The sequence below is a fragment of the Kribbella sp. NPDC003505 genome (assembly GCF_040610875.1).
Taxonomy (GTDB): domain Bacteria; phylum Actinomycetota; class Actinomycetes; order Propionibacteriales; family Kribbellaceae; genus Kribbella.
The window spans coordinates 454,767-504,363 of the sequence record NZ_JBEXNA010000002.1; the positions used below are offsets into that span (position 1 = coordinate 454,767).

At 70.3% G+C, this 49,597-nt stretch carries 40 protein-coding genes and 1 pseudogene (1 of these 41 running past the window's edge); 24 read left to right on the forward strand and 17 right to left on the reverse strand.

The window, feature by feature from the left end:
- Nucleotides 1-2,234 carry the 3' portion of an AAA family ATPase gene (locus ABZX12_RS06575; RefSeq protein WP_355690445.1) on the forward strand. 709 nt of this gene lie to the left of the window's left edge, so only the last 2,234 of its 2,943 coding nucleotides appear in the window; its start codon lies off the left edge, out of view; its stop codon occupies nucleotides 2,232-2,234.
- A 28-nt stretch (nucleotides 2,235-2,262) separates the two neighbouring features.
- Here ABZX12_RS06575 and ABZX12_RS06580 read toward each other — a convergent pair whose 3' ends face one another.
- The 3 genes from ABZX12_RS06580 to ABZX12_RS06590 form a co-directional block, all read right to left on the reverse strand.
- The gene (locus tag ABZX12_RS06580; RefSeq protein ID WP_355690446.1) at nucleotides 2,263-2,514 is read right to left on the reverse strand and encodes a hypothetical protein; all 252 of its coding nucleotides are present in this window, start codon (nucleotides 2,512-2,514) and stop codon (nucleotides 2,263-2,265) included.
- A gap of 84 nt (nucleotides 2,515-2,598) precedes the next feature.
- Nucleotides 2,599-3,426 carry a formate dehydrogenase accessory sulfurtransferase FdhD gene (gene fdhD / locus ABZX12_RS06585; protein WP_355690448.1) on the reverse strand — a complete coding sequence of 276 codons (828 nt, stop codon included), beginning with the start codon at nucleotides 3,424-3,426 and terminating at the stop codon, nucleotides 2,599-2,601.
- Complete coding sequence (locus ABZX12_RS06590) at nucleotides 3,423-4,448, reverse strand: phosphotransferase (protein WP_355690450.1); 1,026 nt, start codon at nucleotides 4,446-4,448, stop codon at nucleotides 3,423-3,425. The genes fdhD and ABZX12_RS06590 overlap by 4 nt, the downstream gene beginning before the upstream one ends.
- A 56-nt stretch (nucleotides 4,449-4,504) precedes the next feature.
- Here ABZX12_RS06590 and ABZX12_RS06595 point away from each other — a divergent pair, with 56 nt between their 5' ends.
- A complete protein-coding gene (locus tag ABZX12_RS06595; protein WP_355690452.1) occupies nucleotides 4,505-5,122 on the forward strand; it encodes a trimeric intracellular cation channel family protein in 618 nt (205 codons plus the stop codon).
- Here ABZX12_RS06595 and ABZX12_RS06600 read toward each other — a convergent pair.
- Together ABZX12_RS06600 and ABZX12_RS06605 are read right to left on the reverse strand one after the other, a co-directional pair.
- The gene (locus ABZX12_RS06600; RefSeq protein WP_355690454.1) at nucleotides 5,105-5,806 is read right to left on the reverse strand and encodes a MerR family transcriptional regulator; all 702 of its coding nucleotides are present in this window, start codon (nucleotides 5,804-5,806) and stop codon (nucleotides 5,105-5,107) included. The genes ABZX12_RS06595 and ABZX12_RS06600 overlap by 18 nt on opposite strands.
- Nucleotides 5,807-5,846: 40 nt before the next feature.
- On the reverse strand, nucleotides 5,847-7,022 hold the full coding sequence (locus tag ABZX12_RS06605; RefSeq protein WP_355690456.1) for an MFS transporter: 1,176 nt from the start codon (nucleotides 7,020-7,022) through the stop codon (nucleotides 5,847-5,849).
- A gap of 72 nt (nucleotides 7,023-7,094) precedes the next feature.
- Between ABZX12_RS06605 and ABZX12_RS06610 the strand changes: the two genes are divergently transcribed.
- From ABZX12_RS06610 to ABZX12_RS06620, 3 genes are all read left to right on the forward strand, one after another.
- Nucleotides 7,095-8,165 carry a ferrochelatase gene (locus ABZX12_RS06610; RefSeq protein WP_355690458.1) on the forward strand — a complete coding sequence of 357 codons (1,071 nt, stop codon included), beginning with the start codon at nucleotides 7,095-7,097 and terminating at the stop codon, nucleotides 8,163-8,165.
- On the forward strand, nucleotides 8,162-8,956 hold the full coding sequence (locus ABZX12_RS06615) for an inositol monophosphatase family protein (RefSeq protein ID WP_355690460.1): 795 nt from the start codon (nucleotides 8,162-8,164) through the stop codon (nucleotides 8,954-8,956). Before ABZX12_RS06610 ends, ABZX12_RS06615 begins: the two co-directional genes overlap by 4 nt.
- A 295-nt stretch (nucleotides 8,957-9,251) precedes the next feature.
- Entirely contained in the window at nucleotides 9,252-9,551 is a 300-nt protein-coding gene (locus tag ABZX12_RS06620) for a DUF4193 domain-containing protein (RefSeq protein WP_130379292.1), read from the forward strand.
- An 82-nt stretch (nucleotides 9,552-9,633) separates the two neighbouring features.
- Here the strand turns inward: ABZX12_RS06620 and ABZX12_RS06625 are convergent, their stop codons facing one another.
- A complete protein-coding gene (locus ABZX12_RS06625; RefSeq protein ID WP_355690462.1) occupies nucleotides 9,634-9,963 on the reverse strand; it encodes a DUF4235 domain-containing protein in 330 nt (109 codons plus the stop codon).
- Nucleotides 9,964-9,990: 27 nt separating this feature from the next.
- Entirely contained in the window at nucleotides 9,991-10,458 is a 468-nt protein-coding gene (locus ABZX12_RS06630) for a DUF3093 domain-containing protein (RefSeq protein WP_355690464.1), read from the reverse strand.
- 52 nt (nucleotides 10,459-10,510) lie between these two features.
- Here ABZX12_RS06630 and dut point away from each other — a divergent pair, with 52 nt between their 5' ends.
- The 4 genes from dut (at nucleotide 10,511) to ABZX12_RS06650 (ending at nucleotide 12,853) form a co-directional block, all read left to right on the forward strand.
- On the forward strand, nucleotides 10,511-10,963 hold the full coding sequence (dut, locus tag ABZX12_RS06635) for a dUTP diphosphatase (RefSeq protein ID WP_355690465.1): 453 nt from the start codon (nucleotides 10,511-10,513) through the stop codon (nucleotides 10,961-10,963).
- Between the two features lie 76 nt (nucleotides 10,964-11,039).
- Nucleotides 11,040-11,687: a DUF3710 domain-containing protein gene (locus ABZX12_RS06640; protein WP_355690467.1), complete on the forward strand. Its 648-nt coding sequence runs from the start codon at nucleotides 11,040-11,042 to the stop codon at nucleotides 11,685-11,687.
- Between the two features lie 19 nt (nucleotides 11,688-11,706).
- Nucleotides 11,707-12,096: an OB-fold nucleic acid binding domain-containing protein gene (locus ABZX12_RS06645; RefSeq protein ID WP_355690469.1), complete on the forward strand. Its 390-nt coding sequence runs from the start codon at nucleotides 11,707-11,709 to the stop codon at nucleotides 12,094-12,096.
- The gene (locus tag ABZX12_RS06650) at nucleotides 12,089-12,853 is read left to right on the forward strand and encodes a DUF3159 domain-containing protein (protein WP_355690471.1); all 765 of its coding nucleotides are present in this window, start codon (nucleotides 12,089-12,091) and stop codon (nucleotides 12,851-12,853) included. The genes ABZX12_RS06645 and ABZX12_RS06650 overlap by 8 nt, the downstream gene beginning before the upstream one ends.
- 57 nt (nucleotides 12,854-12,910) lie before the next feature.
- Here ABZX12_RS06650 and ABZX12_RS06655 read toward each other — a convergent pair whose 3' ends face one another.
- Entirely contained in the window at nucleotides 12,911-13,303 is a 393-nt protein-coding gene (locus tag ABZX12_RS06655) for a VOC family protein (RefSeq protein WP_355690472.1), read from the reverse strand.
- A gap of 238 nt (nucleotides 13,304-13,541) precedes the next feature.
- Between ABZX12_RS06655 and ABZX12_RS06660 the strand changes: the two genes are divergently transcribed.
- A complete protein-coding gene (locus ABZX12_RS06660; protein WP_355690474.1) occupies nucleotides 13,542-17,171 on the forward strand; it encodes a S8 family serine peptidase in 3,630 nt (1,209 codons plus the stop codon).
- Between the two features lie 43 nt (nucleotides 17,172-17,214).
- Here the strand turns inward: ABZX12_RS06660 and ABZX12_RS06665 are convergent, their stop codons facing one another.
- A complete protein-coding gene (locus ABZX12_RS06665) occupies nucleotides 17,215-17,889 on the reverse strand; it encodes a TrkA family potassium uptake protein (protein ID WP_355690476.1) in 675 nt (224 codons plus the stop codon).
- Nucleotides 17,889-18,551 carry a TrkA family potassium uptake protein gene (locus ABZX12_RS06670; RefSeq protein WP_355690478.1) on the reverse strand — a complete coding sequence of 221 codons (663 nt, stop codon included), beginning with the start codon at nucleotides 18,549-18,551 and terminating at the stop codon, nucleotides 17,889-17,891. Before ABZX12_RS06670 ends, ABZX12_RS06665 begins: the two co-directional genes overlap by 1 nt.
- 153 nt (nucleotides 18,552-18,704) lie before the next feature.
- Here ABZX12_RS06670 and ABZX12_RS06675 point away from each other — a divergent pair, with 153 nt between their 5' ends.
- The 7 genes from ABZX12_RS06675 to ABZX12_RS06705 all read left to right on the forward strand — a co-directional run bounded on the left by ABZX12_RS06675 (nucleotide 18,705) and on the right by ABZX12_RS06705 (nucleotide 31,220).
- Nucleotides 18,705-20,735 carry an APC family permease gene (locus ABZX12_RS06675; protein WP_355690480.1) on the forward strand — a complete coding sequence of 677 codons (2,031 nt, stop codon included), beginning with the start codon at nucleotides 18,705-18,707 and terminating at the stop codon, nucleotides 20,733-20,735.
- A 49-nt stretch (nucleotides 20,736-20,784) separates the two neighbouring features.
- Nucleotides 20,785-21,957 (forward strand): class I SAM-dependent RNA methyltransferase, encoded by a 1,173-nt coding sequence (locus ABZX12_RS06680; protein ID WP_355690482.1) that lies wholly within the window; start codon nucleotides 20,785-20,787, stop codon nucleotides 21,955-21,957.
- Nucleotides 21,958-22,021: 64 nt separating this feature from the next.
- A complete protein-coding gene (locus ABZX12_RS06685; protein ID WP_355690484.1) occupies nucleotides 22,022-26,074 on the forward strand; it encodes a hypothetical protein in 4,053 nt (1,350 codons plus the stop codon).
- Nucleotides 26,075-26,084: 10 nt separating this feature from the next.
- Complete coding sequence (locus tag ABZX12_RS06690) at nucleotides 26,085-27,017, forward strand: LLM class F420-dependent oxidoreductase (protein ID WP_355690486.1); 933 nt, start codon at nucleotides 26,085-26,087, stop codon at nucleotides 27,015-27,017.
- A 146-nt stretch (nucleotides 27,018-27,163) separates the two neighbouring features.
- Nucleotides 27,164-29,938 carry an aconitate hydratase AcnA gene (acnA, locus tag ABZX12_RS06695; protein WP_355690488.1) on the forward strand — a complete coding sequence of 925 codons (2,775 nt, stop codon included), beginning with the start codon at nucleotides 27,164-27,166 and terminating at the stop codon, nucleotides 29,936-29,938.
- A gap of 138 nt (nucleotides 29,939-30,076) precedes the next feature.
- Nucleotides 30,077-30,634 (forward strand): HEAT repeat domain-containing protein, encoded by a 558-nt coding sequence (locus ABZX12_RS06700; RefSeq protein ID WP_355690490.1) that lies wholly within the window; start codon nucleotides 30,077-30,079, stop codon nucleotides 30,632-30,634.
- Entirely contained in the window at nucleotides 30,615-31,220 is a 606-nt protein-coding gene (locus tag ABZX12_RS06705) for a GNAT family N-acetyltransferase (protein WP_355690492.1), read from the forward strand. The genes ABZX12_RS06700 and ABZX12_RS06705 overlap by 20 nt, the downstream gene beginning before the upstream one ends.
- Nucleotides 31,221-31,258: 38 nt before the next feature.
- On the opposite strand, the gene ABZX12_RS06710 is transcribed toward ABZX12_RS06705, so the two are convergent.
- Together ABZX12_RS06710 and ABZX12_RS06715 are read right to left on the reverse strand one after the other, a co-directional pair.
- Nucleotides 31,259-31,675 carry an HIT family protein gene (locus tag ABZX12_RS06710; RefSeq protein ID WP_355690494.1) on the reverse strand — a complete coding sequence of 139 codons (417 nt, stop codon included), beginning with the start codon at nucleotides 31,673-31,675 and terminating at the stop codon, nucleotides 31,259-31,261.
- Nucleotides 31,676-31,679: 4 nt separating this feature from the next.
- Entirely contained in the window at nucleotides 31,680-33,587 is a 1,908-nt protein-coding gene (locus tag ABZX12_RS06715; RefSeq protein WP_355690496.1) for a Na+/H+ antiporter, read from the reverse strand.
- Nucleotides 33,588-33,729: 142 nt separating this feature from the next.
- Between ABZX12_RS06715 and ABZX12_RS06720 the strand changes: the two genes are divergently transcribed.
- Entirely contained in the window at nucleotides 33,730-35,235 is a 1,506-nt protein-coding gene (locus tag ABZX12_RS06720; protein WP_355690498.1) for a CocE/NonD family hydrolase, read from the forward strand.
- Nucleotides 35,236-35,257: 22 nt separating this feature from the next.
- On the opposite strand, the gene ABZX12_RS06725 is transcribed toward ABZX12_RS06720, so the two are convergent.
- The 4 genes from ABZX12_RS06725 to ABZX12_RS06740 form a co-directional block, all read right to left on the reverse strand.
- Complete coding sequence (locus ABZX12_RS06725) at nucleotides 35,258-35,752, reverse strand: DUF402 domain-containing protein (protein ID WP_355690500.1); 495 nt, start codon at nucleotides 35,750-35,752, stop codon at nucleotides 35,258-35,260.
- 25 nt (nucleotides 35,753-35,777) lie between these two features.
- Nucleotides 35,778-38,171, reverse strand: a complete 2,394-nt coding sequence (locus ABZX12_RS06730) for a DUF4132 domain-containing protein (RefSeq protein WP_355690502.1) — start codon at nucleotides 38,169-38,171, stop codon at nucleotides 35,778-35,780.
- Nucleotides 38,172-38,173: 2 nt separating this feature from the next.
- The gene (locus ABZX12_RS06735; RefSeq protein ID WP_355690504.1) at nucleotides 38,174-38,569 is read right to left on the reverse strand and encodes a hypothetical protein; all 396 of its coding nucleotides are present in this window, start codon (nucleotides 38,567-38,569) and stop codon (nucleotides 38,174-38,176) included.
- 194 nt (nucleotides 38,570-38,763) lie between these two features.
- Nucleotides 38,764-39,267 (reverse strand): DUF402 domain-containing protein, encoded by a 504-nt coding sequence (locus ABZX12_RS06740; RefSeq protein ID WP_355691315.1) that lies wholly within the window; start codon nucleotides 39,265-39,267, stop codon nucleotides 38,764-38,766.
- Between the two features lie 174 nt (nucleotides 39,268-39,441).
- Here ABZX12_RS06740 and dxs point away from each other — a divergent pair, with 174 nt between their 5' ends.
- The 5 genes from dxs (at nucleotide 39,442) to ABZX12_RS06765 (ending at nucleotide 47,003) form a co-directional block, all read left to right on the forward strand.
- Nucleotides 39,442-41,334: a 1-deoxy-D-xylulose-5-phosphate synthase gene (gene dxs, locus ABZX12_RS06745; RefSeq protein WP_355690506.1), complete on the forward strand. Its 1,893-nt coding sequence runs from the start codon at nucleotides 39,442-39,444 to the stop codon at nucleotides 41,332-41,334.
- A 6-nt stretch (nucleotides 41,335-41,340) separates the two neighbouring features.
- The gene (locus tag ABZX12_RS06750; RefSeq protein WP_355690508.1) at nucleotides 41,341-42,675 is read left to right on the forward strand and encodes a hypothetical protein; all 1,335 of its coding nucleotides are present in this window, start codon (nucleotides 41,341-41,343) and stop codon (nucleotides 42,673-42,675) included.
- Between the two features lie 65 nt (nucleotides 42,676-42,740).
- Nucleotides 42,741-44,099 (forward strand): hypothetical protein, encoded by a 1,359-nt coding sequence (locus tag ABZX12_RS06755; RefSeq protein ID WP_355690510.1) that lies wholly within the window; start codon nucleotides 42,741-42,743, stop codon nucleotides 44,097-44,099.
- 70 nt (nucleotides 44,100-44,169) lie between these two features.
- The gene (locus tag ABZX12_RS06760) at nucleotides 44,170-45,651 is read left to right on the forward strand and encodes an amino acid permease (RefSeq protein WP_355690512.1); all 1,482 of its coding nucleotides are present in this window, start codon (nucleotides 44,170-44,172) and stop codon (nucleotides 45,649-45,651) included.
- Nucleotides 45,652-45,704: 53 nt separating this feature from the next.
- Nucleotides 45,705-47,003: a hypothetical protein gene (locus tag ABZX12_RS06765; RefSeq protein ID WP_355690514.1), complete on the forward strand. Its 1,299-nt coding sequence runs from the start codon at nucleotides 45,705-45,707 to the stop codon at nucleotides 47,001-47,003.
- A 208-nt stretch (nucleotides 47,004-47,211) separates the two neighbouring features.
- Here the strand turns inward: ABZX12_RS06765 and ABZX12_RS06770 are convergent.
- Nucleotides 47,212-47,337: pseudogene (locus tag ABZX12_RS06770) on the reverse strand (IS5/IS1182 family transposase); the annotation flags it as partial.
- A 354-nt stretch (nucleotides 47,338-47,691) separates the two neighbouring features.
- On the opposite strand from ABZX12_RS06770, the gene ABZX12_RS06775 reads away from it, so the two are divergent.
- On the forward strand, nucleotides 47,692-49,167 hold the full coding sequence (locus ABZX12_RS06775; RefSeq protein ID WP_355690516.1) for a DUF222 domain-containing protein: 1,476 nt from the start codon (nucleotides 47,692-47,694) through the stop codon (nucleotides 49,165-49,167).
- Nucleotides 49,168-49,597: the final 430 nt, after the last annotated feature.

The window sequence follows — 49,597 nt, forward strand, 5'->3', positions numbered from 1 at the left end:
CGGACGGGAATCCGTACCTCACAGAGTTGCTGGTTCAGGACCTGTCCGGGGTCGCGTTGCCGGACGCGGTTCCCCAAGGACTGAGGGAGGCACTTCTCGCCGCATGGCACCGCTTGTCGAAGCAGGCTCGCCAGATGGTCCAGGTCCTCGCTGTCGGCGGTCGCCCGACCGCTCTCGACGTACTGGCCGCGGTTGCCTCCCGTCAGGGAGTCGACGTCACCGGGTTACCCGCGTGGGTGATCGAGGCCCAGGAGCGCGGCGTTCTGGCGATGGGCACGGCTGATCCGTGCTGGTTCCGGCATCCGCTGCTGGCCGAGGTTCTCTACGACGGGCTGCCACCAGGCCAGGCGCCGGATATCCACGCCGGTTACCTTGACGTACTGGAAGCTCGGGCGGGGGCATCGGTGGCCCCCGACCTGGCGGTACACAGCCTCCGGGCAGGACGGATCGACGAGGCCTACAAGTGGTCGCGGATTGCCGCCGAACAGGCTGCGAACCTCCGCGCGCCGGCCGAGGAAGTCATCCAGCTGGAGCGAATGTGCAACCTGTGGGAGCAAGTCTCACCAGCCCTTCGCGGCAGTCCGGCCGACCGTATAGCGCTGTACCTCCGGACCAGCGCTGTGTGTTCGCGGGTGGGCCGCAACGACCAGGCGATCGAACTCGCCGGCGATGCGCTCGGCATGATCGACAGCACGAAGGAGCCGCTGGTGGCGTCCGGAATCCTTGTCGACCGAGGGATGATGCACTGGCACCGGACCGAGCCGATCGAGGCGGTGCTGGTGGACCTCGGGCAGGCGCTTGAGCTGTCGGCGCGCCTCCCCGAGAGTGCCGCACACGCGCGGGCGCTCGCAGCCGTCGCCTGGGCCGAGAACTGGCAGAGTCTCCCCATAGCGGTCGCCCATGCGAACGAGGCCGTTCGGGTGGCGCGGGCCGCCGGCTCTGACCGGGTGCTGGCCGCCGCGCTGGGATATCGATGCAGCGTGCTCGCCGGCAGTGCACCCGAACAGGCATTGTTGGACGGGCAGGAGGCGGAGCAACTGGCCCGTGCCGGCGGCGCGATGCTGGAGTGGCTGATGGCGTTCGTCTGGCAGGTGCACGCGTTGCGCACTCTTGGACGACGTACGGAGGCAACTGATCTGGCGCTCCGCGGCTACTCCGAACTGGCGGTACCTGGGCGCGACATGCTCGGGTACTTCCTCGCCTGCCTCGGGGCCGACGGATTGTTGGAGGCGGGACGGTGGGAGGAGTGCCAGGCCATATTGCGGGCCGCGCTGGCCGCGCGCTGTCCGAGCATTCCCGGCGCCGCGGTCAGGCTGACCGCGGCATCGTTGGCCGTGCGTCGTGGCCGGACAGCTGAGGGCCGGCTTCATTTCGATCGGGCTCGGGAGCTGGTCGCCGAGAACTTCGTCGGGATCCGCGAGACACTGGCCGCGGGCGGAGCCGAAGTGCTGGTCGCCGAGGGCAAGCCGCAGGAGGCGGTCGACTGGCTGCGAGCCAGATTGACGCGGCCCGGCGCCGCTCCGACTCCGGAGGACGACGACCTGCTGGTGCTGTACGCCAACGCGGCTGCTGAGCTCGCACAGGCGGCGCGCGACGCAGGTGACACCGCGAGTGCCACGCGGGCCATTGCCGGTCTCGAGGAGATCCTCGATTCCTGGCCGTGGGAGCCGTTCACCCGGGAGCAGACGGACGCGTCGGTGCAATCGATGCGGAGTGCGTTGTTTCACGCCGAGGTCGCGCGGTGTCGTGACGACCCGGACCAGGCGAGCCGTTGGCAGCGCGCAGCCCAGGCCTGCGACGCAGTGGGTGCGCCATGGCATCGAGCGGTGGCGCAATGGCGCTACGCGGAGGCGGCGATCGCGGCAGGTTGGCCGCCGGTCGGTGTTGCCGAGCCGCTCCGGCAAGCTCGACGTGGCGCCGACGAGTTGGGCGCCGAGCCACTGCTGCGCAGCGTCGAATCGCTCGCCCGGCGGGTCCGGATCAGCCTGCGTGAACCGGAGCCGCTCGTCGTACCCGATCGGGAGGAGTCGGTCCTGTCGGCTCTCACCCCGCGGGAGCGGGAGATCCTGGCCTTCCTGGTCACCGGCCGATCGAACGGCGAGATCGCGAAGGATCTGGTGATCAGCGACAAGACGGTGAGTGTCCACGTTTCCAGCATTCTGCGGAAGACGGGTACGACGACGCGCTTCGAGGCCGCGGCGCTCGCGGAGCGGCTGACGGGTCCGGGCGGCTGATTTCGCCGTGACTACTCGGGGTGTCTGCTCAATGGGCAGCGAGTGGACGGCGACGGCGGTAGAACCAGGTGGCCGTAGTGGCCAGGCCGGCGCCCGCCAGTACTCCAGCGGTGGTCTGTGCGACCTCGTTGGCGGTGTCGTCCACCGGGACCTCGACACGCGGCTGGCTCTGTTGAGCATCGGGCTCGCGCGGGGGAACTGCCGAGGCCTGGGCCGCTCCGGCCACGGCCGTGCCGCAGACGAAGAGCGGTATCGCGATGACGGTGTAGTGCAGGTTCATGATTGTCTCCCTTCCACCTCCACGCTCTGGCGGTGGCAGGGATCTCACATCAGGCATGCCCCCTTAGATCTGCGGGAGATCTCCTTAGCGGGTGATGCGCTCCGGGGCGGAGTAGACGACGCAGCGGTCGCCGCGGGTGAAGCCGGCCAGGGTGATGTTGAACTGGCGGGCCAGGTCTACGGCGAGGCTTGACGGGGCGCCGACGGCGACGACCATGCCGAGGCCGGCGGCGACGGCCTTCTGGACGATCTCGTAGCCGGCGCGGCCGCTGACGGTGAGGACCAGGCCCTTGCGGCTGTGCTGGTTGAGGACGGTCCAGCCGACGACCTTGTCGACCGCGTTGTGCCGGCCGATGTCCTCCTTCACCACGACCTTGCGGCCGTCCGCGGTGAACAGGCCCGCGGCGTGCAGCCCTCCGGTGCGGCTGAACATCGGCTGCGCTTCGCGGAGCAGATCGGGCAGCCGGCGTACGACGTCGACCGGGACCTCGACCGGGTCCACAGGGTCGTAGGGACGCTCGGCGAGTTCGTCGAGGCTCTGCTGGCCGCACACACCGCAGGCCGCCGACGTCACGCCGTACCGCTGGGGCGGCTCCCGGTCCGGGGGGCCGTCGAAGGTGACCGTGACGGTGTTGAACTGCTGCTCGCGGGTCAGCGTGACATCGGTGCAGTAGGCAACGGTCCGGATCGCGTCCGGGCGGACCGCGAAGCCCTCGCCGAGACAGAACCCGGCGGCGAGCTCGAAGTCGGCGCCGGGGGTGCGCATCGTCACGACCAGCGGCTCCGGCGGCCGGCCCGGCCACTCCAGGCGCAGTTCCAGCGGCTCCTCGGTGCTGACGACGTCCTCGCGCCGCGACGTGCGGTCACCGTCGAGCACCTCGACCTTGAACCTGCTGGTGGGAGCCTTCGTCATACCTCCACGGTAGGCCAGCCGCGCCGTACGGCGAGCCAGTCCAGGAATGTCCACGCGTAGAGACGCTGGTGGTCGCGCAGAGCCGGGGTGCAGCCGGGTGGGGGTGGGGCGTCGGTCTGCTTCATCATGTACGCCGCGATCACGGCGACCAGGCAGTCGAGATGATCCTTCGGAACGTCGGCGGTGAGCGGGCTGCGGGTGACGGCGGTGAACGTGTCGATGCCCTGGTGCTGGGCGACCGGCAGCAGACCGACCCAGTCCACCCAGCTCGGGCCGAGCGTCAGCCAGTTCCAGTCGACCGTCCAGCAGGTGCCAGCGTCGTCGATCAGCAGATTGTCCGGGCGCAGGTCGGAGTGCGCGGCCGAGTCGCCGGCGAGCGCCTCCGGTGCGAGAGTTACCAGCTCCGCGAGCTCAGGCAGCACACGCGGCAGCCAGCTCTGCAGTCCGATCGGCATCTCCCGCTCACCCGCCAGAATTTGCGCCGGGACACCCACGTCGTCCCCGACCAGCTCCGCGAACATGCTCAGCCCGCTGAGTGGGCTCGGCCGCAAGACCTCGGCCATCTGCTCACAAGCAGCAGCAACCCGCCCGAAGTCCTCGACGGTCCAAGGCGTCCCCGGCATGCGCCCCTCAACCCACTCCGACACCACCGCGAACCAGCGCGGCCCGCCGCCGGAGGAGTCTCCAGCCGGGCCCGAGGCCGAGGCGGGTGTGTGGGCTGTCGTGACGATCGCCGGCGCCCTCACGGACGGCGGAAGCTGTGGGACGACCTCGGCCTCGCGCTGGTAGGCCTCGTAGGCGTGCATTCCCTCCGGGGCCGCTTTGATGAAGACGTGGCGGCCGTCCGCCAGCGCGGCGCGGGCGGCGAAGCCGCCGGTGAATCCCGAGGAGACCGGCTTGGCCACGGACGTGATCTCCGTGCCGAGGGCAACCGCGAGAGCCGCCTGCAAGGCGGGCGGCAGCGAGTCCCAGCCCGGGCGCAGCGAGGTGGCGGAGTAGTCGACGTCGGGGGCGCGGCTCATGTCCACAAACCTTAGAAGCGCGGGAGCGGCGGCGCGCGTGGTTTAGCGTGCGGGCTGTGAGTGGATCCGTGGTGCTGCAGGTGCTCGACCTGATCGGGATCTTCGTGTTCGGGATCACCGGCGCGCTGGTCGGCGTACGCAAGAAGCTGGACGTGTTCGGGATCGAGGTGCTGGCACTGGTCACCGGGCTCGGCGGCGGCTTCATCCGGGACGTGCTGATCGGCCAGGCGCCGCCGGCCGCGCTCCGCGACTGGCGCTACCTGGTGGTCCCGATCGTGGCCGGTCTGCTCACGTTCTTCCTGCACCCCGGTATCGGCCGGGTCGAGCGCCTCGTGAACATCTTCGACGCGGCCGGGCTCGCGCTGTTCTGCGTGACCGGGGCGTTGAAGGCGACCGAGGTCGGCCTGTCACCGATCTCCGCGGCACTCCTCGGTACGTTGTCGGCGATCGGCGGCGGAGTCCTCCGGGACGTGCTCAGCGGCCGGGTCCCGGTCGTGCTGCGCTCCGAGATCTACGCCACCCCGGCGTTGCTGGGGTCCGCCATCGTGGTCGTCGCCGCCACTCTGGAGTATCACGCCCTCTGGGTCCCGATCGCCGCCGCCGTCACCTGCTTCGCGATCCGGCTGATCGCGATCCGCCGCGGCTGGAACGCCCCGCTACCCCGCAATCCGTGACGGCGGCTCCCAGCCGTTGACCACGGCAACCAGCTCCAGGTAGCGCTCCCAGCGCGGATCGACGGTACGGCGGAGCGCGATCAGCTTGCTGCGCAGCTCGGGCCGCAGCGGGACGTCTGCTCCCAACGCCAGGTAGCCGGTCGCGAGCCGGCGCACCGACGTACGGAAGCCCTCGTCGGTCACCAAGCCGGTGAGCTCCCGCCAGGCCGCGAGCTGGGCGGGATCGGCGTCCTCGGGCAGCACCGGGGTGAGGTTCTGGTGGATCGCGCGGTCGACGCCCTGGAGCGTCGAGGCGAGGAAGTCCGCGATCTGTGCGCGGCGGTCGTCTTCGGACTGTTCGGTCATCAGGTGGAGGTCCTCCGGTTCGGGATGCTGGGCGAGGACCGTGAGCAGGGCGTGCTGCCGGCGCAGCGTCCGGATCTGGATCGCGAGGGCGTCCGCATGGGTGGCGGCGACCTCGGCGAGTGAGCGCTCGTCGCGCAGCACGGCACCGATCGTCGCCAGATCCAGGTCCAGGGCCCGCAACGTCCGGATCAGCCGTAGCCGGGCGACGGCAGCATCGTCGTACCGCCGGTGGCCGGCCGCAGTCCGCCGGGACGTCAGCAACCCGAGGTCGGAGTAGTGCCGCACGGCCTTCACCGACACCCCGGCGAGCCGCGCCGCAGCCCCGATCGAGTGGTCCATGCCCACTACCCAAACACCTCCCGTAACAGGAGATGCAAGCCTAGTTGTGGGCGAACCTTCCCTTCGGGCGGGCGAAGGTGATGGAGACCGCGGCGACCAGCGCGCAGGCGATCCCGACGCCGAACGGGACCCAGTACGCGTCCGACGGGCCCCACACGTCGACCGCGTGGCCGGCGGCCGCGTTGCCCGGGGCGACGCCGAGCAGGATGCCGGTGACGGTCCACGTGATGGCTTCGGTCAGCCGCTCCGGCGGCACCCACTCCTCGACACATGCGGTGACCGCGACCATCGTCGGAGCGATCGTCATACCGCAGCAGAACAGCACGACGCCGAGCAGCAGGACGCTGTCGACCCAGGGGAGCGGCGCCAGCGTGATCGCGAGGGCGATCGTGCCGAGCAGCAGCCGGCGCTCGACCGGCGCCCGCCAGTGCACCGAGCCGTACCAGAGACCGGCCAGCAGGCTGCCGAACGCCCAGACCGCGAGTACGACGCCGGACAGCCCGGCCTGTCCCTTCTCGGTGGTGAACGCCACGGTGATCACCTCGGCGCCGCCCAGGGTCGCGCCGAGACCCAGACCGATGAGGCTGAGCAGCATGATCGACAGCCAAGGGAGTGGCGCCTGCTCGTCGCCGTTCGACCTGCCACGGCCTGGCGGGTCAGAGGCGCGCAGCAGCGCCAGCCAGATGCCACCAGCCAGTCCCAGCACGCCCGCGGCAGATAGAGCGGCGTACGGACTGACTTGCGTGGCCAAGGCTGTGACGAGGACGGGGCCGACGATGAAGACCACCTCGTCGCCGACGGCTTCCAGCGCGAACGCCGTCTGCAGTGCGCGCCCACGGCCGAGCAGATGCGTCCAACGGGCCCGCACGAACGAACCGACCTGCGGCCGCGTGCCGCCGGCGACGAACGACAGCACGTAGAGCACCCAGGTCGCCGCGTTGCCGCGGACCGCGACCAGCAGTGCGGCCAGAGCGACCGTGCAGGTCACCGAGCCGATCAGGATCAGCCCGCGCTGACCGAAGCGGTCGACGAGGCGCCCCTGGACCGGACCGGTCAGCGCACCGGCGATCACGGCCACGCCGGAGACCGCGCCGGCCAGACCGTACGAACCGCTCTCCTGGGCGATCAGGATGACGATGCCGAGGCCGATCATCGAGATCGGCATGCGCCCGAGGATCCCGGCGGCGAAGAAGGCGCCGGCACCGGGACGGCGCATGAGGTGAACGTAGGGCTTGAGCATGAGAGACCGGGAGCAGCTTAGCTTCCGGCCGTCTGAGAAGCTTGGAATATGTCGCCAGCCGCACCTCCCTACGACGCTGTGCTGTTGCTCTCGTTCGGCGGGCCCGAGAAGCCCGAGGACGTGCTGCCCTTCCTGCAGAACGTGACCCGCGGCCGCGGGATCCCCGACGAGCGCCTGAAGGAGGTCGGCGAGCACTACTACTCGTTCGGCGGCCGGAGCCCGATCAACGACCAGAACCGGGCGCTGCTGAAGGCGCTGCGGGAGTCGTTCGACGAGATCGGGCTGGACCTGCCGATCTACTGGGGCAACCGCAACTGGGCGCCGTACCTGACCGACACGATGCGCGAGATGGCCGCCGACGGCATCCGGCGCGCCGTGGTGATCGTCACGTCGGCCTACCCGTCGTACTCCGGCTGCCGGCAGTACCGGGAGAACCTCGAGGACGCCGTCCGCGAGGTCCCGGACGCGCCGCGGATCGACAAGCTCCGGCACTACGCGAACCACCCCGGCTTCGTCGGCTCGTTCGTCGAGTCGACCGCGGCCGCGCTGAGCACGCTCCCGGACGGCGCCGCGATCGCGTACGTCACGCACTCGATCCCGACCGCGATGAACGCGACCAGCGGCCCGGACGGCGACGGGTACGTCAGCTGGCACCTGGACGTCGCCGCGTCGATCACCGCGGAGCTCGAGCGCCGCACCGGGCAGACCCGGCGGACCGACCTCGTCTACTGCTCGCGGTCCGGGCCGCCGCAGGTGCCGTGGCTCGAGCCGGACGTGAACGACCATCTGGAGGCGCTGGCCGCCGAGGGCGTACCCGGTGTGGCCGTCGTGCCGATCGGGTTCGTCAGCGACCACATGGAGGTCATCTACGACCTCGACACCGAGGCCGCGGCGACGGCCGAGAAGCTCCGGCTGCCGATGGCGCGGGCCGCGACGCCGGGGACCGACGAGCGGTTCGTGACGATGCTCCGCGACCTCGTGCTCGAGCGCGCGGCCGCCGAGCGCGGCGAGCAGCCCTCCCGGCCCTGCGTCGGCAAGCTCGGCCCGGGCTGGGACGACTGCCGCCGCGACTGCTGCCCACCGCTCCGCCGACCCACCCCAGCTAAGGAAGCTGTATGACGTCTTCAGATGAGCTGTTGAAGCTTGCGGTCGACGTGGCGGAGGAGGCGGCGCACCTGATCGTCGAACGCCGCCGCGGCACGATCACCGTCGCCGACACCAAGAGCACGATCACCGACGTGGTCACGGCGGTGGACCGCGAGTCCGAGGAGCTGATCCGGGCCCGGATCCTGCAGGCCCGGCCGGACGACTCGTTCCTCGGCGAGGAGGGCGACGACGTCGTCGGCACCAGCGGCGTGCGCTGGGTGGTCGACCCGATCGACGGCACCGTCAACTACCTCTACGACCTCCCGACCTACGCCGTCTCGATCGCGGTGGAGTACGGCGGGGAGACCGTCGCCGGGGTGGTGGTGGACGCGCCGAAGGGCGAGGTGTTCACGGCGACGAAGGGCGGCGGGGCGTTCGCCGACGGACGGCCGATCCAGGTGTCGGGTGCGACCGAGCTGGGCCAGGCACTGGTCGGGACCGGTTTCGGGTACGACCCGGCCCGCCGGCAGGTGCAGGCCGAGGTGATCCAGCAGCTGATCACCAAGGTCCGCGACATCCGCCGGATCGGGGTCGGGGCGATCGACCTGTGCTACGTCGCCTGCGGCCGGCTGGACGTGGTGTACGAACGCGGCCTGAACCCGTGGGACTACGGCGCCGGTGCGCTGATCGCGGCCGAGGCCGGCGCCCGCATCGGCGGGCTGAACGGCGCGCCGGTGTCGCCGGAGATGTCGATCGCGGCCACGCCGGCGCTGTTCGAGCCGTTCCACGCGTTACTCGCCGCAGCCGACCCGTTGCGCGCATAGCTGCCGGAGAGTGCTCATTTCTGCGCAGTAGTGCGCATTAACGAGCATTCTGCTGTTCGGTCCTGACATTTGTGGCGACACGCGGGCCACACCATGGACCCAGTCGTGCATTGCGGACCTTTATAAGGCACAATCCCGTCCTCGGGAACGGTGTTTGCCGGTCCCGGCCTGGCTGTCAAGGGTTTCGGGGGACGAAAGTTCGGCGCGGTGCTCCGACGCGGAATTTCTCGGCCGCTCCACCCGTTCAAGGGCTCAGCAGGCAACACCACGGGTACGAAGAGGGCAGGGAAACACCATGGCGACTGATTACGACGCCCCGCGCAAGACGGACGAGGACGCTTCCGAAGAGTCGATCGAGGAGCTCAAGACACGCCGTCACGACAAGAACTCCGGCAAGGTCGACGAGGACGAGGCCGAGGCCGCGGAGAGCTTCGAGCTGCCCGGCGCGGACCTGAGCCACGAGGAGCTGGCGGTCCGGGTCCTCCCGCGCCAGGCCGACGAGTTCACCTGTTCGAGCTGCTTCCTGGTTCACCACCGCAGCCAGCTCGCCGAAACGAAGAACGGGCAGCTGATCTGCCGCGACTGCGCAGCCTGACGCCAGCGCGCCCTACTTCGCACAACGAACAGCGGGACCGTCCCACTTCGGTGGGAGGTCCCGCTGTTGTGCGTTCGGAGGGTCAGTCCTCTTTCTTGACCAGCCCGGTGTCCGTGCCTCTGATCAGGCGCCCGGCCACCGAGTCCTGGACGTAGCCGGGCGGTGCGTGGCCCGTGCTCCTCAGGTAGTACGCGGCCGCGCGGCGCTCCGCGAACAGCCTCGCCGCGGCGGCGGCCGCGGCACTGGCGGCGGCCCAGGTCATGACCTCCAGGTACTCGCCCTGGCCGTCCTTGGGCGGCTTCCCGCCCGATCCCAGCTTCCAGGCCGTGCTGACCGCCTTGCTCGCGGCCAGGCCCACCACGATCGTGAAGGCGGCCTGCACCAGCTTCCAGCCGATCTTCGCTCCGACCACTGCACCCTCCTAGGACGACTGCTGACGTCAGGATCTTCCCACGCTGTGCCCGCTCAGGGCGGCAGCCAATCGGTCGGGGTGGCGGGTGGCGACCACCCAGTACGGCGCCGGGTCGGCCGGGTCGGTGATCTGCACCCGGACGGCCCCGCGAAGGTAGCTGCGCAGGACGAGGAACGCCTTCGGGTCGCAGTCCCGCCCGAACGCGTGCCGGGCGTCGTCGCCGGTCAGCGCCTCGACCGCGCCCAGGTACGCGCGGTCGATCTCGGCGCGGCCGGCCTTGAAGCGCTTGTCGTCGACCTCGACCCGCGCGCCGCCGTACCGCAGGAACAGCGCCAGCAGCAGGACCGCGGCGAGCCCGCCGACGACCGCGCCGGCGAGCGTCCCGACCGGCACGGCGACGATGACGAACAGCGTGATCACAGCGGCGGCGGCGATGATCCACCACGACACCGGCACCCGCAGACTCTCGCGATACTTGCTTTGTTCCAGGCCCACAGGACCAGCCTGGCACGTGGACCGTCCGGCGCGCTCGATAGGGTCGCCTCTCGTGACCGAGGTACTCATCCAGCGACTCGACCCCGACCTCCCGCTCCCGTCGTACGCGCATCCCGGCGACGCCGGCGCGGACCTGGTGGCGGCCGCCGACCTCACCCTGAAGCCGGGGGAGCGCGGCCTGGTCGGCACCGGGATCGCCATCGCCCTGCAGGACGGGTTCGCGGCGTTCGTGCACCCGCGCTCCGGGCTGGCCGCGAAGCACGGCGTCTCGATCGTGAACGCCCCCGGCACCGTCGACGCCGGGTACCGGGGTGAGATCAAGATCAACCTGATCAACCTGGACCCGCACACCGAGGTGACGATCCGCCGCGGCGACCGGATCGCGCAGCTGGTCGTCCAGCAGGTGGCGAAGGCGCGCTTCGTCGAGGTGACCTCGCTGCCCGGCTCCGCGCGGGGTGACGGGGGACACGGGTCGACCGGCGGTTTCGGCGATGTGACACGCTGAGCAGGTGCATCCGTTGACCTGGCGGATGCGCGAGACTACGGCGGCCGCAATCAAACCAAGGAAGTAGGCAACAGCTGTGATCTTCCGCCGCAAGGGCAAGAACGACGAGCCCGAGACGAGCGAGACCCTCGAGGAGGCCGGTGCGGCGGACGTCCGCGCCGAGGGCCCGTACGACTCGAGTGAGGTCGACGCCGCCGACCTGGAGGCGGAGGACCGGATCGACCTGGGCGCGCTGGTCGTCACCGGCCGGCCCGGTATGGAGCTCGGCCTGCAGGTGGACGAGCAGAGCGGCGTCGTCCAGGCGGTGCTGCTGATGCTCGACGACTCCGCCCTGGAACTGCGCGCGTTCGCGGCGCCGAAGACCACCGGCATCTGGAACGAGGTCCGCCAGGAGATCGCCGCCGAGGCCGCCCGGATGGGTGGTACGGCGACCGAGACCGACGGGCCGTTCGGCACCGAGCTGGTGCTGGTCGTCCCGGTCGAGGACCCGGAGGGACAGGTGTTCAGCCAGACCTCCCGGGTGATCGGTGTGGACGGCCCGCGGTGGCTGCTCCGCGGCACGGTGCTCGGCCGCGCCGCCGTCGAGCCGGACGCCGCCGAGCCGATGGAGGCGACGCTGCGCAACGTCGTCGTGGTCCGCGGGAACGAGCCGATGGCGGTCCGCGAGTCGCTGCCGCTGCAGCTGCCGCCGGGCGCCCAACCGAACGCGCCCGAAGAGGCCTGAGCGGACTACACTCGACGACATGGGTAGCAACAAACCCGCGGGGCTGTGGAAGCGTGCGTTCCGCGGGCTGGCCGGGGACCGTGACCAGCAGGACGCGGAGGTCCTCCAGGACTTCGCGCAGGACTGCGGCGCGCGGTCCATCACCGGCTGCCACGACCGCGAACTGGTCACGCTGTACGGCACGCTGCGCACCATCACGTTCAGCCCGCGCGGCGGCGTACCTGCACTGGAGGGTGAGTTGTACGACGGCACCGGCACGGTGAAGCTGATCTGGCTCGGCCGCCGCAAGATCGGCGGCATCCACGCCGGCTCGGAGCTGATCGCCTCCGGCCGGATCGGCGTCGTCGACGGCGACCGGGTGATGTTCAACCCGCGGTACGAGCTGCGTCCCCAGGCTGCTCATGGCTGAGCCGCCGTCCCGCCGGGACCGGGTCGAGGACGATCTGCGGGAGGAGCTGGTCGAGATCCTGCAGCCCGAGGTCGAGGCGGCCGCCACCCAGCAGGAGCCGCCGAAGTCCACCGACAAGGACTTCTTCCACGCGCTCGGCGGCTGGGGCGCGCTGCTCGACATCGGCCTGCCGTGGATCGCGTTCCTGGTCGCGTACGCCGCGACCGATCACAAGTTGCAGCTCTCGCTGATCATCGCGGTCGGACTGGCCGCGGTGCTCGCGGTGGTGCGGCTGATCCGCCGGCAAGCGCTGCGGAACGTGTTCGGCGGCTTCATCGGCGTCCTGATCTCGGCCTGGGTCGCGAACCGCACCGGCAACGCCAAGGACTTCTACGTCCCCGGCCTGCTCACCAACCTCGGCTACGGCCTGCTCTACCTGATCACGGTCCTGGTCCGCTGGCCGCTGTTCGGCGTCCTGTACGGCGTGATCACCCAGACCGGCACTGCCTGGCGCCGCGATCCTGACCTGCTCAAAGGATTCTCCCGCGCCACCCTGGTCTTCGTCGGCCTGTTCGCGATCCGCCTGATCGTCCAGGTCCCGCTGTACTTCACCGGCAGCCTGAACGCGCTCGGCATCGCGAAGATCGGCCTGGGGCTGCCCTTCTATGCGCTGGCGATCTGGCTCGCCTACGCCGTACTTCGCGGTTCCATGCCCGCCGAGAAGTGGGCCGAGGCCCGCGACAGCATCACCCACCTGCTCCGCGGCAACAAGAAGTAACCCCGAAAGGACGCCGCCCCGCGGCGACTGTTTTTCGGCGGCCTGCGGCGGGGCGTGTCAGCGGGTCTGGACGAACTTGAGTTGGTGAGCCTCGGGGTCGCGGACCCACGCGAACAGCAGGCGGCCGTCGGGGGAGTTGGTGGGCGCGACGACGGCGGTGGCTCCGGCGGCCATGGCCTCGGCGTACAAAGCGGGCACGTCGTCACACCAGAACACGATCTCCGTCGCGGGAAGATCAGCCGGCTCGACGCCGAGATTCACGAGCTCGTTGGCGACCCGCGCCGACGTCAGCCCGATGCGAATCCCAGCCGCCTCGACCTCGACGTGCTGGATCGGGCCGGAGGCCGGTGCCCGGAACGCCTCGGCCAGGCCGAGGTCCTTGTAGAAGGCAAGGCACCTGTCCACGTCGTCGCAGAACAGGTTGACCTGGAACTGCTGGATCCGCGACAACTCTGAGGACTCCGTCTTGAGGTGGTGGTGGGGCGAGAGCACATCATCACGTATCTGCCGCGGGGCAACAAGAAGTAGCCGCGGTGTCACAAGGATGACGTGGCGAGAACAGGCCACAGTTATCCGCTGAACGCTCCGCGTCCGGGTGCCTACGATTTCGCGACTTTGTTCGCACGAATCCTGTGAGGCACTCGTGACACCACGCCTTGGCCGTGGGTCCGGGCCGGCAGTTGCCTGTATGGCAGTTGTCGTCCTGGCCGCGACCTTGACCGGCGGCTCCGCCGCCGCTGCCCAACCCGGCACCACCCCTCCAACGCCTTCCAAGACCGTGTCGGCTGCCAAGCCTGTCGCGGGAAGCGTCACGCTGGTCACCGGTGACAAGGTGACCCTGTCCGTCGGAGCAGACGGCAAGCAGAACGTGACTGTGACCGGCCCGGACGGCCGGCTCGCGGACAACGACGTACACGTCGACGGCGGCGACACCTACGTGTATCCGCGCTCGGCCGGCCGCTACCTCGCCGCGAAGCTCCTCGACGACGACCTGTTCAACGTCACGAGGCTCGTGGCCGACGGATACGGCGACCAGGTGCCGTTGATCGTTACCTACACCGAAGCCGCGGCGCGTTCGCGGACCCAGCAAGTGCCGGCCGGTGCCCGCCGGCAGCGCACGCTCGACAGCATCCACGGTGTCGCGGTGGTCGCCGACGGAACGGCCGGCTTCTGGCAGTCGCTGACCGCGGGCTCCACCGCGCGGTCGCAGACGCCGGTGCTGTCCGGCGGCATCGCCAAGGTCTGGCTGGACGGCAAGGTCAAGGCCGACCTCGCCGACAGCACCGCGCAGATCGGCGCGCCCGAGGTGTGGCAGGGCGGCAACACCGGCCAGGGCGTCGACGTCGCGGTCCTGGACACCGGAGTCGATCTGGAGCACCCCGACCTGGACGACCGGGTCACCGCGTCGGCCAGCTTCGTCCCCGGTGAGGACGTCACCGACCGGCAGGGGCACGGCACGCATGTCGCTTCGACCATCGCCGGCACCGGCGACGCCTCCGGCGGTGTGGAGCGCGGTGTCGCGCCCGGCGCCCGGCTGCACGTCGGCAAGGTGCTGAACAACGAGGGCGGCGGCCAGGAGTCCTGGATCATCGCGGGCATGGAGTGGGCCGCCCGCGACCAGCACGCCAAGGTGATCAGCATGAGCCTGGGCGGCAGTCCCACGGACGGCACCGACCCGATGAGCCAGGCACTGAACACGCTCTCGGCCGAGACCGGCGCCCTCTTCACCGTGGCCGCCGGCAACGCCGGACCCGGGTTCTACACCGTCGGATCGCCGGGGGTCGCGGACGCCGCGCTGACCGTCGGTGCGGTCGACGGAGCCGACAGCCTCGCCGATTTCTCCAGCTGGGGGCCGCGTCTCGGTGACGGCGGGCTGAAGCCAGAGATCACCGGGCCCGGGGTCGCGATCCTGGCGGCCCGCTCGCAGTACGCGGCCGAAGGCTCCGGCTACTACCAGGAGCTCAGCGGTACGTCGATGGCGACGCCACACGTCGCCGGCGCGGCGGCCCTGCTCGCTGCGCAACACCCGGACTGGTCGGGCCAGCAGCTGAAGGACGCTCTGGTGAGCAATGCCAAGCCCACGCCGCAGTACCTGCCGTACAAGGCCGGCAACGGCCGCCTCGACATCGCGGCGACCAGCAAGTCACCGCTCTCCGCGACGGCCTCGGCGTACTCCGGCTATCACACCTGGCCGGTGCCGGCGGGGCAGAAGGTGGTCAAGGAGATCATCTACACGAACGCTGGTGATACCGACGCCACTCTCGATCTCTCGACCCAGGTCGACGAGGCTCCGGCGGGCCTCTTCACGCTCTCGGCGTCGACGGTCACCGTGCCGGCGCACGGTACGGCGAGTGTGACACTCACCGCCGCGGTCGATCTGCTCCCGGTCGACAAGCAGTTGTCCGGCCGACTCGTCGCGGTCGACGCCGCCAACCACCGCCAGCTCGGCACGCTGATCGGAATTGGCCGCGAGGGCGAGCGCCATGTACTCACGCTGAATGCCAAGGACCGGTCCGGGCGGCCGCTGACCGGCGACGCGATCCTGATCGGGCGCGGCAGCTACGGCCAGTTCACGGTCGGCGAGGAGGGCGTGCAGTTGCGGCTCCCGGCCGGCGACTACACGACCTGGCTGACCGCCGACGTCGAAGGTACGCACGGGCCGAGCAGCAAGGGTCTCGCGGTTCTCAGCCTGGTCGACATCCACCTCGACCAGGATCGGACAGCGACGTACGACGCACGCCAGGCTCGCCAGTTGACGAGCACGGCGCCCCAGGCCACCACGCTCGGCGAGGTGCGGGTCAACACGTACCGCGACTTCGGCCGCGACTTCTCGGTGGGCTCCTCGCGCTGGCCGGACCCCAGCTACGACAGCGCGTGGGTACTGACGACGCCGAAGGTGACCGACGGCGCGTTCGTGGCCGGCGCGCGCTGGCGGCTCGAACAGCCCGCGCTCACACTCGGCTCGTACGACGACGTGCGCGTCCGGCGGGCGGCGACGCCGCTGCCGAAGGGCCGCCACGATCTGGAGGCCGTGTACGCCGGGGACGGGTCCGCGGCCGCGGCGCGCGGAGTGGACCGCCGGGGCAAGGCCGTGGTGGTCCGGCGCAGTGACGCCGTGTCGCTGCCGGACCAGGCCGCGGCAGCCGCCGAGGCCGGGGCGAAGCTGCTCGTGGTGGTGAACGACGGGGTCGGGAAGCTCGACCCGTGGGTGGACTCGATCTGGGCGCCGGCGCCGCCGCCGCTCACGATCGCGACGCTGACCCGGGACGAGGGCGAGCAACTGATCACCGCGCTACAGCAGGGCCGGCAGCACACGCTCACCGCCGACTCGAACCCGGTGACGGCCTACCAGTACGACCTGTCGCACTTCGCCGATCACGTCCCCACGGACCCGACGTACCGGCCGGGTCCGCGGGACCTCGCCCAGCTCGACGTTGCCTACCGCAACTTCCGCCCGGGCGACGGTGTCGAGAACCGGTACGACGTGTGGAACGGGGACTGGGAATCGAGTATGAACAGCTGGGGGATGCCGGTCGCCGGGACGCGGACCGACTGGGTGACCGCCGGGGTGCAGTACCAGGCCAGTGCCCAGATCCTGCGCGAGATCCAGCAGGTCGAGCCGGGCTGGACCAGTTACCGGGCCGGGAGCCGGACGCCGATCCAGTGGTTGGGGCCGATCCAGCGACCGTGGCTGGCGAAGGGATACTCGCCGGTCCGCAGCGGTGACCAGCTGACCGCTGTGTCGCCCGGCTGGGGCACCGGGCCGGTCATCGGCACCGCGCAGGGCAACTGGGATCTCACCCAGCAGCTCAGCCTGTACCAAGGCGATCAGCTGGTGAAGCAGGAGCAGCGGGACCAGCTGACGGCGACCGGCCTGAGCCCTGACCGGCTGCCGTACCGGCTGGTCGCCGAGAACACCCGGGGCACCTACCCGAGCCCGTTCTCGACCTCGACCCGTACCGAGTGGGGGTTCACCTCGGCTGCGTCGGACGAGGCGATCAGCGAGTCGCTGATCCAGCTGCACTACGCCATCGACGTGGACGCCGACGGCCGGGCACGCCGTACCGCGGAACTCGGCGTCACGCCACGGTGGTCCGAGACGTCGTCGGCGCTCGGTATCGGTAGGCCGACGGTCGACGTGTCGTACGACGACGGCAAGACCTGGCTGCACGCCGAGGTACGTAGTGCCGCTGCCGGTTGGAGCATCCGGCTGGACGCGCCGCGGTCCGCACAGTTCGTGACGCTGCGGACGCGGGCCGACGACGGGGCAGGCCGTACTGTCGACCAGGAGATCGTGCGGGCCTTCGGGCTGCGCTGACCTGTGACGGGAGCCGGGCCCCTGGTCCGGCTCCCGTTCGGGGCTACTCCGCCTTGTGGTGGTGGGGCGAGAGCATCGCCTCGAGCTGTTCCTCGGTCTCGTCGGCGGCGACGAAGAGCAGCTCGTCGTTGAGCTCGAGCGTTCCTTCGGGGTCCGGACGCAGCACGCGGCCCTCGCGCAGGATCACGACCAGCGCCGTGTCGAGCGGCCAGTCGACGTCGCCGACCCGCTGACCGATCATCGGGGAGTCCTCGGGCAGGGTGAGCTCGACCAGGTTCGCGTCGCCCTGGCGGAAGGTGAACAGCCGGACCAGGTCGCCGACCGACACCGCCTCCTCGACCAGCGCCGACATGATCCGCGGCGTGGACACCGACACGTCCACGCCCCAGGCCTCGTTGAACATCCACTCGTTGCGCGGGTGGTTGACCCGGGCAACGGTCCGCGGGACGCCGAACTCGGTCTTGGCGAGCAGCGAGACGACGAGGTTGACCTTGTCGTCACCCGTGCTGGCGATCGCCACCTGGCACCGCTGCAGCGCGGCCTCCTCGAGCGACGACAGTTCGCAGGCGTCGGCGAGCAGCCACTCGGCGCGCGGTACGGACTCGGCCTTGATCGCGCGGGGGTCCTTGTCGATCAGCAGCACCTCGTGACCGTTCTCCAGCAGTTCGCCGGCGATCGAACGACCGACGTTGCCGGCACCGGCGATGGCTACCCGCATCACAGCTCCTCAGGCTTGGTGCCGAGTTGGGACTCGATCGCGGCGGCGTCCCGCTCGAGCATCACCACGTGGACCAGATCACCCTCCTGGATGACCGTGTCGGCCCGGGGCAGGAGTCCCTCGCCGAGCCGGGTCAGGAACGCGACCCGGGCGCCGGTGGCCTTCTCGATGTCGAACGCGGCGCGGCCGATCCAGTCCGCGTGCACGTGCACCTCGGCCAGCCGGACCGTCCCGGACGGGTCCCGCCACTCCGGCTCGGAGCCCTCGGGCAGCAGCCGGCGCATCATCTGGTCGACGGTCCAGCGGACCGTGCCGACCGTGGGGATGCCGAGCCGCTGGTAGACCTCGGCGCGGCCCGGGTCGTAGATGCGCGCCACCACGTTGCCGATCCCGAACGTCTCGCGGGCCACCCGGGCGGCGAGGATGTTCGAGTTGTCACCGTTCGAGACCGCCGCGAACGCCTCGGCGTCCTCGATCCCGGCCTCGATCAGGATCTCCCGGTCGAACCCCATGCCGACGATCGTCCGGCCGGTGAAGTTGGGGCTCAGCCGGCGGAACGCGTCGGCCGACTGGTCGATGATCGCGACCGTGTGGCTCCGCTTCTCCAGACCGCGCGCGAGCGTCGACCCGACGCGGCCGCAGCCCATGATGACGACGTGCACTGCCTGATCACTCCTCGCCCCTTCAGGGGCCTACTGGCTCGTTCGGCAGGGATAGACGCTACACCGGACCGGGACCTCGGCTGACATCACGGACCGGCCACCCTCTGCCGCCCTGTGACTCTACGGACCGCGACCCCCTCTAACATCACCGGTGTGACTCCCGCTCTAGGCGATATCGGCAAACGGCTGCTGCTCGGTCGCAAACTGCGCAGCACCCAATTGGGCGAGACCCTGCTGCCGAAGCGCATCGCCCTGCCCGTTTTCGCGAGCGACGCGCTGTCGTCGGTCGCGTACGCGCCCGACGAGATCTTCCTGACCCTGTCGATCGCCGGCCTGGCCGCGCTGACGATCTCCTGGAAGATCTCGCTGGCCGTCGCGGTGGTGCTGGTGGTCGTCGTGCTGTCCTACCGGCAGAACGTGCACGCCTACCCGTCCGGCGGCGGCGACTACGAGGTCGCCAACGTGAACCTCGGGCCGACCGCGGGACTGACGGTCGCGAGCGCCCTGATGGTGGACTACGTCCTGACCGTCGCGGTGTCGATCTCGTCGGCCGCGCAGTACGCCGCCTCGGCGATCCCGGCACTCGAGGGTCATCAGGCGACCGCGGCCGTGATCGCGGTGCTGTTCCTCACCACGATGAACCTGCGCGGGGTCCGCGAGTCGGGGGCCGCGTTCGCGATCCCGACGTACATCTTCATGTTCACCATCCTCGGGATGGCCGCCTGGGGCTTCGGCCGGCTGCTGTTCGGCACCCTGCCCGACGCCGGCAGTTCGACGCTCGACATCGCCGCCGAGGACCAGTTCGCGCACGGCGCGAGCGGTCTGGCGATGGCTTTCCTGATCCTCCGGGCGTTCTCGTCCGGGTGTGCGGCGCTGACCGGCGTCGAGGCGATCAGCAACGGCGTACCGGCGTTCAAGAAGCCCAAGAGCCGGAACGCGGCGACCACGCTGGCCCTGCTCGGGTCGATCTCGATCGCGATGGTGGTCAGCGTGGTCGCGCTGGCCAATGTGATGAAGGTGCGGTTCGCCGAGGATCCGGCCACCCAGCTGTTGCGCGACGGCGAGCCGGTCGGCGAGGGGTACCACCAGGACCCGGTGATCGGCCAGCTCGCCAAGGGCATCTTCGACCACTTCTCGCCTGGCTTCTACCTGGTCGCCGCCGCCACCGGCGTGATCCTGGTGCTCGCCGCGAACACCGCCTTCAACGGCTTCCCGGTGCTGGGCTCGATCCTGGCCCGGGACGGCTACCTGCCGCGCCAGCTGCACACCCGCGGCGACCGGCTCGCGTTCAGCAACGGCATCATCATCCTGGCGGGTTTCGCGATCGTGCTGATCGTCGCGTTCAACGCCGAGGTCACCCGGCTGATCCAGCTGTACATCGTCGGCGTGTTCGTGTCCTTCACGGTCAGCCAGACCGGCATGGTCCGGCACTGGACCCGGCTGCTGCGCACCGAGGAGGACCCGGGCAAGCGGGCCCGGATGAAGCGGTCCCGGGTGATCAACGCGATCGGCCTGACGCTGACCGGCATCGTGCTGATCATCGTGCTGATCACGAAGTTCCTGCTCGGCGCGTACATCGCGATCATCGCGATGGCGGTGCTGTTCGTGCTGATGAAGGGCATCCACCGGCACTACGACACCGTCCGCAAGCAGATGGCCGCCGAGGGCGACGAGCCGTTGATGCTGCCGTCGCGGGTGCACTCGATCGTCCTGGTCTCCAAGCTGCACAAGCCGACTCTGCGGGCCCTGGCCTTCGCCAAGGCGGCCCGGCCGTACCAGCTCGAGGCGGTCACCGTCGACGTCGACCGGGAGGAGGCGGACGCGCTGCAGGCCGAGTGGGAGGCCCGCGGCATCCCGATCCCGCTCAAGCGGCTCGCGTCGCCGTACCGGGAGATCACCCGGCCGATCCTGCAGTACGTGCGCGACATCCGGCGGCAGTCGCCGCGGGACGTGGTGATGGTCTACATCCCGGAGTATGTCGTCGGGCACTGGTGGGAGCACATCCTGCACAACCAGAGCGCACTGCGGCTCAAGGGGCGGCTCTTGTTCACACCTGGTGTCATGGTTACGTCCGTTCCTTATCAGCTGCTTTCGTCGCAGGGGGCCGAGGAGCGGCAGGAACGGGTGGAACGGGTGGCCGGCCAGGTACGGCGCGGGGCCCGAAAGACGTCAGGAGATCGGTGACCGTATTGAATGCCTCGCTGCCGCTCGGCGGATCGTGGGGCGGTAGCTCATGACAGACGAGGACAGTCTGGTCGGGGCGGTAGTCGAGCTGGAGGTAGGGCCAGTCGCGCACGGGGGACACTGCGTCGCCCGGCACGAGGGGCAGGTGGTCTTCGTCCGGCACGCGCTGCCGGGGGAGCTGGTGCACGCCCGGATCACCGAGCAGACGGCGAAGTACCTGCGGGCCGACGCGGTGCAGGTGCTGACGGCGTCCCCGCAGCGGATCGAGCCGCCGTGCCCGTATGCCGGGCCGGGGCGCTGCGGCGGCTGTGACTTCCAGCACGCCAACATCGTCGAGCAGCGGCGGCTGAAGGCCACCGTCGTGTCGGACACCCTCCGCCGGATCGGCGGGATCGAGCGGACCATCGTGATGGAGTCTCCGGGCGACGACGGGCTGGGTTGGCGCACCCGGATGCGGTACGCCGTGGTGGACGGCCGGCCCGGCATGTACGCGCACCGCTCCCATGACCTGGTGCCTATCGACCGGTGCCTGATCGCACATCCGGGGACCCCGGACGTCCTTGGCTCACGGTGGCCGGGCGTGACGTCTGTGCAGGCCGTGGTGTCGTCGGAGGGCAAGACCGCCGTACAGACCGACAAGGACCCGGGGGAGCGGCTCGTTGAGGTTGTACGCGACAGGCGGTTCCTGGTGGAGGCCGGTGGGTTCTGGCAGGTCCACCCGGCCGCGCCGGAGATGCTGCTGGACGCCGTACTGAGTGGGCTGGAGCCTGTCGCCGGAGAGACCGCGCTGGACCTGTACTCAGGTGCCGGGCTGTTCGCGGCCTTCCTGGCCGAGGCGGGATGTCCGGTGCTAGCGATTGAGGGTGACAAGGACGCCGTACGGAACGCCCGGCGGAACCTGCACGACCTGGACGGCGTGACGCTGGAGAACGGCGACGTCGACCGGGTGCTGAACTCGGCCGCCGGTCAGGGCCTCGAACACGTGGACCTCGTCGTCCTCGACCCGCCGCGCACCGGCGCCGGCAAGGACGTCGTACGGCGGATCGCGGCGCTCGGGCCGCGCCGGGTGGCGTACGTCGCGTGCGATCCCGCGGCGCTGGCCCGGGACCTGAAGACGTTCGGGCGGCTCGGGTACGGGATCGCCTCGCTGCGCGCCTTCGACCTGTTCGGCATGACCCACCACATCGAGTGCGTAGCCATCCTCGAACCTGTGGACAGTTAAGTGGCCAGTGGGGGAGGGCTCGGGTAGCGTCTGGGCCTGGATTCCACCTGCGCTTGGAGACCTGATGCCGCTCGTTGACCTGGACGACCCGGAGGAGTTGCGCGCCCGCTGGACCGCGCTCGCCGCGGTCGCCCACGCCACGGGCTTCGACCGCCGGTGGTATGCGGACGCCGACGGGTACCACCATCAGGACGAGACCGCGTCCGTGCTGCGGATGGTGCGGCTCGAGGACGGTCGGGCGGTGCTGTGGGGGTTCCACACGCAGCACAGCCGGACCGCGGGCGAGGACCTGCTGGCCGGCTCTCCGGACTGGATCGGGCAGCCCGAGGTGCGGCAGCGGCAGAGTGCCGGCGAGCTCGGGTTCGTGTACGGCGCGTTCAACGGGAGCTGGGCGCGCGCGTCGTACCCCGGCGATCCGTGGCAGCCGGCCGAGGACGGGTTCGGGCCGATCGGGCAGTGGATCACCTCGGACGAGGCCACCGCGGACGTGATGGCCGAGTGGGTCGCGGAGTGGTGCGACTACCTCGGCGGCCTCGACGAGCTCCGCCCGTTCGGCGTGGAGCTGATCCGGGCCGCGGCCGGCCCCGGGGTCTCGGCGCCGGCCCTCGCGGTGTACTTCGGCCATTTCGCCATCGACCCGCGGTCCCCGCTGCAGCCCGACCTGCCCGCCGGCGTCGTCGCCGCGGAGGACTTCACCCGCAACGTTGCAGAACCGGCAAGTTTCGCCGCGGACCCTGACACCGCCGAGGTGTCGGTCGTTGAAGATGCCGTGATCGGAGACGACCCGCAGGCCGACGACGAGGAGTCGTACGTCGTGCCGCCCGGCATCAGCCCCTTCACCGGCCAGCCGATCGCCGACCCGCCACCGCAGCCACCCGGCGAGCCCGACGACACCGGCGGATCCCGGAAGCAGGGCTGGCTGCGGCGCCGGAAGACCGCCGAGGAGCCTGAGTACGAGCGACCCGAGCCTGATCTCGCCGCGCCCGGCACGTACCTCCCCGAGAACGTGTCCGGACCGGGTCTTCCGGCACCGGCCTACAACCCGAACCTCCCGTCCTCCGAGCCGCCGCGCGTCGGCGGCGGGATGTACGAAGGCGACGACTTCTACAACAGCCTCTTCGCCGACGCCCCCGCCGCGGCCGCTCCCGCCGACCAGGACTTCGAGACCGCCGAACAACAGTCCTGGTCCGACCAGGACGCAACCAGCGAGTACACCCCCTTCCCCGAAGCCGAGCCCCAGTGGACCGGCCCCGGCTGGGTCAACGGCCAATGGGTAGAAGCCCCCACTCCCGAGCCCACCAATTCCCCCTCCGCGCAGGGCGCTGGCGAGGCAGCCCACCCGGACTCGCCGTTCGCGCAGGATGTTCGGGAGGCAGCTCGTCCCGAGTCGCCGTTCGCGCCAGGCGCGGCAGGTTCGCCTTTTACGACCGACGGGGCACCAGGCGCGGCGCCTGCCGGTTCGCCGTTCGCCCCGAACGCAGACCTCGAGGACGACGACGCACCGACCGCCGAGATCGAAGCGGTCCTCGACCTCCCCGCAGACGAGACCCCGGCAGTCGAGCGCACCCACGACACCACCCCGCCGCAAGAGACCACGGCCCACACCCCCCAGCCATACGAAGCCGCCATCCGCAACCCTGTCCACGACCACGTTGGTCCTGCCCGCGACCAGGCCGGTTCGACCCGCGACCACGCTGGGCCGACCTACGACCACGCAGGGCTGGCGCACGACGAGGCAGGTCCTGCCGGCGACGGTGCTGGGCTGGCGCACGAGACGGCTCACGTTCGCGATGACGCAGCCCGCGCGTACGACGAGGCAGCGGCTGACGAGGAGGAGTTGGCCTCCTTCACGGGGCCGTCGCCGTTCGCCCCGGTCGCACACGCCGACCCCGACCCGACGCCAGACCATTCGGATCTCGCAGACGCGGACGACCAGACCGCCGAGATCCCCGCAATCCTCGACGACACAGACCCAAGCTCGCCCGCACCGGCCTCCGAGGTGCAGGCGTCAACCACCGCCGCCCCGCCGGCGGCCCCGCCCGCAACCGACGTACAGACGTATGCGCCCGACGCACGGGCCAGCGACGCACGCGCACGTACGCCGCTGGGCGCGGCGTCCGAGCCGGCGTCCGACGTACCGGCTGAGGCCGCGCCGACCTCCGACGTACGGGCCTTCGCGCCGACCGGCGAGGTGCCGAGCCGGGAAGCGCGGACCTCCGACGCACCAGGTGAGATCACCCAGGCTGCCGACGTACAGACGCACACGCCGACGGGCGAGCCGCCACGCGAGGGAGCGTCGACTGAGGTCCGGGGTGAGCCTGCGCGGACCTCGGACGTACGAGCGTCTGCGCCGACCGACGACGCACCGGGTGACGCGGGAGCTTCCGGCGTACGGGCGTCAACCGGTGACGGGCCGGGCGAGGATGCGCGCGCCGGCGGCGGCGTACGGCCGTTTGGCCCGACCGGCGATGTACCGGCTGACGGTCTGCGGACCTCTGACGTGCCGGGTGAGGCGGGGGCGTCCGGCGGGCGGGCGTTGGCCGGTGACGGGCCGGGCGAGGATGCGCGGGCCGGCGTACGGATGGCGGGGTCTGCCGGCGAGGGGGCCTGGACTGGCGACGTGCGGGCTGACGGTCTGCGGATCGTCGACGGGCCGGGTGACGCGGCGAGGCGTGATGAGCGGTACGAGGAGTTCGACGACGAGGACGAGGTCTTCGGGCGGTCTCGTGCGGCAGAGGTTGAAGGTCAGGTGGAGCCTCACCCCCAACCGCAGCCCTGGCCGCAACCACACCCCGAACCGTGGCCCCAGCCCGAACCACACCCCGCTCCCTGGCCCCAGCCCACCCCGCCCACGCCGGAGCCAGGCCCGGCACCCGAGCCGACTCCCCAGCCGTACCCGGGCCCGACACCCGAGCCCACCCCGGGCCCCGGCCCGCAGCCGTACCCGACGCCGGAGCCGATCCCAGGCCCGACGCCGGAGCCGACCCCCGGCCCGGCGCCCGAGCCGACGCCGATCCCGGACCCGGAGCCCGAACCCAGCCCGGAGCCACTGCCCGAGCCGGAGCCGCAGCCGTTCCCCCAGCCGTACCCGGAGCCCGAGCCGGTCCCCATGCCGGAGCCCGAGCCTGAGCCCCAACCCATGCCGGAGCCCCAACCCGAGCCAGAACCCCACCCTGAGCCAGAACCCGAGCTAGAACCCGAGCCCGATCCAGACGCCCAACCCAATCCAGAACCCCAACCCGAGCCCGAGCCCCAAGCTGAGCCCGAGCCCTACCTTGCTCGCGGCCGGGCCTCGCAGTCCTGGGCAGGACCGCACGCCGACCGGGGCGCGATGGCGCAACCGGATGGCGACGGGCGGCGCGGTCAGCCCGGGGATTCGGGGTACTGGACCGAGGCCGGCGCAGAGCAATCTGAGGCTGCTCGGCGTGCGAGTGGTTGGGACGCGGCCATTGGCGAGTTGGACGACGATACGCCTACGGGGAGCATGCCCGTCGTCGACGACGACGAGCCGACCGGTGTGATCCCTGCGGTCAGTTTCGACGATGCGCCGGACGACGCCGCGACGGACCGCCGGGACGCGGTCGCGATGGTGGTGCCCGGGCTTGGGCTGATCGGGGGTGGCGGGCCGCGGGTGGTGCCGGTGGCCGGATCGATCGAGGAGGCGATGCGGGCCGAGGTGGAGCGACCGCGGCCGCGGCCGGAGGAGTCGGAGGCGGTGCGGGCGTTGCACGACTGGTGCCGGGCGCGGACGGCGATCGTGCCGTCGGGGTTCACGATCCAGGTGCAGGTGCTCGATCCGGGCGCGCCGTCGTATCGGTTCGACCTGGAGCCGCCGGAGGTCGACGACCCGGAGTTCGCGGCGGACAAGCTCAGCGGCCTGCTCGCCGACCTGTGGCTGACGGAGGCGCGCAGCGAGCAGGGCGGGTGGCTGTTCGCGCGGATCGACGCGGCCGGGCGGACGCTGCGGATCGACCGCTGGTACGACCAGGTGCCCGACTGGTGGGACAACCCGGTGGAGGAGCGGCTCGACGTCGACGGGCTGGTCCGCCGGTTGTACGACCGCGGTCCCGAGTGGCAGCCGTCGTACCTGGAGAAGCTGTACACCAGCGCGAGATAGCGTGGGCGCCATGCTTCTCAGGATCTTCACCGAACCTCAGCAGGGCGCCTCGTACGACGACCTTCTCGCGGTCGCCCGCAAGACGGAGGAGAACGGCTTCGACGCCTTCTTCCGCTCCGACCACTACCTCGTCATGGGCGACAACGACGGCCTCCCGGGCCCGACCGACTCGTGGATCACGCTGGCCGGCCTGGCCCGTGAGACGCAGCGGATCAAGCTCGGCACGCTGGTCAGCTCGGCCACGTTCCGCAACCCCGGCGTGCTTGCGATCTCGGTCGCGCAGGTCGACCAGATGAGCGGCGGCCGCGCGGAGCTCGGCCTGGGCGCCGGCTGGTACGAGGCCGAGCACAAGGCGTACGGCCTCGACTTTCCCGACACCCCCGGCCGCTTCGACATCCTGTCCGAGCAGCTGGAGCTGATCACCGGCCTGTGGGACACGCCCGTGGGGGAGACGTACGACTTCCAGGGCGAGCACTACCGGATCAGCGACTCGCCGGCGCTGCCGAAGCCGGTGCAGCAGCCGCACCCGCCGATCATCGTCGGCGGCGCGGGCAAGAAGCGGACGCCGGAGCTGGCCGCGAAGTACGCGGCCGAGTTCAACGCCGGGTTCCGCGGTGTCGACGTCACCGAGACGCTCTTCCAGCGGGTGCAGGCCGCCTGCGTCGCGCAGGGACGTGACCCGAAGACGCTCGCGCTGTCCACCGCGCACACCGTGGTGGTCGGCAAGGACGACGCCCAGGTCAAGCAGCGGGCGGAGGCGATCGGCCGCGATGTCGAGGACTTGAAGGCGAACAGCATCGCGGGCACGCCGGCCGAGGTCGTGGACCGGCTGGGGCAGTTCGCAGCGGTCGGATCGCAGCGCCAGTACGTGCAGATCATGGACCTGCAGGACCTCGATCACCTCGACCTGATCGCGGCGGAGGTTCTTCCACAGGTTTCCTGATCGCGGGAAAAGTTGACTCGATGTCGTGTATCTTGATGTCGAGAGAGTTTGCGGCGCGAGGTTAGGCGAACCTGACCTCGCCGCCGGTCAACGCGCTCGGCAGGATGGGGCGCAGCGGACACGGAGCGGACAAGAGGAGCGGGTTGATGGCGAGCGTCGACAGCTTCGGTGCCAAAGGTGCACTCGAGGTCAACGGACAGTCGTACGAGATCTTCAGGTTGGCGGGCATCGAGGGTGCGGACACGCTGCCGTACTCGCTGAAGGTCCTGCTGGAGAACCTGCTGCGCACCGAGGACGGCGCGAACATCACCGCCGAGCACATCAGCAAGCTCGGCAACTGGGACCAGAACGCGGCCCCGGACACCGAGATCCAGTTCACCCCGGCGCGGGTGATCATGCAGGACTTCACCGGCGTCCCGTGCGTGGTCGACCTGGCCACGATGCGCGAGGCGGTCGGCGAGCTGGGCGGTGACCCGACCAAGATCAACCCGCTGGCGCCGGCCGAGCTGGTCATCGACCACTCGGTCATCATCGACGTGTTCGGCACGCCGGACGCGTTCGAGCGCAACGTCGAGTTCGAGTACGGGCGGAACCGCGAGCGGTACCAGTTCCTGCGCTGGGGCCAGACCGCGTTCGACGAGTTCAAGGTCGTGCCGCCGGGCACCGGCATCGTGCACCAGGTGAACATCGAGCACCTGGCCCGCACCGTGATGGTCCGCAACGGCCAGGCGTACCCGGACACCTGCGTCGGCACCGACAGCCACACCACGATGGTGAACGGTCTCGGCGTGCTCGGCTGGGGCGTCGGCGGGATCGAGGCCGAGGCCGCGATGCTCGGCCAGCCGGTGTCGATGCTGATCCCGAAGGTGGTCGGCTTCAGGCTCACCGGTGCGGTCCCGGCCGGTGCGACCGCGACCGACGTCGTGCTGACGATCACCCAGATGCTGCGCAAGCACGGTGTGGTCGGCAAGTTCGTCGAGTTCTACGGCGACGGCGTCGCGGCGGTCCCGCTGGCGAACCGCGCCACGATCGGCAACATGAGCCCGGAGTTCGGCTCCACCTGCGCGATCTTCCCGATCGACGACGTCACGCTGGACTACCTGCGGCTGACCGGCCGCTCGGACGACGACGTCGCGCTGGTCGAGGCGTATGCGAAGGAGCAGGGCCTCTGGCACAACCCGGCCGTCGAGCCGCGGTTCTCCGAGTACCTCGAGCTCGACCTGTCGACCGTCGTACCGTCGATCGCCGGGCCGAAGCGGCCGCAGGACCGGATCGAGCTGAGCAAGGCCAAGGAGTCGTTCCGCGGCGTGCTGCCGGACTACGCCGCCGAGGAGAAGGACGTCGACCCGTCCGAGACCGGCAGCTTCCCGGCCAGCGACGCGCCGAACGGCCACGGCAACGTCGACGACAGCCCGCACGAGGTCCACGTCTCCAAGGACCGCCCGTCGAAGAAGACGAAGGTGTCGCTGGAGGGTCAGGAGATCGAGCTCGACCACGGCCACGTCGTGATCGCCTCGATCACCTCCTGCACCAACACGTCGAACCCGTCGGTCATGCTCGCGGCGGCGCTGCTCGCGAAGAACGCGGTCGACAAGGGTCTCGCGTCCAAGCCGTGGGTGAAGACCTCACTCGCGCCCGGGTCGAAGGTCGTCACCGACTACTACGAGAAGGCCGGCGTCACGCCGTACCTGGAGAAGCTCGGCTTCCACCTGGTCGGCTACGGCTGCACCACCTGCATCGGGAACTCGGGCCCGCTGCCCGAGGCGATCTCGGCCGGCGTCCAGGAAGCCGACCTCGCGGTGGTGAGCGTGCTGTCCGGCAACCGGAACTTCGAGGGCCGGATCAACCCGGACGTGAAGATGAACTACCTGGCCAGCCCGCCGCTGGTGATCGCCTACGCGCTCGCCGGGACGATGGACTTCGACTTCGAGACCGACGCCCTGGGCAAGGACACCGACGGCAACGACGTGTTCCTGTCCGACATCTGGCCGAGCGCCGACGAGGTCGAGGCCACCATCGCGAACTCGATCAACAAGGAGATGTTCGCGAAGGACTACGCCGACGTGTTCGCCGGTGACGAGCGCTGGCAATCGCTGCCGACGCCGGAGGGCAAGACGTTCGCGTGGGACGCCGAGTCGACCTACGTGTGCAAGCCTCCGTACTTCGAGGGCATGGCGAAGGACCCGTCGCCGGTCACCGACATCGCCGGCGCCCGCGTGCTGGCCAAGTTGGGCGACTCGGTCACCACCGACCACATCTCCCCGGCCGGCTCGATCAAGGCCGACAGCCCGGCCGGCAAGTACCTGGCCGAGCACGGTGTGGACCGCAAGGACTTCAACTCCTACGGTTCCCGCCGGGGCAACCACGAGGTGATGATCCGCGGCACGTTCGCGAACATCCGGCTGCGCAACCAGATCGCACCGGGCACCGAGGGCGGCTTCACCCGCGACTTCACCAAGGACGACGCGCCGGTCACCACGATCTACGACGCCGCGCAGGCGTACGCGGAGCAGAGCACCCCGCTGGTGATCCTGGCCGGCAAGGAGTACGGGTCGGGCTCGTCGCGGGACTGGGCCGCGAAAGGCACGGCGCTGCTCGGCGCGAAGGCCGTCATCACCGAGTCGTTCGAGCGCATCCACCGGTCGAACCTGATCGGCATGGGCGTCCTCCCGCTGCAGTACCCGGAGGGCGAGAACGCCGAGTCGCTCGGCCTGACCGGTGAAGAGACCTTCGACATCACCGGCGTCACCGCGCTGAACGACGGCGCCATCCCGCGCACGGTGCACGTCAAGGCCACGTCGCCCGACGGGGCGGTCAAGGAGTTCGACGCGGTGGTCCGCATCGACACCCCAGGCGAGGCCGACTACTACCGCAACGGCGGCATCCTCCAGTACGTGCTGCGCTCGCTGATCGCGGGCTGAGCACTCCCGGCCGGTCGCCGAGTCGTGGCGAATGGTTCGTGCGGTGCAGCGCGAGTCGTGGATCGAGGCTGATCTTCAGAGCCGAGATCCACGACTCGGCGGCCGGGAACTGTCGGAGCCGTGGGGTTGACTGGGGGGATGAGCGAGAGGGAGTCGCCGCGGGACGTCGTGCGGGCCGCGTGTGCGGCGTACGGCGAGGACGCCGTGACCGACTGGTGTGTCGCGTTTCTCGGCGGGGAGATCTCGGGGGAGGCGGCGTACGGGGCTGAGCTGCCGAAGCTGGTGGCGATCACGGGGTCGGACAACCCGGGCGGGTGGAAGTCGCCTGTTGATCCGGTGAACTACTACTGGATCCGGGTCTGGGCCGCCCGCGTGTTCTTGTACGTCTGGCGGGACGACGTCGTCGACGTGCTCCGCCGAGCGGCGGATGATCCGGCCTGGCGGGTGCGGGAGCATGTCGCCAAGATCACCGCGCAGCGCGAGCTCGGCCAGCTGGTCGACGCGCTGCTGCCGGATCTGGGCCACGAGCTGCCGCGCGTGCGGGCGGCCGTGGTTCGCGCGGTCGGTGCGGCGGGGGAGTTCGAGCACGCGGAGGCGATCCGGCGGTTGGCCGACGACCCCGATCAGACTGTGCGCGCCGCCGTCGAGCGCGCGCTGACGAAGCTGGAGGAGCGCCTTGACCGACCGGTCCACTGAGGGAGCTGGAGGCGACCCGGCCGATCAATCCGCGGACGGAGTTGGGGGAGCCCCGACCCACCAGTCCACGGACCGCCCCGACCCGGCGGCGGGAGCCTTCTCCGCGCGCCGTGCGACGGCGGCCGACGGGGCGGCTGTCGGCGAGATTCATGCCGCGTCGTGGGGCGCCGCCTACGCGCCGCTGTTCTCCGAGGACGTCGCGCGGGAAGGGGTCGAGAGCCGGCTGACCAGGTGGCACGCACGGCTCGAGCAGGGGGACGGGCTCGTCATGCTCGGGTTCGTCGGCCAGCGGCCGCTGGCGATGTCGTGGGCGGGCGCGTCCGGGAGCCGGCCCGGGTTCGCGGAGATTCACAGCTTCTACACGCATCCCGACGGCTGGGGGAGCGGCGTGTCGGCCGCGCTGATGGAAGCCACCCTGCGAGAGCTCCGCGGCCACGTCCATCTCTGGACCCTTCGCGACACCCCGCAGTCCCGCCGGTTCTACCGCAAGTGCGGCTTCACCGAGACCGGCGCCACCCGGACCCGCGACTTCGGCGACGGCAACCCGCTGCCCCAGGTGGAGTACGAGAAACGCATCCCCGGCTGACGCTCACGGCATCGAGTGGACCGAGAAAGCCGAGCCGGTCAGTCGCCAAGGGCGGCGCGGAGTTTGCCGGCGTACTCCTCGGCTTCGGCGGTGTCGGCGTACTTGGTGCGGGGCCAGAAGAAGCCGCGCAAACCGTCGCCCTTGGTGCGTGGTACGACGTGGACGTGCAGGTGCGGCACGGACTGGGACACGACGTTGTTCACGGCAACGAACGAGCCCTGCGCGTCGAACGCGGTCCGTACGGCGCTCGCGACCGATCGGGCCGCGCCGAACAGCGGGATCATCACCTCGTCGGTCATCTCCACCATCGTCGGCACATGCGCCCGCGGCACGATCAGCGTGTGCCCCTTGAACACCGGCCGGATGTCGAGGAAGCCGACGACGTCCGGCGTGTCGAGCACGATCTGCGCCGGTGTCGTACCGGCGATGATGGAGCAGAAAAGACAGTCCGCCATCTGGTCAACCTAGCTTCTCGTCGACGAAGCACCAGCGCCAGGTCTCGCCCGGCTCGAAGCTGCGCATCACCGGGTGCGCGGTCTCCTCGTGGTGCTTGCCGGCGTGCTTCATCACCGACGAGTCGCAGCACCCGACATGACCGCAGCCCAGGCAGAGCCGAAGGTGGACCCACGAGCTGCCCTCGGCCAGGCACTCCTCGCAGCCGTCGGGGGTGTTCGGAGTGACCACGACCGGCGCCTGCTCCAGGTGCTCACACGCCCCACCCGGTGTCGTCTTCGGCTTCAGGTCCTCGGACCGCCCTCCGACGTCGTCGTCCTCGTCGCGATCCAGGATCGACTCCTCGATGTCGAGCACGTTCTGCGCCCGCTGCAGCACCTCGTCCGCGACCAGTCCGGCGTCGCGGACCTTCAGGATGTGCGCGCGTTCGGCCTGCAGCATCTCGATCCGCAGCCGCCGGTATGCCTCGCTGGGCGTCTCGTACTCGGTCTCCGGCCGGCCGAGCCGCTCCCACGCGGCCTGTGCGCGCGCCTCGCCCCGCTGTCGCAGCACGTCGAGGACCGAGGGTGGGTCGGTGGGCCTCGAGATCTCGTCGAGCCTTTCGATCGCGGCCCGATGAGCGCCCTGCAGTACGGCGGCCTCCTGCAACGCGTCCTCCGCCGGGTCCGGGCCGGGCAGACGCAGGCGGCGTACCAGCCAGGGGAGCGTCGAGCCCTGCACCAGCAGTGTGCCCGCGGTGACGGCCAGGGCGATGAACACGAGCACTTCCCGGTGCGGCGTGCTCTCGGGCAGCGTGAAGACCGCGGCCAGCGTGACCACGCCGCGCATCCCCGCCCACGACACCACGATCAGCGCGTTGCGCGACACAGGTCCCGGGCGGGACGGTCCGAGGAAGCGCCGCGACAGCAGCGTCGTCGGGATGATCCAGATCGGCCGCAGCAGCACCACGGCGACGAAGACGGCGATCGTCGTCGTCGCGATCAGCCACGTCGGCAGCGGGCTCTCGGTCAGGTCGTCGAGGATCCACCGGGTCTGCAGCCCGATCAGCAGGAAGACCGTGTTCTCCAGCAGGAACTGGAAGGTCCGCCAGTTGGTCCGCTCCGACATCCGCGACTTGGCCGACTGGATGATCGGCGCCTTGTGGCCGAGCAGCAGGCCGGTGACGACGACCGCGAGGACGCCGGACGCGTGCACGTAGTGGTTCTCCGCGGCGATGTAGGCGATGAACGGCGCGGTCAGGCTGAGCGTGGTGTCCAGCACCGGATCGGTGAACCGGCGCCGGACCTTGGCGAGCACGAACGCCACCGCGATGCCGATCAGCACACCGCCGCCGGCCGCGCGCAGGAAGTCCAGGCTGACGTCCCACACGGTCGGCGCGACCAGCGCGGCCGCGATCGCGGTGCGCAGGCACACCAGCGCGGTGGCGTCGTTCATCAGGCTCTCGCCCTCGAGGATCGTGACGACGCGCCGGGGCAGGCCGACCCGTTTCGCGATCGCGGTCGCGGCGACCGCATCGGGCGGCGCGACGACGGCGCCGATCGCGAACGCGGCCCAGAACGGCAGCGGCTCCTGACCGATCGACTCCGCGACCCAGCCGAGCAGCCACCAGGCGACCATGCCGACACCCAGCGCGGTGAACGCGACCAGGCCGACCGACAGCAGCCCGATCGACCGCCGGTGCTTGGTGAAGTCGACCAGGCTGGTCTTGATCGCGGCCGAGTAGAGCAACGGCGGCAGGAATCCCACCAGGACGACCTCGGGCTCGAGCTCGACGCGGGGGATGAACGGCAGGTACGACGCGGCGATCCCGACGACTACCAGCAACAGAGGGGCCGAGATCCCTAGCCGCCGCGCCAACGCGGCGCCGGCCGCGACGACGGCGACGAGGGCCACGACCTCGATCGCGATATGCACGCGCACAGTGTCGCAGCGCGCGGCCGATTCCACCCAGTTTCCGTCCACCGGTTCGCCCACGGCTGAGGCCGGGGACTGGTCAGGTCCCAGCCGGTCCTCTAGCGTGTGCGAAGCGAGATCCGTCGATCACCGGGAGTGACTGATGCGTCGTCTGCTGTGGCTGGTCGGAGTGGTCGCGCTGCTGTGCTCCTCGGTCGTTCCCGCCGCGGCGGCCGACACGGTCAGCAACGGATGTGTGGAGTCGGTCCCGGAGCCCGGTACGACGACGCCCGTGCGGATCTGTTACTCGCTGTTCAAGCCGGCCACCGCCTCGGCGCAGCACACCGTGCCGCTGATCTTCCACAGCCACGGTTGGGGTGGCAGCCGCACCACGGACCCGGCCGCGTTCAAGGCGTGGCTCGACGCGGGCTTCGGCGTCCTGAGTTTCGACCAGCGCAGCTTCGGCCAGAGCACCGGCGTCGCTCATGTGATGAACCCGGACTACGAGGGGCGCGACGTGGTCAAGCTCGTCGACCTCGTCGCGGGACTGGGCTGGGTGACGAAGCAGGGTCCCGGCGACCCGCTGATCGGTGCCATCGGCGGGTCGTACGGCGGCGGCTACCAGTTCGCCGGCGCCTTCACCGAGCTTCGCGACCGCGGCCGGACCCGCTTCGACGCGCTCGCACCGGAGATCACCTGGTGGGACCTCAAGCAGAGCCTCGCGCCGCAGGAGGCCGCCCGGACGATGTGGCTGTCGATCCTGTTCGCGGGCGGCGGGACGCATCTGCCGCCGGCGGTGTCGAAGGCGTTCGTGGCGCTGATCGCGACCGGCGCGTGGCCGGCGGGCCGGGCCGGACGTGATCTCGACGCGTTCTTCGCGCACAACGGACCGGCCTGGCACGTGCGCCAGGGGCGCAAGCTCGACGTCCCGGTGCTGTTCGGCCAGGGCATCTCCGACAACCTGTTCAATCTCAACCAGGGCCTCGCGAACTTCGACCACGCGCTGACCGCTCGCGCCCGGGCCCGGTCGATCTTCGTCGGGTACAACGGCGGCCACACGCTGCCCAGCGTCGTACCGCCCGGCTACGCGACGGCCGGCGACCCGTGCTCGGTCGCGCTCGGATCGCCGTCCTTCTCGAACCTCTCGATCCGCTTCATGCGGCTGCGGCTCCTGCACCAGGCGACCGGGCTGACCGGCTTCGGGGCGTACCACTTGTCGACCGCCGATGGCCGTTGCCTCACACAACGGAATTTGACCCTCGACAAGCGCTACGAGCTCGGCAAGATCGTCGCGCCGACCGGCGCCGGGCTCCCCGTCAACCTGCCGATCGCGAAGGGCCCGATCACGATCGCCGGCACGCCCACGCTGACCGCGGACGTCTATACGGTGATCCCGCGGTCGGTGGCGTACTTCGCCCTCAGCGTCGGCACGAGCCCGCTCACCGCGAAGGTCGTCCAGAACAACACCATGCCGCTCCGCGAGAAGGCCACCGCGCGCGGCGTCCGACGCACGATCGAACTCCCCGCCGTCGCCGTCGACGTACCGGCCGGACAGAACCTGTACCTGACCGTCGCCCCGATCGCCGACATGTACGCCGGCCAGCGCGGCCCGCTCCCCGGCGTGATGATGCTCAAGAACGGCACCCTCAGCGTTCACGCGGCCCGGTAGCACAGCAGCACCTGAACGGGAACTACCTGATCTTGTCGAGGTGCGTCTTGTAGACGGTGAGGAACGGCTCCTCGGTCGCGACCGCTCGCACCAGCCAGTCACAGGTCTGGCGGGCGGTCGCGATCACGTCCGCCGGGTACGCGTACTTGACCTGGTGCTCGGCGAACTCGTCCTCGTCGTCGATGAACACGGTCCCGTCGCGGCGCTTGATCACGTCCAGGTCGAGGTCGATCATCGTCACCACGTCGCCGGAGAACTCGACCGGCGTGGTGATGTCGGCGTAGATCTCGGTGTATCGCGGCTCGTCGTTGAAGATCGCGGTGAACCACTGGTCCCGCGGGAAGAGCTGCACGTGCGCCTGCTCCTGGGTCACCACCGGCTCGTCGCCGCGCTGCGACACCGACCCGGCCGGCGCGCCGAGCCACACGCCGTACTCGTCCTCGCCCAGATAGCGCATCCACTGATGCCAGTGCAGCTTCTCGTCGTACTTGCGATAGACCACCCGAACATCACGCATGACGCCCAACCTATCGGCCGCCGGGTCAGCGGCGGTTGATCTGGGCGGTGATCGTGGGGTCCGTGATCGCGGAGTCGTTCGCGAGCAGGAACGCCTTGCTGAGCACCAGGCTGAGGACGGGGTCGTCGTCGAACGGCAGGAACAGCTTCTGCGCCTGGCCGTCGCGGGCGGCCACGATGCACAGGTACTGGTCGTTCGGCGCCATCAGGATGTTGCCGCTGCCCAGATGGATCCGGTACGTGCGGAGGTCGCCGCGCACGATCAGGTAGCGGTCCTCGAACCAGCACCGGTCGGCGATCGCGAGGCGCGGCACGAGCTGCTCGAGCACCTCGCGCCGGATCTCGCCCGCCGCGGACAGCTCACCGAAGCCGTACGTGTGCCAGTAGGTGTCGAAGCGGCGCTCGGTACCGCGGTCGAGCCACTGCGGATCGGCGCCGATCGAGGTGACCCCGACGAACAGGTCGACGTCGCGCAGCGCCTCGGTGAGGACGAGCGGCGGAACCTGGGCCAGCTCGACCGACTCGTCACTGCGGACGTCCACGAACCGCACCTGGTCGCTGGTGCAGTACGGGTAGAGGTCGGTCGCGGCCGGCTGCAGGTCGTGGATCGGGTCGAAGTAGAACTCGGCGCGGATCCCCGCCGCGTCGAACGTCCGCCGGGCCACGCCGTTGTCGATGCCGTCGTCCCACCACGCGACCGCGACCGGGGACCATCCGCGCCCCTTCATCAACGCGCGAGCCTGGACCTGTCCGAAGACATGCCCGGCGAAGCGGTTCGAGTACACGCGCGTCTGTTCCTCGGCCGGCGTGAGCACGTACAGCTCGCGAAACGCCTGCTTGAACGGCTGGACGACCTGCTGCTCGAGCAGCCGCCGTCGCCACGCGCGTACGTCGTCCGCGGACGCGTGGATCGGGTGCCAGAGGCGTACCTCTGCCTGCCGGGGGATCTCGACCTGCTGACCCGCGCTGGTGACCGCTGTCGCGCCGTCGAGCGGAACGCCGACGACGCTCGGCCCTTGCGGCGTGCTGAAGACCCAGACCAGCGTGCGTGTCAGCCGACCGGTGACCGGGTGGTCCAGGTACCAGCTGCGCCAGTCGTCGAGCGGCCAGGAGCGGTCGGCCGCCATCAGGCCGTCCAGCCGTACACGCTCGCCGGCGATCGTCTTCCGGATCGCCTTGAGCTGGTCGCGGATCGCTGCGAGCTTGTCGCCGCTGGCCAGCTTCACGTCCGGGGGTACGGACTTGCGGGGCTTGTCGTTCTCGTCGACGTACACGAGCGACGCCGTACTTCCGTCGACGACGACCTCGGCGAAGCCTCGCGACAACTTCGTGCGGTGCTTGCCGTCGCTGTCGAGGTCATGGGTCTCGACGGCGCGTTCCAGAAGCTGGTCGCGGGTCATGCCCTGCGCCGAGGCCAGCGCGTCGACGGCCTTGCGGATCTGCTTCAGCAGGGTCCCGTGCCGTACGGAGCGTTCGAGTGCGAGCAGCTCGGTGATGGACGCCGGCGCGGCGATGTCGGCCATCGCCTGCGCCGAGGCGTTGGCGAGCCGGAGGCTGCGGGGATGGCCGAACTGACCCCCGATGACGGTCACCGTCTTGAGCGCGAGCCGCCGCAGCCGCGGCAGGAGTGCCGGGTCTTGCAGGAGCCCCGCGAGCGCGACAGCCCCGCAGAGGAAGGACTCGTTGCCGCTGTTGACGTACTTGTAATGCTCGGCGTCGTCCGCGTCGAGCGCCGCATCGAGGAGCGCGCTGACCAGACGCGCGGGCCCAGCCAGCCGGCCGATCACCCGCGCGGCCTCGGCGAGCCACTTCTTGGACGGGCGTCCGCTGTCGGGATACGCCGCGAGGAGGTCGATCGCCGCGTCCAGCGCTTCGAGCGGCCCGTCCGCCGTTTCGAACGCGATGCGCAGCCGAGGGCCTGCGTCGTCGCCGTCGTCGATCAGATCGACGCGGAGACCCTCGTCAGATCCCGCCAGCTTCCTCAACCTGGTCGCGGTCGGGGCGTCCTGGACCTCGTCGGCCGCGAGCGCGAGCAGCGGCTTCAACCGCTCCTGCTCCGCGCCGGACAGCTCGGCGTACGCCTGCTCGATCTGACGACTCACCCCGCGCAGCGCCCAGCTGCTCCACCAGGCTTCGGGCTGCTCGCGCTCGCCGGGCCGCAGGTCCAGCAACCGCTCGATGTGCTCCGCCGACAACCGGACGCGCCTGCGTGCGATCACCGACATGAGCTGGGCGCAGTGATGACTGTCGATGCGGTCCGGGATGGTCAGGATGCACTCCCGCCGCAGTGTCTCCGGGGCCTGCAGGATCGTCTGGACCTGCGGCAGCGCGCGGACGTCGCCGTCACTCGTCCATGACCGGCTGCCCAGCGCCCGCAGCGCAGCGGCCACGAGCGCTGCGGCCTCGGTCTCGCCTGCCACGCTCAGCCACCGACCAGCTGAACCAGGCGGACGAAACGGATGTCCGAATCCGCCGTCAGCTCGAGCTGCTCGTCGAGCTCGGTCACCTGCCGGTCGTCCACGAGTACGAAGAACCCGTTCCGCCCGAACGCCTCGATCGCCCGATCTGCCTGCCGCTCCCAGTCGAGCTGCCGCTGTCGAGGCAACCGGAACCCGTCCTCGGCCGGCGACCCGCCCTCCGGCATCACCAGTCCCCGGAAGATCGGCTGCGGCGCGGTATTGAAGCGCGCCACCTCCTCCCGGACCCGCGTCCGCACGAGATCGCGCAGCGTCGTCCGGCTCGAGATCCCCTCCAGCAGGGTTTTCGCCCCGACCCGCCCCGCCCCCGACACGTCAATGATCGTCACCGTGATCCCCACCGCCGCAGCATATTCATCCGCGAGCCCGCTGCCGCGCCCAGCAGCACTGCAACTTCCTGCAATTTTGCTGTCAGCGGTGGACCCGTCGCCGACAGCGACCGAGCATGGTGGGATGCCGGCCCTAGGTCGTCATCGTGATCGGCCCTCACGGGCTCAGGGGGGCCTAGCCCTGAGGGTCGGTCACCTCAACAGCCTCAGCCTGCCGACAGCGCGCGGACCTGCTCCAGGTAGGGCTTGTAGGCGGTCAAGAAGGGTTCTGTGCTGGTGATGGTCGCGGCCAGGTGGTTGCAGGTGGCCTGGGCGGTGGCGATCACCTGGGGCGGGTAGTTGTAGCGGATCTGGTGGTCGCGGAACTCGTCCTCGTCCATCACGCGGACGGTGCCGTCGCGGAGCAGGCGGATGTCGAGGTCCAGGTCGACGGCGGTGACCGAGTCGACGCCGAACTCGGGCGGCATGGTGATGTCGCAGTAGATCGCGGTCTGGTGCGGCGTGTCGTTGAACAGGGCGCTCCACCACTGACCGTGCGGGAACAGGCGGACCCGGTGATGGTCGATCGTCTGCCAGCTGCCGTCGGCGCGCTGGCCCTGCGTCCCGGGGACCGAGCCGACCCACAGGCCGTACTGGTCCTCGCCGAGCCGGATCGCCTCGACCAGACGATGCGGCTGCCCGTCGTACTTCCGGAACAACGTCGTCACCATCTCCACGCGATCACCCTAGGTGAGACGAGCCACACGTTCGAACCAGGCGCACCCGGGCGGCGTCCTGGAATGTGAGATTGCCCGGGACTGCCCGGAAGGCCGTTGCCGAGTTCGGATTCCGGGCGTGGGATGCATAGACTCAAGTATTCGAGGACGACCCGCGGGAGGAGCTCGATGCGCGTGCTGGAGACTCTGGGAGGGCCGGCCGACCTGAGGAAGCTGACCGATCAGCAGTTGACTGATCTGGCGGCGGAGATCAGGGACGTGCTGGTCGAGACCGTGTCCCGGACCGGCGGTCACCTCGGCCCGAACCTCGGCATGGTCGAGATCACGCTCGCGATGCACCGCGTGTTCGACTCGCCACGCGACCGCCTGGTCTACGACACCGGCCATCAGACGTATGTGCACAAGCTGCTCACCGGCCGCGCCGGCGAGTTCGGCACGCTCCGTCAGCAAGGCGGCCTGTCCGGGTACCCGAGCCACGCCGAGTCCGAGCACGACGTCGTCGAGAACAGCCACGCCTCGACCGCGCTGTCGTACGCCGACGGGCTCGCCAAGGCGTACCGCCTGCGCAAGGAGGACCGGCACGTCGTCGCGCTGATCGGCGACGGCGGCCTGACCGGCGGGATGGCCTGGGAGGCGCTGAACAACATCGCCGCCGCCAAGGACCTGAAGCTGGTCGTCATCGTCAACGACAACGGCCGCTCGTACAGCCCGACCGTCGGCGGCCTGGCGACGCACCTGACCAGCCTGCGCACCAACCCGCGGTACGAGAAGATCCTCGACCTGATCAAGAAGAACCTCGGCCGCACGCCCTACGTCGGCCCGCCGATGTACGAGGTGCTGCACGGCGTCAAGAAGGGGCTGAAGGACATGCTCGCCCCGCAGGGCATGTTCGAGGACCTCGGCCTGAAGTACGTCGGCCCCGTCGACGGCCACGACCGGCAGGCCCTCGAGGACGCGCTGCGCAACGCCAAGTCCTTCGGCGGCCCGGTGATCGTGCACGCGGTCACCAAGAAGGGCTACGGCTACGCCGCCGCCGAGCAGGACGAGGAGGACAACTTCCACCAGATCCGCCCGGCGAACAAGCCGCGCGGCTGGACGGACGTCTTCTCCGACGAGCTGGTGAAGATCGGCCACCGCCGCCCGGACGTGGTCGCGATCACGGCCGCGATGCTGCACCCGACCGGCCTGGCCGCGTTCGCCGACGAGTTCCCGGACCGCACCTTCGACGTCGGCATCGCCGAGCAGCACGCGGTGACCAGCGCGGCCGGTCTGGCGATGGGCGGCATGCACCCGGTCGTCGGCCTGTACGCCACGTTCCTCAACCGGGCGTTCGACCAGCTCCTGCTCGACGTCGCGCTGCACAAGTGCGGTGTCACGTTCGTGCTCGACCGCGCCGGTGTCACCGGTGACGACGGGGCGAGCCACAACGGCATGTGGGACATGTCGATCCTGCAGGTCGTGCCCGGCCTGCGGCTCGCCGCGCCGCGCGACGGCAAGCGCGTCCAGGAGCTCCTCAACGAGGCCGTCGACGTCGACGACGCCCCGACCGTCCTGCGGTATGCGAAGGGCGAGGTGTTCCCGGACATCGAGGCGATCGACCGGATCGGCCGGCTCGACGTCCTGCGGCGCACAGGCAAGGACGTGCTGCTCGTCGGGATCGGCGCCATGGCCGCGACCGCGATGGACGTGGCGCAGCGGCTCGAGGCGCACGGATTCGGCGTCACCGTGGTCGACCCGCGCTGGGTCAAGCCGGTGCCGCCCGAGCTGATCGAGCTGGCCGGGGAGTTCGAGCTGGTCGCCACGATCGAGGACAACGGCCGCGCCGGCGGCTGCGGCACGATGATCGCCCAGGCCTTGCGTGACGGGGGAGTGCAGACCCCGCTGCGCGACTTCGGCATCCCGCAGCAGTTCCTCGACCACGCCAAGCGGGCCGCGGTCCTGCAGGAGATCGGGCTGACCGGCCAGGAGGTGGCGCGGGAGATCACCGAGCAGCTCACGCGGCAGCACGGCCACGCTCTCAACGAGCCGGATCCGGCCGGCGGCCGTCCGGGTAACGCCTAACGGCCCATGGCCGAGCCAGGGCGGCACAGCAGACACGCTGCCGCGCGCCGGCGATCGCGGGTCTGGCCGCTGCTGCTGTCGCTCGTCCTGGTGGCGATTGCGGTGGCCGGCGGCCTCGCCCTGCATCGGTCGAGCCAGGCCGGCGATCGTGTCGCAGGCCCGGCCACGAGCACGCCGACGGTCGACCAGGCCGCGCGGGCGGCGGCCGTCGACGCGGTCCTGAAGCGCCGTGCGCAGGCTGTGCTGACCGGCAACGAGCAGGCGTTCGTCGCCGACGTCGACGCCGGCGACAAGCGGCTGGTCGCGCGCCAGCGGACGCTGTTCACGAACCTTCGCCAGTTCGGCTTCGCGAAGCTCGCCTACCAACAGCTGGCCCAGCAGTACGACGACACGATCGCCCAGAAGTACGGCCCGTCGACGTACCTGGTCGCCGTCGCGATGACCTACCAGATCCGCGCCATCGACCTGGTCCCGGTGCGCGCGATGCTGGGCTACACGTTCACCCAGCGCGCGAACGGCGCCTGGGTGCTCGTCTCCGACTCGGATCTGGACAAGCGTTTGCCGCGCGGCTCGCACCAGGAGGCCTGGGACTTCGGCCCGATCCTGGTCAAGCGTGAGCCGCGCGTTCTCGTCGTCGTCGAGCAGGGTCAGGAGGCCCTCGCGGACAAGCTGGCCGCGATGTCGGGCAGCGCGGTGCAGGCGGTCTCGAAGAACTGGCCCGGCGGCTGGAACGGCTCCGGCGTGGTGATCGCGCTCGACGACAAGATCGTCCGGGGTGCCGACTACACGCAGCCGAAGAACGCCGAGGACGCGCTCGCGATGGCGACCTGGGTGTACCGCACGCTGCCCGGTGAGGTCACCGGCGAGGGGCAGCGGACCGACTCGTACGTCGTGGTGAACCCGCACAACCGCGCCAAGGTCGACGCCCGCACGCTGGCCCACGAGTTCACCCACGTCGCCACCGCGCCGTACGGCCCGTACGCCCCGCGCTGGATGGTCGAAGGCGCCGCGACGTACGTCGAGTTCCTGCCGATGGACGGGCAGAAACCGCTGGCGATCACGCAATACCGGCTGGACGTGCGGACGAAGTACCTCGCGAAGGCGAAGAGCCTGCCCACCGACGACACGTTCTTCGCCCGCGCCGACAGCTCCTACCCGTTGTCCTGGCTGGCGCTCGACTACCTGTTCACGCGGTTCGGCGGGGTCGAGGTCGGCACGCTGTACCGCGAGCTGGCCGCGCTCGGGTCGAGCCAGCAGGAGCGCGACCGGATCATGCTCGAGCACGTCGGGATGACGGAAGCCGGACTTTTCCGCGCCTTGAAGGCTGCCGCGGCAGCGTAACCGCCGGGCGTCGAGTAGGGTGGCCCGGCTGCGACCACCCGGGTACTCGGAGGGAACGACCCGAAGTGAGTGCGACGACGCCCAAGTCCGGTCCGCCGGGACCCCGCCGCTGGCTGGGTCTGCTGGTGGCGGTTGCCCTGGTGTCGGGCGGCGTCGTGTACACCGTTGAACAGCGCGAGCAGGACGCCCGCGAGCGGGTGGCCGCCACCCGCACCGCAACCCCGGCTCCGCCGCCGGCGACGGGCACCAAGCCGTCCCGGATCGCCGCGGCCGTCGCCGCCCGCCGGGTCGCCGTCGACACCGTGCTGCTGCGCCGCGCGCAGGCCGTGCAGACCGGCAACGAGGCGTTGTTCCTGGCCGACGTGGACCCGGCGAACAAAAAGCTCCGCGCCGAGCAGAAGATCCTGTTCGCGAACCTGGTCGAGATGGGCTTCACCGAGATCGGCTACAGCCAGGCCGAGGAGCGGTTCAACCCGGCGGTGCTCAAGGCCCACGGCAGGACGACGTACCTGGTCCGGGTCCTGATGCGGTACCAGATCCAGAAGGTCGACTTCACGCCGGTGACGACCGAGCTCGGCTACACCTTCGTCGCCCGCGGCGGCCGCTGGCTGATCACCGCCGACGACGAACTGGACTCCGACCTCGGGCCGGGCGCGCACCGGGAGGCCTGGGATCTCGGCCGGATCGAGGTGCAGCGCGGGCCGCGCGTCCTGGTCGTCGTCGAGAAGGGCGACACGGCGCGCGGCCGGGCGATCGTCGCCGAGGCGACCGAGGGCCTCGCCGAGGTCGCGGCGTACTGGCCGCTGCGGTGGAGCGGGTCGGTGTTCGTGATCGCGCTCGACGAGACCGAGGTCCGCGACGCCAGGTTCGCCGACGAGGACATCGAGTCCGCGGCCAGCACCGGGACGACGTTCTCGTCGCTGCCCGGCCAGGAGACGGCCGACGGTACGGTCGCCGGCGGGTACATCGTGGTCAACCCGAACGAGCGCGACCGGGTCGACGAGATCCTGCTGTCGCACGAGATCACCCACGTCGCGACCGCGGACCTCGGCGGGTACGAACCGCTGTGGCTGGCCGAAGGCGCCGCGGAGTACGTGTCCTGGAGCGGTATCGAGGCGGTCAGCGGAGCAGGCGAGGTCGGCAAGTGGGAGCAGGAGGTCGTCGACGAGGCGGTGCCGCAGCTGAGCTCGCTGCCCAGCGACGCCGGCTTCTACCAGAACTCCGCCGACGTGTACGGCGTGAGCTGGCTGGCGGTCCGGTACCTGGTGCGCCGGATCGGTCTCGGCAAGGTCGAGGAACTGTACGAGGACATGGCCCGCAACGGCACCGACCAGGCCGCCCGCGACCGCATCCTGCTGAGCCGTACGGGGCTCACCGAGGCGACGTTGTGGACGTCGCTGACAACATACGTGCCGCAACGCTGAGTGGCGGTTTGACCTCACCCGGTCAGAGGTACAGGCTCGAAGGGTTCCGTCCACCTCGAGGAGGCGCCAGATGAGTCTTGTGCGGAAGAAGACGATCGAGCAGTCGATCGCCGACACCGACGAACCGGAGTACCAGCTCAAGAAACGCCTCACCGCGGTCGACCTGACCGTCTTCGGTATCGGTGTCATCATCGGTGCCGGCATCTTCACCCTGACCGGCCGCGCGGCCAAGCTGTACGCCGGACCGGGCATCGCACTGTCCTTCGTGCTGGCCGCCGTCTGCTGCGCACTGGCCGCGTTGTGCTACGCCGAGTTCTCGTCGACCGTCCCGGTGTCGGGGTCGGCGTACACGTTCTCGTACTTCTCCCTCGGTGAGATCTTCGCCTGGATCATCGGCTGGGACCTGCTGCTCGAGTTGATGCTCGGGGCAAGCGTCGTGGCGCAGGGCTGGTCGACGTACGCTGCCTTGTTCCTGGACCAGATCGGACTGGGCTGGCCGTCGTCGATCGGGCCGGACAGCAACGTCAACGTGCTCGCGATGCTGCTGGTCCTGGTGCTGGCGACACTCGCGACGATCGGTATCAAGGAGTCGCTGCGGGTCAACCTGGTGCTCGTCGCGATCAAGCTGTTCGTGGTGCTGTTCGTGATCGTCGCCGGCCTGTTCTACATCAAGGGCTCGAACCTGTCGCCGTTCATCCCGCCGAGCGTGCCGGCCGAGAGCGGCGACGTCACGATCACGACGCCGCTGTTCCAGGCGCTGTTCGGGTTCACGCCGTCGACGTTCGGCGTGATGGGCCTGGTGTCGGGCGCGTCGCTGGTGTTCTTCGCGTTCATCGGGTTCGACGTGGTCGCGACCACCGCCGAGGAGGCGCGGAACCCGCAGCGCGACCTGCCCCGCGGCATCATCGGGTCGCTGGCCATCTGCACGGTGCTGTACGTGCTGGTCTGCATCGTGATCACCGGCATGGTGAAGTACACCGACATCAGCGGTGAGGCCGCACTGGCCGAGGCGTTCCGGTCCGTCGGCCGGGGCGGTTTCGCGACGCTGATCTCGGCCGGTGCGGTGGCCGGTCTGACCACCGTCGTGCTGACCTTGATGATCGGCGCCGCGCGGGTCGTGTTCGCGATGAGCCGCGACCACCTGATGCCCCGGCAGCTCGGCAAGACGCACGCCAAGTGGGGTACGCCGTACCGCCTGACGATCGGCATCGGCGTGGTCGTCGCGATCGTCGCCGGCGTGACCCCGATCGGCAAGCTCGAGGAGATGGTGAACATCGGCACGCTGGCCGCGTTCACCCTGGTGTCGATCGCGGTGCCGCTGCTGCGCAAGAGCCGCCCCGACATCGAGCGCTCGTTCCGGGTGCCGGGCAACCCGGTGATCCCGATCCTCGCGGCGCTGATCTGCTTCTACCTGATGCTGAACCTGTCGCTGGAGACCTGGCTGCGGTTCGCGATCTGGATGGTGCTCGGCTTCGTGGTGTACGCCGTCTACGGCTATCGCAAGAGCCGGGTCGGGCTGGAGCAGCGCACCGGTCAGGTGCAGAAAGCCTGAACAACTCCCTCGGACAGTCGGCTAGGATCAGCCGACTGTCCGAGGGGGCACCGATGAAACACCCGAAACGCCTGTTCGCGGGCGTTGCCGCGCTGGCGCTGACCGCGTCCGGCGCGGTCGTTGCCGTCCGGGCGCTGGACGGCGGCGTACCGGCCACCGCGGTCCTGGCGAAGACCGGCACCCCGAGCAAGACGCCGGGAGAGCTGAGCGCGACCGAGCAGGCGGCGCGGAAGAAGGCGGTCGACGCCGTGCTGGCCCGGCGGGCCGTCGCCGTGCGGAAGGGCGACCTGAAAGGGTTCCTGGCCGCGGTGGACCCGAAGCAGGCCGAGCTCGTCGCCCGGCAGCGGATGCTGTTCACGAACCTGCGGAAGTTCGGGTTCGCGACGCTGCAGTACTTCACCGCGGACGCGTTCCAGGACTCGCCGGCGCTGGTCGACAAGTTCGGGGTGACGGCGTTCTCGACGCGGGTGATGATGCGGTACCAGATCGGCGGGCTGGACCCGCGGCCGGTGCAGACCGACCTCGGGTACACGTTCGTGCCGCGCCGCGGGACCTGGGTGCTGGTCGACGACACCGGGTTCGACGAGACCCTGACCGAGGCCGGGCACCGGCAGCCGTGGGACTTCGAGGAGGTCCAGCTGGTCCGGCGGGGCAAGGTCGTCGTAGTCGTCGACAAGCGCGAGGCGGCGCTCGGCAAGAAGGTCGCGTCGGCCGCGGATCAGGCCGTGAAGTCGGTCCGCAGGCATTGGAAACGACCGTGGAACGGCGCCGTGCTGGTCGTCGCGATGCCGCAGGTGCGGGTGATGTCGACGCTCTGGACGGCCGGCAGAGGCGACGGCTGGACGATCGCCGCGAAGGCCGTCACGCTGTTCGAGGGCGAGCAGATGGGCAAGCCCGTCGGGCGGCCGATCGGCAGCCGGATCGTGGTGAACCCAGCGCTGCGCAAGCGGCTCGACAAGGACCTGCTCGTGCACGAGATGACGCACGTTGCGACGGCGACGCTGGGGATGAACACGCCGATCTGGGCGGTCGAGGGACTGGCGGAGTACGTCCGCTGCCGCTCGATCGAGGACGACCCGCACTGGTCCGTCGACCCGTACCGCAAACGCGTCCGCACGGCGTACCTGCCGAAGCTCAAGTCCCTCCCCAGCACCGCGACCTTCGACGGCGACGCAGACCTGGCCTACGGCACCAGCTGGTGGATCGTCGAATACCTCGCCGACAAACTCGGCGAAAAGAAACTGGCCACCCTGTACGTCGACCTCTCGGCCCAGGGCGAGTCAGCCCTCCAGAAGGACACCGGCATGACCCCCGCCCAACTAGCGGCCGCAGCCAAGAAGTTCAAAGGCTGACCTGCCGGCGGGAAGAGAAAGGCGGTCGACCTACACCTGGTACGCCGACGAGCCAGCGGTCGATGGTGGCGGTGCGTGCGGTGGCGGCGAAGCGGACGGCGGGTTCGTAGCGGGTCGCGACGTGCCTCGGCGCGCCAGGTGGTGCGGTTGGCGCGTGAGTCGCCGGCCTGGCCGGGCGTGGCAGCGCCTGCCGGTCGCGTTCGCAGACCAAGTGGATCTTGGTTGACCAGCCACCGCGCGATCGCCCCAGCGCGTGGTCGTCGGGCACGCGGTGGGTGCTGTCGCGGCGGGCACCTGCGGCATGCACATGGGCCCGGGCGGTAGTGGAGTCCACCGAGACCTGCCAGCCGACCTTGCCACCGGCCCGAGTTCGTCCCACACGCCGAGCAACTGCCAGCACGCGAACAACGCACAGGCCCGCCGCCACGGACCGTACCAATCGGCACCTCGTGTCAGGAGCAGCCGACCCCGGCACCGCACACCGTCGAGCAACCCCTACCGCGGAGGCCACACCCAGGCCCGAACTCCACGCCGCACAACCACACCAGTCACTTTCGTAAACAGGTCCGGGCCGAGCGGGTGCAGTCGTACGGCGAATGGTGTTTGCTGGTGTGGGCCCACGAAAAGCCCACAAAATAAGGGGATTCTCGCTCGGAAACTGTCGGTGGCGCCGTCTAGAGTCAATGCCATGGAGCTTCTGGGCGAGCGGCCGGTGTGGTCGATGAGTGGCAGCGAACTGCTGTCCACTCTCGACGAGGTGGAGGCCGAGCTGGCCCGCCGGGAGGCGTACCGGCTGAGCGTGATCGCCGCGATCGAGTCCACCGGGTACGCCGCTGAGCTCGGCGCCCGCGACACTGCCGAGCTGCTGCGGTTCCGGTACCGGCTGGACGCCCCGGCCGCCCGCCGCACCCTGCGGCTGGCCCAGGCCGCCCCGCAGTACCCGGCCGTGGCGGCCGCTCTCGACCGCACGGCCTCCTCCGCAACCACCGACACCGCCGACGACAGCGGACCCGAAGAGGGCGGACCGGGCGACAGCGGATCCGGGGACGGTGGGTGGTTGGTGCGTCCGGCGCAGGCGGCCGCGATCGTGTTCGGGCTGGACCGGGTCCGCTCACGGGTCCCGGTGGAGCACCTCGACGCGGCCGCGGAGCAACTGGTCGGGCTCGCCGGTCACCTGTCGCCCGGCGAACTGCGCACGGCCGCGAAGGAGATCGCCGACCTGCTGGACTCCGACGGCCCCGAACCCGAGGAACACAAGGCGTATGAACGGGAGTCCTTGACGCTGTCGGCCGCGGACAACGGCGTGAAGTTCAAGGGCTTCCTGGCCAACGAGAACGCCGAACTGCTGCGGGCGGTCGTGCATGCCGGGGCCCGCCCGCACAAGACCGTCGACGGCGAACACGACCCGCGCCCACGCGACAAGCGCCAGGCCGACGCCCTGTCCACCGCCTTGAGCATCGCCGCCGCCGCATGGGACACCGCCGGACCCGCCGCCGATAGCGCGGGCCCAGCCAGCGCCGCGGACACGGGTGGTCAGGTCGCCGGGCACGGCGCCAAGGCCAACATCACCGTCACGATCGACTTCGACGACCTCAAAGCCGCCACCGCGGACGCGATCGGGCGCACCGTCTACAGCGGCGGGCTATCAGCCGCCACGATCCGGCGGCTGGCCTGCGACGCGAACATCATCCCACTGGTGCTCGGCTCGAACTCCGAACCCCTCGACGTCGGCCGCCGCGAACGCCTGGTCACCAAGGCGATGCGCCGCGCCCTGGAGGCGCGTGACCGTGGCTGTGTGGTCTGTGGGGCGCCGCCGGTGATGTGCGACGCCCATCACCTGGTCTCCTGGATCGACGGCGGCGACACCAAGGTCTCGAACCTGGCTCTGCTGTGCCGCCGGCACCACACCGACCTGCACAGAGGCCGCTGGCACCTCACCGTCCTCGACGGCATCGTCCGCGTCGCCCGCCCCAGCTGGGCCGAACCCGGACCAGCCCCCGCCACAGTGCGACGCACCGCACCGCCACACGCCCAGCCACCCGGACGTGCAGCGCCGCCGGACACCGAGCCACCCGACCGCGAGGAGACCATTGACGGTCGCTCGCGATGGCGGGCCGGCCAGGCTGCACTCGAGCAAGCGGCCGCCTTTGCAGCCGTGGGCTGATACCGGTCGACGCCGGACAACACAACAACCTCCTACCCGCAGGCATGCAGGCAGGAGGCTGTTGTGCTGCAGCAGATCAGGGGAGCCGAATCCTTCCAACGCCCCCGGCAGCACGTAGCCCGTCCTATGACCCAGCCAAACCGACACCGCCATACCCGACGTGCCACAGTCCCGCCATACCCGACGTGCCACAGTCCCGCCGTACCCGAGGTGCCTGCCGTGCAGACCTGCTGTACCTGAGGGTCCTGCTGTACCTGAGGGTCCCGTCGTACTCGAGGTGCCTGCCGTGCCCGAGGTGCCGGCAGACCTGCTGTACCTGAGGGTCCCGTCGTACTCGAGGTGCCTGCCGTGCAGACCTGCTGTACCTGAGGGTCCTGCTGTACCTGAGGGTCCCGTCGTACTCGAGGTGCCTGCCGTGCCCGAGGTGCCG

Excerpts from the sequence above, each read along its gene's own strand:
- ABZX12_RS06580 (WP_355690446.1), bottom strand. The coding sequence starts at position 2,514 with ATGAACCTGCACTACACCGTCATCGCGATACCGCTCTTCGTCTGCGGC.
- fdhD (WP_355690448.1), bottom strand. The coding sequence starts at position 3,426 with ATGACGAAGGCTCCCACCAGCAGGTTCAAGGTCGAGGTGCTCGACGGT.
- ABZX12_RS06590 (WP_355690450.1), bottom strand. The coding sequence starts at position 4,448 with ATGAGCCGCGCCCCCGACGTCGACTACTCCGCCACCTCGCTGCGCCCG.
- ABZX12_RS06600 (WP_355690454.1), bottom strand. The coding sequence starts at position 5,806 with ATGGACCACTCGATCGGGGCTGCGGCGCGGCTCGCCGGGGTGTCGGTG.
- ABZX12_RS06605 (WP_355690456.1), bottom strand. The coding sequence starts at position 7,022 with ATGCGCCGTCCCGGTGCCGGCGCCTTCTTCGCCGCCGGGATCCTCGGG.
- ABZX12_RS06610 (WP_355690458.1), top strand. The coding sequence starts at position 7,095 with ATGTCGCCAGCCGCACCTCCCTACGACGCTGTGCTGTTGCTCTCGTTC.
- ABZX12_RS06615 (WP_355690460.1), top strand. The coding sequence starts at position 8,162 with ATGACGTCTTCAGATGAGCTGTTGAAGCTTGCGGTCGACGTGGCGGAG.
- ABZX12_RS06620 (WP_130379292.1), top strand. The coding sequence starts at position 9,252 with ATGGCGACTGATTACGACGCCCCGCGCAAGACGGACGAGGACGCTTCC.
- ABZX12_RS06645 (WP_355690469.1), top strand. The coding sequence starts at position 11,707 with ATGGGTAGCAACAAACCCGCGGGGCTGTGGAAGCGTGCGTTCCGCGGG.
- ABZX12_RS06650 (WP_355690471.1), top strand. The coding sequence starts at position 12,089 with ATGGCTGAGCCGCCGTCCCGCCGGGACCGGGTCGAGGACGATCTGCGG.
- ABZX12_RS06660 (WP_355690474.1), top strand. The coding sequence starts at position 13,542 with ATGGCAGTTGTCGTCCTGGCCGCGACCTTGACCGGCGGCTCCGCCGCC.
- ABZX12_RS06665 (WP_355690476.1), bottom strand. The coding sequence starts at position 17,889 with ATGCGGGTAGCCATCGCCGGTGCCGGCAACGTCGGTCGTTCGATCGCC.
- ABZX12_RS06680 (WP_355690482.1), top strand. The coding sequence starts at position 20,785 with ATGACAGACGAGGACAGTCTGGTCGGGGCGGTAGTCGAGCTGGAGGTA.
- ABZX12_RS06685 (WP_355690484.1), top strand. The coding sequence starts at position 22,022 with ATGCCGCTCGTTGACCTGGACGACCCGGAGGAGTTGCGCGCCCGCTGG.
- ABZX12_RS06690 (WP_355690486.1), top strand. The coding sequence starts at position 26,085 with ATGCTTCTCAGGATCTTCACCGAACCTCAGCAGGGCGCCTCGTACGAC.
- acnA (WP_355690488.1), top strand. The coding sequence starts at position 27,164 with ATGGCGAGCGTCGACAGCTTCGGTGCCAAAGGTGCACTCGAGGTCAAC.
- ABZX12_RS06700 (WP_355690490.1), top strand. The coding sequence starts at position 30,077 with ATGAGCGAGAGGGAGTCGCCGCGGGACGTCGTGCGGGCCGCGTGTGCG.
- ABZX12_RS06710 (WP_355690494.1), bottom strand. The coding sequence starts at position 31,675 with ATGGCGGACTGTCTTTTCTGCTCCATCATCGCCGGTACGACACCGGCG.
- ABZX12_RS06720 (WP_355690498.1), top strand. The coding sequence starts at position 33,730 with ATGCGTCGTCTGCTGTGGCTGGTCGGAGTGGTCGCGCTGCTGTGCTCC.
- ABZX12_RS06725 (WP_355690500.1), bottom strand. The coding sequence starts at position 35,752 with ATGCGTGATGTTCGGGTGGTCTATCGCAAGTACGACGAGAAGCTGCAC.
- ABZX12_RS06740 (WP_355691315.1), bottom strand. The coding sequence starts at position 39,267 with ATGGTGACGACGTTGTTCCGGAAGTACGACGGGCAGCCGCATCGTCTG.
- dxs (WP_355690506.1), top strand. The coding sequence starts at position 39,442 with ATGCGCGTGCTGGAGACTCTGGGAGGGCCGGCCGACCTGAGGAAGCTG.
- ABZX12_RS06750 (WP_355690508.1), top strand. The coding sequence starts at position 41,341 with ATGGCCGAGCCAGGGCGGCACAGCAGACACGCTGCCGCGCGCCGGCGA.
- ABZX12_RS06760 (WP_355690512.1), top strand. The coding sequence starts at position 44,170 with ATGAGTCTTGTGCGGAAGAAGACGATCGAGCAGTCGATCGCCGACACC.
- ABZX12_RS06765 (WP_355690514.1), top strand. The coding sequence starts at position 45,705 with ATGAAACACCCGAAACGCCTGTTCGCGGGCGTTGCCGCGCTGGCGCTG.
- ABZX12_RS06775 (WP_355690516.1), top strand. The coding sequence starts at position 47,692 with ATGGAGCTTCTGGGCGAGCGGCCGGTGTGGTCGATGAGTGGCAGCGAA.